The sequence below is a fragment of the Nostoc sp. UIC 10630 genome, assembly GCF_010747425.1.
Taxonomy (GTDB): domain Bacteria; phylum Cyanobacteriota; class Cyanobacteriia; order Cyanobacteriales; family Nostocaceae; genus Nostoc.
The window spans coordinates 1-44109 of the sequence record NZ_JAAGOG010000048.1 but is presented as its reverse complement, the minus strand read 5'-3'; the positions used below and the strand labels follow the sequence as shown (position 1 = coordinate 44109).

Sequence of the window (44109 nt, the reverse complement as noted above, 5' to 3'; positions counted from 1 at the left end):
CCCTTGTCCCCCTTGCCCCTCTGCCCCCTAGCTCTTATCAAGCTACAGAGAATCTATAAACTGCTGTACTTTTTCCAAGAGTGGCTGGTGTTCGATTTGCTCTGCTAAATCTTGAGCGTTTTGGTAGCACGATCGCGCCATTTTTTTACGTTTCGTTGTGGCGTAAAGGGTTCCCATATTCAGTAAAGTTGAAATTTCTCCGAGATTGTCGCCCAGTTGTTGATAAATCACAATGGCTTGCTTGTAGAACTTCATTGCTTGGCGATGCTGTGCCAGGGTGCTGTAAGTAAAACCAATGTTGTGAAGGGTTGTTGCTTCGCCTGCGCGATCGCTGATTGCCCGACGTGTCAAAAGAACTTGATAGTAGAGTAATAGCGCTTGTTTCGGTTTTCCTAAATCACTATAGATTGAGGCAATATTATTCAAAGTGGTTGCTTCACCAAGCACATTCTTGACGGCTCGTTGTATTGGAAGCGCTGCTTCAAAAAATTCTAGCGCTTGCTCAAACTTGCCTAAGACATTGTAAGCAAACCCAATGCCATTGAGCGTTGTTGCCTCACCAGAAAAGTCACCTAACAATCGCCGCATTCTCAAAATTTGGTGTTGTAGCAACAGTGCCCGTTTCGGTTCTCCTAAGCGGGTATAAATTAGCGCTACATCATTAAGAGTAGAAACTTCACTTTGAATATCTTGCGATCGCCTAAAGATTGGCAGTGCTTTGTCAAAATATTCTAAAGCTTGCGAAAAGCGTCCAAGACGGCTGTAGGTAGAACCCAGATTGCTAAGTGCAGTTGCTTCTGCTGGCGGGTTGCCAATTTCAATCGCAACCGAAAGCGCCTGATTAAAGCGCTCTAATGCTCTTTGAGGTTGCCAGCAACTGAGGTGAGCTAAACCGAGATCGTTTAATGTGTGACCTTCTCTGGCTCGATCTCGAATTGCTCTAGCCAAGTGTAAATTTTTGGTTGCAAGATCGAGAGATTCTTGAAATTTACCGCGCTGGTAGTAGCGGTTTGCTTCATCACGACGTTGTTCCCACTCTTTGACTTGATTTAAAGGTTGCTTCATCTGACCTCAGTTGCTTTCTGCGATAAGTAGGCAGGAAATCTCTTGGGAGTAATCCCTCTTAGGTTTCCCAAATTTTAACCTTAATCTTCTATCTTTAGATATAAGACGTAAATAGAGAAGTATGATATTGTTCCATATCTATAGGAATATTTATGAAGCAATTAATACAAATACTCCAATAGGGGCGTAAATCTGTGCATCCCTAGTAAAAACCTATATTCCAAGTAATTGAAAGGCTAAGATTGCCGAATTTTGACAGAATTCAGCAATTTTGTTGTCAGATAAGCTAACGCGCCTACATATTGCAATATTTTCCGTATAGACCGTCATTTGTCATTTGTCATTTGTGTTTACCAAGGACAAAGGACAATTGACAAAGGACAACCTCACCAGTTGATGTGCAATCTTATTTGCGTAACAGCTTATTAGCAGGCAATTCTAGAGTACAGGCAGTCTTACCAAGATGCCGCGACCAGAACAGGAGTTCAGATTGAACTAGCAGTCTCCCTAGCCGCTTCTCGCAGCCGCTCCACATCGCGTATCGGTGGGGCACCAAAGAGCCGCTTGTACTCCCGGTTGAAGTGCGAGGCATCGTCATACCCCACTCGGTAGGCAGCACTGGTAGCATCAAGCTTTTCCCCCAGCATCAGACGGCGAGCCTCTTGGAGCCGCAGTTGCTTTTGGTACTGCAAGGGACTCATGGCAGTGACAGACTTGAAGTGATGGTGGAAGCCCGATACACTCATTCCCAGCTCTCGTGCGATGCTTTCAATCTTGATCGGCTCGTTAAAGTCTTTACGAAGTCGCTCGACGGCTCTAGCGATGTGGTAGGTGTAGCCACCCAGAACTGCAATATGACGGAGCCGATTACCTTGCTCTCCCATCAGGAGTCGGTAAATGATTTCCCGCTTAATCAGTGGTGCGAGAACATGAGCTTCAGCAGGGGAATCTAAAAGCCTGACGAGCCGCACTACAGCGTCCAACAGATTTGTATTCAACGGACTTACATCAATAGCTTTTACATCAGCACGGCTGCGCGATGAGGGATACCCTGCCTCGACCATCACTGAGCCAACGAGGGTAGGGTCAAGATCGAGGCGAAGACTAAGGTACGGTTGCGCCTTTGACGCTTCCAGAATTTGGCTGATAATCGGCAGTTCGACCGTAGCAAGCAGATAATGCATCGGGTCGTACTGATAGCGATCGCTGCCCAGAAGAACTTCTTTGCTGCCCTGAGCGATCGCACAAAAGGCAGGGATAGAGACACTATGAACACATTCCGAAGGTGAGGAGGAGCGGTTGAAGTGCAATCCTTTCAGAGGCTCAATCGTCCCATCATGACAAATCGCCTGTGCAATATGCTCTTTCAGTTCTTCTCTGTTGGCTTGCGCTCTGTCTACCTCGCGCTTTGCCTGCGGATCGTTCATTAAATCGATATTGGCAGCGTTCATTTCTAAGTTTGCAGGATTGTACAACAATCTTAGACGATCGTCCTATTACTTGTTCTTCAGGATTCTTAGAATGAAGCTAAAGCAATGAAAAATGATTTCAGCTTCTTATAAGCATTCTGGATTTTTATTCAAGAGAAAACTCGGTTTTGATTTGGCAAGAGACTTGCCCGCTAGCCACCAAAATGGCATCAAGTGAAGGAATTAAGAAAATGGACATCAAAAGAAGTGGCTCACAGCCTTCCGCCAAAGGGCAGGCTGATTATTTTAGCGGCACTGTCCGCATTGATCCCCTATTTGAGGCGCACGAGCCAGCACGCACGTCTGGAGCCAGTGTCACGTTTGAACCTGGCGCTCGGACAGCATGGCACACCCACCCATTGGGACAAACCCTGATCGTGACAGATGGTTGCGGTTTTGTCCAGCGCTGGGGTGGAGCGATCGAGCAAATTCGACCGGGGGACGTAATCTGGTTTCCACCGGATGAGAAGCATTGGCACGGTGCCACCGCAACCACAGCCATGACGCACATCGCTATTCAGGAATGGCTCGATGGTAAGCCTGTGGACTGGCTGGAAAAGGTCAGTGATGAACAATACAGCGTTTGATTAAGTCTGAGTCAAAGGAAAATAATTATGAACAAAGTCTGGTTGATCACAGGTGCCGGCAGCGGCATTGGCACCGGAACCGCCAAGGCGGCATTGCAGGCTGGCGATCGTGTAGTCGCGACCGGCCGAAACCTCGACAAAGTGCGTAATGCCTTGCGCGACGTTGCAAGCGAGAATCTGGCATTTGTCCAGTTGGACGTTACGGACGAGGTACAGGCGAAAACAGCCGTCGAGGAGGCGGTGAAGCGGTTCGGTCGTATCGATGTTTTAGTTAACAATGCGGGCTACAGCCTGCTTGGTAATTTTGAAGAGATGACCACAGCCGAGATCGAACGCCAGTTTGCTACGAACTTCTATGGTGTGGTGTACGTCATGCGCGCGGTGCTGCCGATTATGCGTCAGCAGCGGTCGGGTCACATCATCAACATCAGCTCCGTTGCTGGCGTTGTCGGATTTAAGCACTGTGCCGCCTACGCCGCATCGAAGTTCGCGGTCGAGGGCATCTCGCTGTCAATCGCGGTCGAGGTCGAGGGGTTCGGCATCAAGATGACGGTCGTCGAACCTGGCTTCTTCCGCACGGATCTTCTGAACGACCAGAATGTCAGATGGCCCAGCAACACCATCGAAGACTATGCCGCCGAGGGCAACAATGTCCAGGAAACGTGGTCGGTTTACAACGGTACGCAGCAGGGCGATCCGGCAAAGTTGGGCGATGCTCTGGTCAAAATCGCCGGAATGGAAAATCCGCCGAAGCTGTTCGTTGCTGGCAGCGACGCGATCGCGGCGATCGCGGTGGCTGTCGAGGAACGATTGCAGGCGACGCGTGCCCATGAAGAGCTATCGAAATCAACAGACGGTTCGTTCTAGCGATCGCGCAAGACGCATCATCAAATCTACGGATCTGCAACACTTCACAAATTTACACTGTCAGAAAAGTCCTACCTGCAAAACAAAGGTTTTAAGGAGAAAAATAGTGACGACAAACGAGAATGGAAACTACATAGGAAAGGTTGCGTTTGTGACCGGAGCAGCGAACGGCATCGGTCGAGCTACGGCGCTGGCATTTGCTCGTGAGGGCGCTAATGTAGTGGTCGCCGATGTTTCAGAACAGGGCAATCAAAAAACGGTACACATGATCGAAGAACTCGGTGGACGAGCGATCGCCGTCAAGTGCAACGTAACGCAAGCCGAGGACGTGAAGGCGGCTCTTTCCAAGACCATCGAAACCTTTGGGCGGTTGGACTTTGCCTTCAACAACGCCGGTGTGGAGCAGAAAAATACAGCAACTGCGGAAATCGAAGAGGAAGAGTGGGATCGAATCGTAGACATCGACCTGCGCGGCGTTTTTCTGTGCATGAAGTATGAAATTCCACTGCTACTCAAGCAAGGCGGCGGCGCAATCGTGAACACATCATCGGGTGCCGGGGTCATAGGCATCAAGGGCGGAGCCGCATATACCGCCGCAAAACACGGCGTGATCGGACTCACCAAGTCGGCGGCTCTCGATTATGCCTCACAGAACATCCGCGTCAACGCCGTTGCCCCCGGTTACATTGACACACCGATGATGGATCGCTTCACTGGCGGCACTGCTGAAGGACGCAAGCAGGTAATTTCAGAGGAGCCGATCGGACGGATGGGTCAGCCCGAAGAGATTGCCAATGCCGTTGTCTGGCTGTGTTCAGACGCGGCTGCCTTCGTTGTCGGACACGCCTTGGTCGTCGATGGCGGTCAAACGGTGCAGTGATTGTTCGTTGCCAATACGATCAAACCCTAAACGCACAACAAAGCATTGTCGCGATCGCCACTCAGGAGGGAATAGCACGCTTGTTAATCGCAAAGCCCTGATATAACAAGATTTTTGAGTGTGGGGAGTGTGGGGGGTAAGACTTCTTCCCCGTCCTCCCACACCTCCCACACCCTGCCAGCAAGGAGGTTTCAGCTTAACAAGCGTGCCATTCACTCAGGAGGTACTCGACGGCAAGCCCTTGGTGCATGGAAAAGGTCAGCGACGAACAATATTAAGACAGATTCAAGACCGAGTAGAAGGAAACCAGTTTATCTTCCAGATTGGAGCATCAATTTATGTACAACACAAAAGCTTATTCCGCAGCCAGTGCAACATCTGTCGAAGTCATCCCCATCCAGAAGGTCAACGAAGCTTACGATCGCCTGCTCAAGTCCGATGTAAAGTACCGCTTTGTGATTGATATGGCATCCCTGAAATCTGCATAACCGAGGTGGAACCTCGAAGGAATAACAATGCAAAAGCGCAAACTTGGAAACAGTAATCTAGAAGTCTCGGCGATCGGGCTGGGCTGTATGGGAATGAGCTTTTCTTATGGCCCGCCCAAAGATACGCAGGAGATGACCGCTCTTCTTCGAACTGCCGTCGATCGCGGCATTACATTCTTTGACACCGCCGAAGTCTACGGCCCATTCACAAACGAAGAGCTTGTGGGCGAAGCCCTCGCTCCCTTCCGGGGGCAAGTGATCATCGCCACCAAATTCGGGTTCGACATCAGTCCGAATTCTATGAAGGGTTCACCCGGATTGAATAGCCGACCGGAGTATATTAAGGAAGCCGTGGAGGGTTCACTCAAACGACTCAAGGTCGAGACAATCGACTTGCTCTATCAGCACCGAGTTGACCCGAACGTGCCGATCGAAGATGTGGCAGGGGCAGTGAAGGAACTGATTCAGGAGGGTAAAGTGAAGCACTTTGGACTTTCTGAAGCAGGAGTGCAAACGATTCGTCGCGCCCACGCGGTTCAGCCGGTCACGGCTCTCCAGAGCGAGTACTCACTGTGGTGGAGAAAGCCTGAAGCGGAAGTGATACCGACCCTTGAGGAACTCGGAATCGGCTTTGTCCCGTATAGTCCACTGGGCAAGGGCTTTCTCACGGGCAAGATCGACGAAAATGCCACCTTCGACAGTTCCGACTTCCGCAGCACCCTGCCTCGCTTCACGCCGGAAGCGCTCAAGGCGAATCAAGCATTGATTAATCTTCTTGGCAGCATTGCAGAACAGAAACAGGTGACACCTGCTCAGATTGCGATCGCCTGGCTGCTGGCCCAGAAGCCGTGGATTGTTCCCATCCCAGGCACCACGAAGCTGCATCGTTTGGACGAAAACATTGGGGCAGTCTCAGTTGAACTCACGCCCGACGATCTGCGTGACATCGATGATGCCGCCTCCAAGATCGCGGTGCAAGGCGCTCGGTACCCCGAAAAGCTGGAGCAAATGACCGGTCGTTGAGCGGCAAAAAATAGTAATACAAATGGTCAAGAGAATCATCTAGTAGTTCGCTTTCGTGACTTGGCGGGGTAAAGGGGAAGGGGGAAAGGTTTTAAATCCCAAACCCAGTCTCTTTTCCCCTTTCCCCAGACCTCACAAGCGCATTTTTGGGTTGGCAGACTACTAGCTGCCATTTTGAACAAGCTAAAGCATAATACGCTACATCTATGTCTGAGTAGGAATCTTGCGGTTTCTATCTCAGGCGTGGTATCAGAGTCGCAGGACAAAGGCTACTTTAAATATGCGTATTTTTTTAGAAACATTAATATAATGCTCTTACTATGAGCATTTATCAATCTCTCAAAAAATCTTATACGCAACCTCGTCGGCGTGAAAATGACTGGCGGTTGTTTTTGCGTCTAGTGCCTTACGCCCGTCGTAACGGACAATTATTGGCGTTGTCGATGTGCCTACTCATACCCATCGCCCTAGCTAATGCTGTCCAACCTCTGTTGATTGGCCAAGTTATCTCCCTAATTCGCAATGAACCAAGCGCTTACGAATTTCTCAGGAATCGTCCCTTGTCCGAAGGGTTAAATATCCTGGAAGGATTGTTGTTTGTGGCGATCGCAATCCGATTGATTTTTACAGGCTACCAGGGTTATTTAGTACAGAAGCTAGGGCAACAAATCACCGCCGCAATTCGCCAAGACTTATTTCAGCACGTCACATCCCTAGCAGTACGCTTTTTTGACCGCACACCCGTAGGTAAATTAATCACCAGAATCACCAGCGATGTGGAAGTTTTAGGCGATGTCTTTTCTACTGGGGCAATTGGCATCGTGTCCAATTTGTTTTCCATGCTGGTGATTTTAGGTTTAATGTTTTCCATTGAATGGCAACTGACTTGTTTGCTGCTATTGATGCTATTACCAGTTACCTGGTTAATTGTTTACATTCAGCAACAGTACCGCAAAGCCAATTACAAAGGGCGGGAAGAACTTTCTATATTAAACTCGCAGCTACAAGAAAATGTCCTTGGCATTAACGTAGTGCAGTTATTCCGCAGGGAAAAATTTAATGCCGAACTGTTTCGTGCCACCAACAGCCGCTACACTCAGCAAATGGATCAAACCATTTTTTATGATTCATTTATTTCAGCAACCTTAGAATGGATTGGGCTGATTGCGATCGCAGCTGTTTTGTGTATGGGTGGTTGGTTACTCTTAGGAAAAAGTATAGCTTTTGGGACTTTATCGGCATTTATCTTGTATGCCCAGCGATTATTTGACCCTTTAAGAGATTTTGCCGAAAAATTTACAGTCATTCAAGCTGGTTTTACTGCTATTGAACGCGTAGGCGATATATTAGATGAACCGATAGAAATCCGCGATCGCGCCAATGTGCGCTTCTCAATATTTGATGCTAAATTCGGCTACATAGACGAAATCGTTGCAAATCTAGAATCCCCAGATACGACTTCCCCACCTGAACTGGGAGAGATTTGCTTTGATCATGTCTGGTTTGCTTATAAAAATGATGATTACGTAATTAAAGACTTAGATTTCACCATTCGTCCTGGCGAAAAAGTGGCATTAGTTGGCCCCACCGGTGCGGGTAAAACTTCGATCATCCGGCTTTTATGCCGCCTCTATGAACCCACCAAAGGACGCATTCTCATCGATGGCGTAGATATTCGAGAAGTCCCACAGGCAGAACTACGGCGCTACATGGCAGTAATTTTACAAGAAGGCTTTTTGTTTGCTGGCGATGTTAAAAGCAACATTTCTTTAGGAGATGGCTATACCATTGAACAGATTCAGCAAGCAGCAGAGCAAACCAACATTGCCCAATTTATAGAAGAACTACCCCAGGGTTATGATACTCAACTTCGAGAACGGGGCACAAATATTTCTAGTGGTCAAAAGCAACTTTTAGCCTTTGCGCGGGCTGCTATTCGCGATCCTCAAATTTTGGTGTTAGATGAAGCTACCGCTAGTTTAGATGTTGGGACAGAAGCTTTAGTTCAAGAGGCATTAAACCAGCTATTGCTCAGACGTACCGCCATTATTATCGCTCACCGCCTGTCTACGATTCGCAATGTAGACCGGATTTTCGTTCTCAAGCGTGGCGAATTAATCGAACAGGGAAGTCACGATGAACTACTGGAACAGGGAGGGCTTTATGCAACTTTGCATAACTTGCAGATGTTGGGAAGCTAGGATATTTTCAGAATAATCTGAAGGGGGAAATAGCGATCGCTATTTCTGTAACTACATCCATACCAGCAAATCAAATATCAATTTGTCTTATTTAGAGTATAAAACACCTTTAAAAGACTAGCTGTGTTGCTCCTTGTATGGACTTTAATAATAAATAAAATTGTATTAAAAGTTGGTAATTTAGTTATTTTCAACAAAAAACCCTACTGTTGATTATCAGTAGGGTAATAAGGGTGTCGTTTTCTCAAGCTTGCTAATTAAGTAAATAATTTAAATTTAAAAAATTGCTAGATATTACATAGAATGTATAGCGAGATAGACCATCCAATCTATCCCATATAGCAGTCCTAAATCATTCGTGAAAATTACATCTCTCTTTCTTCTTTCCTCCCTTTGCGTCCTTTGCGTCCTTTGCAGTTCGTTTCCTAATCTACATTTTTCACAACTCAAATAGGATTGCTATATACTTTCAAGCGACCATTTGCTGTTTACTTTTTTAGGTATATCTAGAACTACAAGATCAAAGTGCAGCATTCCGAATTATGCCCCAATATAATTCAATACACCAAAACACTTGTAGAGACGGCGATTTATCGCGTCTCAATACCCACGATTTTGTACAAGTAGCGCTTTGAACCGTAATTCCTTTTCCAGAAAAACTTATGGGGTTAATCTAAAATCTCCACTCGATTGACCTACAACTTTTGGGGCATCAACCTGCAAACTCATCTGCTCACAACGCACAGTTAATAAAGGCTGACCTAAACCTATTCCAGAAAAAGGACTTTCGGTGGGGATTTCTAACTGAGAACCAATCAAACCCAATACAGACTCACATTTAGCAGGGAACATCATCAAATCAGTACCCTTGACGCTGAAACCAGAAGCACTTAACCCCTGTCTCCATGCCAAGGTTTGCTGATTATACTTAAGACTACACAACTTCCGGTTTCCCTGATGCACAGTGATATGCTCTCCTTCTTTCCAGGTAAACTCAGCTAATTCCTTTGGTAGTCCCCAAATTTCTCGACCACCAGCCACCGAATCAGCATTATCTACATAAATGTGAGAAATCCAACCGCCGATTTTTCTCTGGTAATTAACCAAAGCTGGGGCAATAATTAACTCACTGTATTCTAGTACCGAGCCTGAACCGTACTTAGATAAATACACGCTAGCGATGGTTTTACCAGGCCATACAGAAATAATTTTTAAATCTAAAGGAATTAAAGAGCGTACTAGGTCAATATTCACTAAATGCAGAGTTTGGATAGCGTAGCCTTGAAGTGTCCAAGGTGCTTGTGGATATGGCATAAGGGAGTTAATAGTGAGGAGTTAGAAATCAATTAAAATCAAGAGTTAGCAATATTATTTATTTTTACTCATAACTTCTAAAAAAAATTCCCACCCAGGTTAATACCTGGATGGGTAATATGAGGCGGGACAAAATAATTATCCCGAAAGAAGTAGGAGAATTATTTACTCTCTGTAAAATCAGCGTCAATCACATCGTCGCCGCTACCAGAGCTAGAGGTGGAACCCCCATCTTGAGGTTCAGCACCTGGTGCAGCACCAGCACCAGCTTGTTGATAGATGTTGCTACCAACAGCGAATAGGGCTTGTTGCAATTCTGGGGTGAGCTTCTTGATTTGCTCATCGTCTTCTTTGGCAACTGCTTCCCGCAGTTCTTTTACCAAACCTTCAACTTTAGTCTTGTCAGCAGCCGGAACTTTATCGCCCAATTCTTGTAACTGCTTTTCAGCTTGGTATGACAAGGAGTCGGCTTGGTTCTTGCGTTCAATCTTCTCACGCCGTTCTTTGTCAGATGAAGCGTTTTGTTCAGCTTCTCTTACCATCCGGTCAACGTCAGTTTTATCCAGAGTGGAAGCACCAGTTATGCTGATGGACTGTTCTTTGCCAGTACCTTTGTCCTTAGCGGTGACGTTAAGGATACCGTTAGCGTCAATATCGAACACCACTTCAATTTGAGGAACGCCACGTGGTGCAGGAGGAATACCATCAAGGCGGAAGGTTCCCAAACTCTTGTTATCGTTAGAAAATTCGCGTTCACCTTGAAGGACGTGAATTTCTACGTTGGTTTGACCATCCACTGCGGTGGAGAAGACTTCCGATTTCTTGGTGGGGATTGTTGTGTTGCGGGGAATAATTTTGGTCATCACGCCGCCCAATGTTTCAACACCCAAAGAAAGTGGTGATACATCTAACAGTAAGATGCCAGTGACTTCATTATTCAGTACACCTGCTTGAATCGCTGCACCAATTGCCACGACTTCATCAGGGTTAACGCTTTGGTTAGGGTCTTTACCCAATACCTGCTTCACAATCTGGTGGACTGCGGGAATACGGGTAGAACCACCCACTAATACCACTTCATCAATATCACCTTTGCTTAACTTGGCATCGCGCAGAGCGTTTTCCACAGGAACACGGCAACGGTCGATTAAGTCAGAACAAAGTTCTTCAAAGGTGGCACGAGTCAGGGTTGTATCCAGGTGCTTAGGCCCATCCTGGGTAGCAGTGATAAATGGTAAATTGATTTCTGCTTGGGTAACGCTAGAAAGCTCAATTTTGGCTTTTTCTGCGGCTTCTGTCAGACGTTGTAAAGCTTGTTTGTCTTTGCGTAGTTCAATACCTTCGGCTTTCTTGAACTTTTCAGCTAAGAAGTCAACTATTTTTTTATCAAAGTCGTCACCACCAAGGTGTGTATCCCCAGATGTGGCTAGTACTTCAAAAACTCCATCTCCTACTTCCAGCACGGATACGTCGAAGGTACCACCACCAAGGTCAAATACGAGAATGGTTTCGTTACTCTTCTTGTCAAACCCATAAGCTAGAGAAGCAGCAGTTGGCTCATTGATAATCCGCAGAACTTCAATACCTGCAATTTTACCAGCGTCTTTTGTCGCTTGCCGTTGAGAGTCGTTAAAGTATGCGGGAACGGTGATTACAGCTTGGGTAACAGTTTCACCAAGGTATTTGCTGGCATCTTCAACTAGTTTGCGAAGAACTTTTGCAGAAATTTCTTCAGGAGCAAACGGTTTACCAGCTATCGGACAATCTAATTTGACATTGCCGTTGCTGCTGAGAACTTTGTAAGAAACTTCAGTTGCTTCGTTACTCACTTCGTCGTAGCGGCGACCGATAAAGCGTTTGACTGAGTAAAACGTATTTTCGGGGTTCATCACCGCTTGGCGTTTGGCGATTTGGCCAACCAAGTTGTCGCCATTTTTCGCAAATGCCACTACTGATGGGGTTGTCCGAAAACCTTCAGCATTAGCAATTACAGTAGGTTTACCACCTTCCATCACTGCCACGCAGGAGTTCGTTGTTCCTAAGTCAATTCCAACTACTTTTGCCATTTTAGGTGCTGGCTCCGTATAACTACAAATGAATGAATGAATGAGAATATAAAGGACTAAATTTTGAACCAACAGGGTCAATAAATCAGCCAATTCAGCATGAATACCTTTGATTTGGCTTTCCTGGGGTTAAAACTCCAGACTATGCTGATATATATACTGAAGCTTAGTGGTAGCCAGTCCATGAAGGGTGGTTTCCCGAACCTTGCTTAGGACGGTTAAACTAACTAAATAGTTTTTTTAGTTGGTTCATGGATTGATTTGCCTTCACTCTGTCTAATGTATGAGAATTAATACTTTCAGTAATTAGGGTGAACCGTAACGTCCGAGTGGTGTTTGCCGTCTTTAGAGGTAATAAACTACAGAAGCACTGAGAATTGGGCATTGGGCATTGGGGATTGAGCATTGAATTAAATATTACTCAGCACTTAATTACTCAGCACTTACTCAAGTCTAGAGAAAAGAGTTTCCCAATCAATTACAGGTGGTCTTTGTCCCTGGTTGACTATTTCAAAAATTTTCTTGGAACTAGTTGGCTGAAAAAGGCATTCTACGCAAGCGTTTGCTACATCAATCCGACTGGTATCACCCGAAAGTGTATCCCCAGTGGCTATAACCACACCATATTTACCATCTGTTTTGGCCTTTAGCAGTGTGTTGAGGTCGTATGAAGTATAGGGCCCGTCAATCAAGCGTCCTGGGCGGATAATCGTGTAGGGTAATCCTGAATTAATAATGGACTCCTCACCTTTTTGTTTGGCATCCAACACGCCAAAAGCATTAAGAATACTAAAAGGAAACTGATCTTTACGTAGAATTCCACAAGAAGAGACGAAAACGAATCGCTTCAAATTCTGGGGTGCTGCTGTAACTAGGTTGCTGACACCTTGGGCATCAACCTTGGCTGGACTATTCTTTGCTTTTGCTTCGCTAGATTTGGGGTTAAGGAAGGTTATTCCCCATTCAAGCAAGTTCGGGGGTTGGTCAAACTCCCATCGCGCAGAAGGAAAGGCAGTGGTTCCAGTACAACTGATGATGTGGGTGACATCTTGTGTTGCAGCTGGGAGTGTAGCTGGCTGGCGGATGTCACCAACGGCAATTTCCACTCTTTGGTTAAACATTTCTTCGGCTTTTGGGGCATTGCGTGTCAGAACGCGAACTTTCAAACCCTTTTCTAGGAGTTTGCCTACCACTAGTTGCCCTACTCCACCAGTAGCACCAGCAACTAGTACCAAATCTTGAGCGGAAGTTTCAAAAGAAGTCATAAATTGCCTTTGAGATAGTCTCTTTTTAATCTACTCAAAAAATGTGTTAGCGTACCCTGCGGGGAAGAAAGCTAGGCGTAGCGTTTCGCAGAGAAGGTATCGCCAAAATAGACTCAGATTAAAAATTTGGCTAATAGCTGTTGATTCTGTAGCTTTCAGGCTGACAAATGGGAATTTTAAAATCAGGGCAAACTCCCCAAAAGTGAATTAGCAGAGTAGTCAGTACTTGAGGTTCCGAGCAAGGGATGAAAATTAGTCAGAAATTAATTTCGGGAATTCTAGGAATAGCTACTCTTTCAGTAATTACTGGTGCTATTAATGCTCATCAGCAATTGAAAATAGCTAAGTATATTGCTCAACAAGAGGCTGAGGAAGTTGCTGGACTAGTGGGATATTTCGTCAGTCATGAAGTTTATGAATACCACGAAATTGGATCGCGAGATAAGATGCTAGCCGAATTGCAAGAGCATGTTATCTCGCTACACAAGCAACGCCAGCGCGATCTAGAAATTGTAGACCGCAATAAAATCATTCTGGCAGATGTAGTTCCAGAAGACATTGGTACGCGATTAGATCATGATCGCAATAATGAAGTTGGTAAAACTATTCAAGATGGTATACCAAGAACATATATTGAGTTCAGTCCTGAGTACCCAAATGGGATTCGATTGATTGCTGTTCCTTTTAAGAGTGGCAAGGGTGAAACCATTGGTGCAGTCATTCTCGAATATACACCGCTTTATAAAGCAGCGCTAGTAACAGCCAAAAAAAATATTGTTGCCACGTCGGTCATCAGTTTGGTATGTGGCATCCTGGCACTATTAGTAGGCTATTTGATCTCTAGAAGCATTTCAAAACCAATTAAACAACTCCAGCAAGCTGTGGTAAATCTGGCTGAAGGTAAGCTGGATACCAGAGTTAGTATTCGCTCTCAGGATGAGATTGGCGAGTTAGCCACCTCGTTCAATAAAATGGCGGACGATCTGCAATATTCTAGAAATGAATTGGTCAACGCCAATGAACAATTACGAGACGAAATTACCGAACGCCAAGAAGCAGAAGCGGAACTTCAGCAAGCTCTGAAAGACCTGCAAAAAACCCAAATCCAATTAATTCAATCTGAAAAAATGTCAAGTCTGGGTCAACTAGTAGCGGGAGTTGCCCATGAAATCAACAATCCAGTTAACTTTATCTACGGCAACCTCGAATACACTGATGACTACACTCAACAGATGTTGCTGTTAATTAGGCTTTATCAAAAACACTACCCCTATCCAGAGCCAGAAATTCAAAATGCTAACCAACTGAACGAAATTGAGTACCTAATAGAAGACTTGCCTAAGATGTTAACCTCAATGAAAATGGGGGCTAAACGCATCCGGGAAATTGTTCTCAGTCTACGAATTTTCTCTCGCTTGGATGAAGCTGAGTTTAAAACGGCTGATTTGCATGAAGGAATCGACAGTACCCTGTTAATTTTGCAACATCGGCTCAAGGCACAAAATAATCGCCCTCAAATTGAGGTGGTCAAAGAGTATGGGGAAATGCCTAAAATTCAGTGTTTTGCAGGGCAAATGAATCAAGTATTTATGAACCTCTTGGCAAATGCAATCGATGCTTTAGAAGAGGCTTTCCAAAAAGAACTTTGTCCAAATCCCTTGATTCGTATTTCTTCGGAACAGGTAAATGAAAATGCTGTGATTCGGATTACTGATAATGGATGGGGAATCCCAAAAGAAATTCAGTCGCGTTTATTTGACCCTTTTTTCACCACAAAAGCAGTTGGTAAGGGGACTGGTATGGGATTATCGATCAGCTACCAGATAATTACTGAAAAGCATGGTGGATCTTTGGAATGTATTTCATCACCAGGACAGGGTGCAGAGTTTGTGATTGCAATCCCGATTAGAGCAGGGAAATTAGCACAATCATCAATCAGCGATCGCATAATAGGTTAAGTATGAGTCTTTTTCAGACCATAACTGCGTAGGCGTAGCCCGTCGTAGACATCTCTACATAGGGGTAATTGCGCCCGAATTGTTCGGTTCTACCACTTTCAACAGTACACAAATGGTTATAACCTCGTAGGTAGTAGTGAAATGTCTACCTTAGACGCTGTTAGTCGCTCTTGAATTAAGGGGTGAAAGCCTGTGTACGAATGGATATTGCCAAGTCTGAGCGAAATCTTGGCCCAAAATCAATCAAGTGTGGCTGAATGTTCACCTGGTAAAGCAGAGCGGCAGTGGCGTGTCAGCCTCGCAGCAACTGAACATTTGCTATTAAATACTTTAGCAGCTAATTCAGTTGACACAATCCAAGGATTAGTTTTAGCTGCGCCTGCACCCTTATTTAGTCAGCCAAAACTGACTCAAAACTTACAAACAGTAACTTTCACAGCAAAACCATTTAATCCCTTGGCACTGATGCCATTTCAGATGCCAGATGCGATGCCTGGGTTGGGCAACGCCAACGCAACTATAAATGAAGAAATCGCTCCTCATGAATCGGTACTTCCTTTATTACCTGCCGATCCTCTGGGGACAGAGCAGTTTTGCTTAGTTTTTACAGATAAATTTAGATTAGTACTGGTTTTAGCAACCCACAAAAACGGTAAAAAAACCTTTTCATTTTCTTTTGAGCCGGAAGTAGTAGAGCAAGCTTGGCGATCGCTAGGTGCGAGAGTAATGCTGGCTAATCCAGAATTTTTTGCCCGCCTGGATGTATTAGTACAACAATATTCTCCGGTAGCACCAGATTGCCGCATCATGATTCAGTTTAGTCAGTTGCTGCTTCAAGAATTAACAGAAGCAGAAGAGACTGGGGAAGAAGCAGGGGAGCAAGTGGTCACTGAGCGTAGCCGAAGTGGAGCAGGGAGCAGGGGGAAAAATACCAATTCCCAATTCGCAATTCCCAATTCCCAATTCCCACTTGCCCTGAGCGAAGTCGAAGGGATGCCCAATCCCCAATCCCCAAATCCTGATGTCGAACTGCTCCAAGCCTTCGCTCACGAAGTCCGCACACCTTTAACAACTATTCGCACCATGACTCGTCTACTGCTGAAGCGGCGAGATTTAGATGCTAGTGTGATCAATCGCTTAAAAATTATCGATCACGAATGTACTGAGCAAATTGATCGTATGGAGTTGCTGTTTAAGGCAGCAGAATTAGAAACTACTGCCTCTACAAAATGTTCAAAAACTCAACTCACACCGATGTCTTTAGATCAAGTGTTGCAGCAGAGCATTCCTCGGTGGGAACAAGCAGCGCATCGCCGGAACTTAACTTTAAATGTTGTTTTACCTCAGCAACTACCAACTGTGGTGAGTAATCCCATGATGCTCGATCAGGTACTCACCGGTTTGATAGAGAATTTCACTCGCAGCTTACCCTCTGGTAGCCATATTCAAGTACAAGTTATTCCGGCTGGAGATCAACTGAAGTTACAATTATCGCCCCAATTTGGGTGCAAAGATTCCAGTAAAGCCGCCACACCTGCAACGCCACCAATTCGCAAAGCCCTTGGTCAATTGCTGATGTTCCAACCAGAAACGGGTACGATTAGTTTGAATATTGCTGCAACCAAGCATTTATTTCAAGCGATTGGCGGTAAATTGATTGTGCGTCAGCGTCCACACTATGGGGAAGTTTTGACGATTTTCCTTCCCTTAGAAGTTAGCAATAAACATAAATCTGGAGCTAAAACTTGGGAGTGAATATTCATCAACTATTTTTTTAAATTATAAATATTCACTCTAAATTAACGTCAGTAAAAGAAATCTCTCCCTGCCTTGAACTTTCGTTCAAGTCTGTCCCTTTCCGACTCGGAGAGGGACAGGTTTTACTTAGTAAAAACCAGGGAGAGGTTTTTCTGTTCGACTAATTTATCTCACATTAAATTAAACAATAATTAAATTTATCTGATACCAATGCTGTATAAAGATACGCTAAACCATATTAGGAGTGAAGTATAAGAAAAAACGAACTGCATAGATGCGGACCGGCTTCCCGCAGGGTAGGGCGCAAAGTACACAAAGAAAGAAAATTTAGCGCAGCCTCACAAAGAAATGATATGACTTGCCATTTGTAAAAATAGATGCCAAAAATGGATATAAATTCTGTCTAAGAGGTTGTTTGAAAAGTATTTTGCTGTGACTTTAGGTACTTTGAGATACACACCCTGCTTAAAAAGCTACGGTGTACACACAAGTCTTTTAAAGTTGTACTACAGCACTTATATCCCCCCTAGCCTTAAAAAGGGGGGAATAGGAGTCAAAGTCCCCCTTCTTAAGGGGAGCCAGTGCGGTCTTCTCCCAAAGGGAGAGGCTAGCGCCTTCGCGGAGCGTCTCGTAGAGAAGGGGGTTTCCCCCATGAGCAACTGGCGTGGATTTAGGAGGATCTAGAACTTTTAATACTGACAAGAGGACTTTTCAAACATCCTCTAACAGCCAAGTACACATTTGTGCAAAAACCAACAGGAGAATTATGGCACATTTTGAAATAATCGAAAAAGAAAGCTTACGTTTAGTCAAAGTCACTTTGCAAAACGAAACAGTACGGACTGAATCTGGTGCTATGTACTATATTCGTGGCAACGTTCAGATGCAATCTAAAGCCCCTTCAGCAGGCGGGTTTTTAAAATCCTTAGCCACAGGAGAAAACATTTTCCGTCCTACATATACAGGTACGGGTGAATTATATTTAGAGCCGTCTTTAGCGGGATATCACATTCTAGAATTAGACGGTAGTGAATGGATTTTAGATACTGGCGCTTATTGGGCTAGCGATGGCAGTATAGAAGTAGGAATTGAACGAAACAAATTTGTATCAGGCTTAATTGGTGGTGAGGGTTTGTTTCAAACAAAAGTCAAAGGTAGGGGTAAAGTGGTAATGGTAGCACAAGGCCCTGTAGAAGTAATAAATTTACAAAATGACCGATTAGTTGTTGATGGAAATTTTGCGATCGCTCGCACAAATACTTTAAATTATCGCGTTGAAAAAGCTACCAAATCTCTTTTAGGTTCGATGACTTCTGGTGAATTTCTCGTCAATACTTTTGAGGGAACTGGGACTGTATTGCTTGCTCCCATACCTTACTGGAAAGTCATGATGATTCGGCAAATTACTGCCGCATTACCAAAAACTTCTAGCTAAGAATCAAAGGATTTTAGCTATTAGCCTCAGAATAGAATTCCAAAGCTAATAGCAACGAACTGGGGGTGTCAGATGTGGGTTAAGCCAATGCGGACTTTAAATCACTTTCTGCTTGTCCCAACGCATCTGGTAATTTACTCGCATCGCGTCCGCCAGCTTGGGCTAAGTTCGGTCTTCCACCGCCGCCACCACCGCAAATTTTAGCGATCGCACCGACAAATTTACCAGCCTGTAAACCTTTTTTGTTGACTTCTGGACTAAAAGCTGCAACGATGCTAACTTTATCGGCTTCGGGAACAGAACCTAGCACCACTGCACCGTTACCGATTTTTTGTAACAGGCGTTCGGCTGCGGTTTTCAATGATTCTGGATCGACATTTTCTAATTGGGCGACGATAATTTTATGATCGCCTACAGTTTCGGCTGTTTGTAGCAAGCTGTCAGATTTCGCGATCACTAATTGTACCTTCAAGGTTTCCAATTCCTTCTGACTATTTCTGAGTTCGCTTTGCAGACTTGTAATTCTGTCTGGTAATTCTTCGGGTTTCACTTTAAAGAGCGATCGCAGTTTAGGTATGAGCTAGAGGGGCGATCGCATTTGGTGTAAGTTAGGGTTGTGCGATCGTTTTTGCTATTGATATATCTTGAATAGTTTCCAGCAGATATTGCGAGAAAGAGTCAAATTTACAACCAAGATTCAACAGACAATGCTGTTACCTGTATAATTCGCTGAAAGTCCCTATCGGCTGATACAACAGTAAAACTATACTGTAGAGCTAGAGCAGCAATCCAGAGGTCATTTTCATCAAAACCCAGGTCTGTTATTTGAGTTTTTCTGCGTTTGCTTTTGTCTTTGGGGCCAAATTGTCTCATTAAGGCTGCTTTGAGTTGACCATAAATGCTAGCAGTATCTTCTGTAACGCTGTAGATGCGTATATCTGCGAGGAATTCTTTCAACCGAGCGAGATTAGTTTCTCTCTTGGCAGAATTTTCCATCATATATGTAAGTTCTCCCTGCACAATTACGCAGGTGGCAATATTTAATTCTCCTACCTCAGCTATTCGACGAATCACGTTTGGTTCGCCGAGGATGATGGCGCTACAGTGGTTGGTATCTAATAGATTCATGACTCAAAAGGATTTAAGTCATAATCGAATTTGGCTTTACCACGTGTGGCGTAAACCGACTGAAGACACTCTTGAAAATCATCGCCTTCCCAGGTTCCAGCGTGTCTCAATATAGAACGTCCGGAAGCTGGGCGGTAAGGTAATTGAGAATTGTCTACTGACTGGGATTCTAGTATTATTTGGGTCTCTTTTGACTTAACTTGTAAGGCAGGTATATCTTTTTTGTCTGCTTCTTGCTTGGTTTTGAGAAAACGCAAAAAGTCTAAAGTTTCTTCTAGAAGAGAGTCTGGAGAGGATTCAATTTCTTGGAAAAGGCGTTTTTTAATAGTCATATAAAGTATTGTGTAACTGAATTAATTGTCCAGGCAGGCAAGATGCCCGCCCCACAAGAGAATATAATTAACTCAAGGCTGAGTGTAAATCACTCTGCGCCTTTGCCAACGCATCTGGTAATTTACTCGCATCGCGTCCGCCAGCTTGGGCTAAGTTCGGTCTTCCACCGCCACCACCACCGCAGATTTTAGCGATCGCACCGACAAATTTACCAGCTTGTAAACCTTTTTTGTTAACTTCTGGACTAAAAGCTGCAACGATGCTGACTTTATCGGCTTCGGGAACAGAACCTAGCACCACTGCACCGTTACCAATTTTTTGTAACAGGCGTTCGGCTGCGGTTTTCAATGATTCTGGATCGACATTTTCTAATTGGGCAACGATAATTTTATGATCGCCTACAGTTTCGGCTGTTTGTAGCAAGCTGTCAGATTTAGCGATCGCTAATTGTACCTTCAAGGTTTCCAATTCCTTCTGACTATTTCTGAGTTCGCTTTGCAGACTTGTAATTCTGTCTGGTAATTCTTCGGGTTTAACTTTAAAGCGATCGCTCAAATCTTTAACTACTTTATCCCGCAGGTTGAGATAATCTAGGATTGCTGGCCCCGAAACAGCTTCAATGCGCCGCACCCCAGAAGCCACGCCAGCTTCCGAGATAATCTTAAACACGCCAATTTCAGCAGTATTGCTGACATGAGTACCACCGCAGAGTTCCATTGATACGCTAGGGAAGTCAATCACTCGCACTTCATCGCCGTATTTCTCGCCGAACATCGCAACAGCACCCTTAGCTTTCGCCTCGGCTATTGGTAATACTTCCACCTTTGCAGCGTGGGCTTCCGCAATCCAAATATTCACCTGTTCTTCAATTTGTTGCACTTCCTCTGCTGTCAATGCGCGGGGACAGTTGAAGTCAAAGCGCAATCTGTCAAAGGAAACCAGGGAACCAGCTTGAGATATGCCATCATCAACAATTTTTTTCAACGCCGCTTGCAACAGGTGCGTTGCGGTATGGTTAGCTTGGGCGCGACGGCGACAAGCCGGATCGATTTGGGCGGTGACGCGATCGCCTACGCGGAGTGTACCGCGTTCGATGCGTCCGAAGTGCACAAAGAAATCAGATTCTTTTTTAACATCTTCCACGCGAACAACAATACCATCACCAGAGATATAACCGCGATCGCCAATTTGTCCCCCAGATTCAGCATAAAATGGTGTTTTATCAAGGACAATTTGCACCTCTGTCCCCGCTTCTGCTTCTTCTTGGCAAACACCTTCTACCAAAATCGCTTCGACTTTCGCAGTTGCAGCAGGTTGGGTATAGCCGATAAATTCGGTGACTTTAATGTGTTCTGCTAGTTTGTCGAGGGAACCTTGTACAGTTAAATCGATGGTTTCGTGTGCGCCTCTACTGTCTTCTTGTTGGATTTCCATTGCTTTCTGAAATCCTTCAACATCAACTGTTAGGTTGTTTTCCTCAGCAATTTCTTGAGTAAGTTCAAAGGGGAAACCGTGGGTATCGTAAAGAGTAAATGCACTTTCACCGCTAATTTGAGTTTCCCCTCGCTGTTTCACCTCTTGGATGATTTCTTCTAGGAGTTTTTCGCCTCTATCCAGAGTTCTGAGGAAATTGGATTCTTCCCGTTGCAACTCAGCTTTAATTGCTGCTTCTCGCTGACGCACATTGGGGTAAGCTGATTCCGAAAGAGCGATCGCAGTTTCGGCAACTTGGGTAGTAAATTCGCCAGAAATCCCAATTAATCGCCCATGACGCACCACCCGCCGAATTAATCGCCGCAACACATAACCCCTTCCCACGTTGGAAGCGCGAATTTCATCAGCGATCATGTGGACAACAGAACGAACGTGATCGCCAATGACTTTTAGGGAGACTTTGGTTTTCTCATCGCTGCTGTGATAGTCAATGGTAGCAATTTGAGCGGCTGTTTGAATAATTGGGAAAATCAAGTCAGTTTCGTAGTTATTGGGCACTTTTTGGAGAATTTGCGCCATTCTCTCCAAACCCATACCAGTGTCGATGTTCTTGTTTTGCAGTGGCGTTAAATTGCCGGAAGCATCCCGGTTATATTGCATGAACACGAGGTTGTAAAACTCGATGAACCGGGAATCGTCTTCTAAATCGATATTTTCGTCACCGCGTTCTGGGTGGAAGTCGTAATATATTTCTGAACAAGGGCCACAAGGGCCAGTCGGGCCAGATACCCAAAAGTTATCATCTTCGCCTAAGCGTTTAATTCTCGCTACCGGTACACCGATTTGATCGCGCCAGATAGCAAAGGCTTCATCATCTTCTTCAAAAACGCTGACAACCAGATTTTGGGGAGAAAAGCCAAAGACTTGCGTAGAGATTTCCCAGCCCCAAGCGATCGCTTGTTCTTTAAAATAATCACCAAAGCTGAAATTACCCAGCATCTCAAAAAAGGTGTGATGCCGTTTAGTGCGTCCGACATTTTCGATGTCGTTGGTACGGATACACTTTTGTGAAGTTGTAGCCCGCTTAAATTCTGGTGTCCTCTGCCCCAAGAATATCGGCTTAAATGGTAGCATCCCCGCGATCGTCAGCAGTACGGTTGGATCTTCTGGCACGAGAGACGCACTTGGGAGGATTTGGTGACTCCGTTGGGCAAAGAAGTTGAGGAATGTGTTGCGAATTTCGTTACCGCTTAGGTACTGGGGATTTGAAGACATAGGTGTTTTTAACTTGAGACTTTAGACTCTTCTAGACTTGGGCGTAGCGGCACTGGGTAAGTGTATTTTCATAAATAGCTTTATATATTCTTGCATTTTGTTTCATATTACCGCCAGCAAATTGTACAAGTCTGTGAGCTATACACAGTGATGAGGATGCTTTTAGACCATTATCTGGCTCTGGTAGGATGTGCTGCATCTGGGTCCGTCCTAGACATCATAATTTTGGTCTTTAAGATTAATCCTTAAGAAATAGTTTAAAATTCCCATACTAGGGTAGCAAATGGCACTAAAACTGAAAGTATCAAATATTGCTTACTTTTCTAAGAGCGGAATTTCACTGATTTACCCACATTAGGGGCAGGTTTTGACATCAAACTTTTTATTTAGCTTCTTTTTTCGAAATTTATGATGTTGCAATCAATTAAACAAAAGATGTGAGTTAAATCAAGAAAGACAGATAAAGTGCGTAGGCAGAGATATTTTGTTTATCCTGCTAACACATTGTGAACCCAAGTTTCACGTCTCACTTAATTTGGGGATTTTTCACCCGACAAATTCGCTTTGTAATTATAGAGTTTGTTAGTCCCAGAAAGCTCTTGTCCATAGCAGGAGGGAGCTTTGCTGTCTATGTAGTTCGCATTGCTTTTGCAATTCTACTCCTACCTTAATACTTGATTAAAGCCTAGGTTATAAACCAAAAGGCTGAAGTCTCCTATGAAAAATAACATTTTTAATTCGGTGATCAAAATCTAAATTTGATCGTTGAATTAAAAACTTTATAATTTCTTTATTTTTCTTCTTAAGAAGAAATTCATTTATCTAATGTGGAGGTTATTCCAAACTCTTTATTTTCGTAATTTAGTCAGTCAAAAAACACTTAAGAAAGCACATGAATAGTTTTTACGAGTCTCAATATTATTCAGTATTTTTACTGTTTGAAAAACATAGTGTAAATAAGACATTAGTTGTCATAAGTGAATATTTCAGAAACGCTAGTAGTGAATATAAACCCTTGAAAGGAGATAAGAATTGGGAAAATATTGTAGATTCGGTGTAAATAAAAGTATATAACCAGAAATCTAACTCAGCCTAAAAGATAATATTTAATATTAGGCAAGGATAGTAGTAAATTACTCAACTTAATCTCTTTAAAATTTAAATAGGATAAATAATAAAACAATGAATATTTCTATTCTGGTCTTTGGAAAAAATAATTTTATCGCCACACTTCCAGATCAGATCCGTTATGCGACTGCTTTTAATGTAGAAGTTATAGACAATCTGAATCAAATAGTGTCGCGGATTAAAATAGCGCCTCCCGATATAATGCTTGTGCAGGCTAGCTTGGATGGCAGTATGGAACTGTGCAATTGGTTGAAAGAGCAGACCAAACTATCCTGGATATATTGTATTTTATTTGAGGATCGTTTCCAGCAGTTTACTGATAGAAATAAGGGTTGGCACAGAGAATTAGAGATGAGTGCTGCGGCCCTAAAGCAAGGAGCCGATGCTTATATTTGGCATCTTATTGATGAAAAAACAGACCATAATTTAGCAGAGTTGACTGCCAATCATGGATTAATACTTGCTCAATTGACTGTTGGCTTGCGAAAAGCACAAAAATATCGAGATTTGATTCGGACAAATGATATGTTATCAGCGATCGCCTTAGCCGATTCGTTGACAGAATTAAATAATCGTCGTGCTTTAGAATGGGACTTACCCAGACAAATTCAAAGAGCTAGAACTCAAAAAACTTCCCTGAGTTTGATTATTCTGGATGTAGATCATTTCAAGAAAGTTAATGATACTCATGGGCATTTAGTAGGCGATCGCATTTTGCAAATATTATGTCAGCGTTTGCGACACAATCTGCGCTGTCAAGACACAGCATTCCGCTATGGTGGCGAAGAATTTGTGATTCTTCTGGCTAACACTACCGATGAGGAAGCACTATTAGTAGCCCGTCGTCTTAATCGCGTAGTTAGCGATGAACCATTTGCACTCAGTAATAAACTGACTATTAATATCACCATTAGTCTGGGCACAGCTAGTCTGCAAGCTGATGATGATGAACAAGGAGAGAGTCTGCTGAATCGTGCCGATCAATGTCTCTTACAGGCTAAAAATGCTGGGCGTAATCGGGTTATTCACTCAAACTACCTATCTCATGTTTCACATTTGAAAGTTGTTTCTTCATAATTTGTCATTTGTCACTTGTCATTTGTCATTAATTCTTCCCCTACTCCCCCACTCCTAACTCAGCATGACAATCTTCCACCGAAGCGCGTTGTCGCATAGCATTAACTAAAGCTTCGTAACTAGACCAATTTTCTTGTAGTAGGGTTTTTGCTTGGAGAGCATGAAACCGCAGTTTCTGTTGATAAACTGATTCAGAAAAGCCCAAAACTGTCAAGACTCCAATCAGTTTGCTTTTATCATCAGATCCACCCTCAGCATTATCAAAAACTAGGGTTTCAGCAGCAATACCAGCCATCCAAACAGTACAGTAGCGGTCTAGCATTTGGGCACTGATTTTACCCACTTCTAATTGAGAAGCTAATTCGCCATCATCAAAGCTAACACCACCTTGCCCAGGTTGCCCCTGTTTCCAGGCTTCCCAAGCGCTGAGTGTGTAGCCGGTAACGGGAATCCCCAGCAAGTAAGCAACCAAAAAATGCCCTGCTTCGTGGTGGACGATGCGATCGCGGTGTTCACTTGAAAAACCAGCAATCCAATCCAAAAAAATAGTACCACCCTTGCCTTGCAAGCTAAAACTATCTAACGTAGCTATGCCTAAGATCGCGAAGGTTGCAAGTGCTGGTACTGCTGGCGACAAATTCAAGAATGGCCCCAGCAGTACCGATAGGGTCATGAGAAAGATAGATATTGCAACTAAATTTAAGGTAGTCTGGCTCATTGAGAGTTTTCTGAAAATCTGCTTAATATTTCTTTATTATGATGCGATCGCACACCTTCTGTATCAAGTGCCTCTACAAATCCCTTGACGACGTAATTTCCCCATGAGAATTTGACTATCAGTGAAGAAATCTTACAAATATGGATATTCTGCATAACAGCAATAAGTAAGCCTGATTCATAGTAAGCGGTTTAAAACCTTTAGATTTTGCCGTTTGCAGATAGACCAAAATAAACGCTGTTAAATATTTTATGTGAAAATTTAAAATCCAGATTTTAGAGGTAAAATTACCTGTTATTGTTCTTAGCTTAAATTGGCACAAAAAGTTATGAAGCCATACCTTCCTCAAAATGATCCTGACCCTACAAAGCGTCAAATATTGCTAGAGAGAAACCAAGGGGAGTATGAATTTGATTACGACTTTTTAGCGCCTATGGCAATGCTAAAAAATGTACCTTCTATAGAAAACTTTTCAACTAAGTATATTGCTGAACGGACATTAGAGACAGCAGAACTGCCTATAAATATGTTAGCCGTTAAAACCCGTTCTTTATGGGACCCTTTAGATGAATTGCAAGACTATGAAGACTATTTTCCAGTTTTGCCTAAACCTAATGTCATCAAAACATACCAAACTGATAACTCTTTCTGTGAACAACGGCTTTGTGGTGCAAATCCTTTAGTTTTACGCCGAATTGAGAAAATGCCAGATGGCTTTGCCTTTACAATTTTAGAACTACAAGAGAAGTTTGGTAACTCTATCAACTTAGTAGAAAAACTTGCCAATGGGAATTTATATGTAGCTGATTACAGAGCGCTTACGTTTGTTAAAGGGGGAACTTATGAAAGAGGTAAGAAGTTTTTACCAACCCCTGTAGCATTTTTTTGTTGGCGCAGTTCTGGTTTTAGCGATCGCGGTCAACTCGTACCGATTGCCATCCAAATCAACCCCGCAGATGGCAAACAGAGCCAGCTAATTACGCCTTTTGATGACCCTTTAACCTGGTTTCATGCCAAGCTTTGTGTTCAAATTGCTGATGCTAACCATCATGAAATGAGTAGCCATCTGTGTCGAACTCACTTTGTTATGGAACCCTTTGCTATTGTCACAGCGCGTCAACTAGCCGAGAACCATCCCCTCAACTTATTATTAAAACCCCACTTCCGTTTCATGTTGGCTAATAATGACTTGGCTCGTAAGCGCCTAATTAGTAGAGGTGGGCCTGTTGACGAATTGCTAGCTGGAACTCTGCAAGAGTCATTGCAAATTGTCGTTAACGCATATACAGAATGGAGCTTAGATCAGTTTTCTTTACCTACTGAACTAAAAAATCGGGGTATGGATGATCCAGACAACTTACCTCACTATCCCTATCGAGACGATGGCTTGTTATTGTGGAATGCCATTAAAAAGTTTGTGTCTGAATACTTGCAGATATACTACAAAACTCCCCAAGATTTAGCAGCAGACTTGGAATTACAAAGTTGGGTGCAGGAATTAGTTTCCAAATCAGGCGGACGAGTCAAGGGTATTAGCGACCGCATCGACATATTAGACCAATTAGTTGATATTGCTACTGCGGTTATCTTCACTTGTGGGCCGCAACACGCTGCTGTTAACTATTCACAATATGAATATATGACTTTTATGCCCAATATGCCTCTTGCTGCTTATAAACAAATGACAGCAGAAGGTACTATTCCTGACCGCAAAAGTCTATTATCATTTCTGCCACCGTCAAAGCAAACTGCTGACCAATTATCGATTTTATTTATCCTGTCGGCTTACCGTTATGACAGATTAGGGTACTATGATGATAAATTCTTAGACCCAGAGGCTCAGGATGTTTTAGCTAAATTCCAGCAGGAGTTGAATGAAGCAGAGCGGGAAATTGAGTTGAACAACAAGAGTCGTTTAATAAATTACAACTATCTGAAACCAAGGCTTGTGACTAATAGCATCAGCGTGTAACTTAATATTATTGCAGTTGATTAGACATCTCCAAAAGCTGTCACACTTTTTGGAGATGTTTTTGTTTAGTAATATGCTCGCGGTGTTCACTTGAAAAACCAGCAATCCATTGCTGATCATTAACATTTGAAGGTTTAATTCGGAACGCACAGTTACAACTCCTTCCCGGCACTGTCAGAAATTTATCTACTGCGATCGCCGAATTGTAATAGCCAGGACGCTTGAATTTTTGGAAACTCAAGGGTATTTATTTCGATCAGGGTTCACATATTTGATTGAGCAGTGCTATCGAGAGAATTGAGGATTACTCATGAAGACGCTTTTAAAAGTCATTAAATTTGATGCACGCAGATTCATAGAAAAATTCATGCGCTCACAGTGGGATTGTATATTAGGGATCTAAACACATTGTTTGTCTGTCTCTATCCTAGTTCCAAACTTGTCACAGCAAAGACGCGATCAATAGGTAAATTAGGAATTTCTTGAGTGTACATCCGAGCAGTTTGAAAGACTGGCTCCAATTGGTAACGTTGAACTAGGTTAATTGCTTGTACATTTGCATCGGGTACATCAAAAAACACTGGAGCATGAGGATTTTCTGCAAGCAAGGCTTGAAATAATGCTTCAGCAATCTGTTCGTCATTAGCAAACAGTGGCCCAATCCGAAAACCTGTATGGGCAGGCCGGATAACTCCGTAACCAACAAGATATCCATTTTTGAGAAACCCGAAAGCAGTACTTTCTGGCTGTTCAATCCAATGTCGCAGAAACACTGGACGCTTAGAAGGAAAAAGTTGGCAATCGTAAGCCACCAACTCTTCAAAAGGCATTGTTTTCAGGTCGATGATACCAGCAGGCATAACACCGCCACCCACCCCTTGATAACGAATATTCTTATAAGCGATTTGGAAACCAGACTTTTTGTAGTTATCTTGTTGAGCTACTACACCATCCAAGCCGATGTTACGATCAGCACTGAGATAGTCGATTGCTGTCTTCCAAATTTTCATACCCAACCCCTGCCCACGAAACTGGGGTTTCACAATGTAAAAACCTAGAAAGCCAAAGTGTTGATCGTAAGCGACAGCAGAAATACACCCCACTGGCTCACCATTCAACTCACCCAATAAAAAACCGTTCTTATCAGTTTGATAAAAAGATTCAGCATCATACCTTCCTGGATTCCAACCTTCGCTTGCTGCCCAAGTAATTGCCAAATCAATTTCCGACCTTTTCATTGTGCGGACGATGAAGTTGTCAGGGATCATAATATCTTATGACTATGAGGTTGTTAACTATTTAACTTCGCTTTTGCAAACCCAGCGATAACTCTTAATATTTTTATACTCATCTCTTGTAAAATTATATTCGTTCAGATATAAAATCAATCACTCGAATACGACTGTTCTATTCCCATAGACTAATACACGATTTTGTAAGTGCGATCGCACCGCTCTTGCTAATACAACTCTCTCCAAATCTTTACCTTTTCTCACCAAATCATCAACTTCATCACGGTGACTCACTCGCACTACATCCTGTTCAATAATTGGCCCTGCATCTAAATCAGCAGTAGCATAATGAGCAGTTGCACCAATAATTTTTACCCCACGTTCAAAAGCTCGGTGATAGGGGTTTGCACCGATAAAAGCTGGTAAAAATGAGTGATGAATATTAATAATTTGCGGGAATTGATTAATAAAATCTGCACTAACAATCTGCATATATTTCGCTAATACAACTAAATCTATTTTGTACTGGCGGAGTAATTCTAGTTGTTGGGCTTCTTGTTCTGATTTATTGTCTTTAGTGATGGGAACGTGCTGAAAGTCAATATTAAATTGTTCTGCTACTACCTTTAAATTAGCATGATTACTAATAATTAAAGGGATTTCAGCCACAAATTCTTTAGCACGTTGTCGCCAAATTAAATCAAATAGACAATGGTCTTGCCGACTGACCCAAATAGCAATGCGTGGTACTGTATCAGAAAAACGTATTTCCCACTTAGCACCTAAAGGTTGTGCGATCGCATTAAATGCAGGGGCAATAAATTCTCGCGGCAAATTAAACCCCTCTAGCTGCCATTCAATACGGGTGAGAAATAAGCCAGCAGCAAAGTCTGTATGCTGATCTGCATGGATAATATTACCACCGTTAGAATAGATAAAATTGGCAAATTTCGCCACTAGTCCCCGTTGATCTGGGCAGGAAATCAGCAATGTTGCTGTGGGATTTGTCATCATAATATCGCCAGATTTTGAATTAATTATTTACTGTTTGTCGGAGTCGGTTTAGGAATGGTGAGCGGAGGAAGTTTCTGACTATTGTCTACAGGTTGCTTCCACTCTGATAATTCCCGATTCACGGCATTTGCAAAATCTGTAGATACCAACAGCACGTTTATATTTCCATTGGGTTTAGCAGCAGGGTCTGTTTGAGCATATAAAAAACGTCCGTTAAAGTTAGATTTACCCAAAATCAACTGATGGTTTTGCCGATTTTTTAGGGTGATATTGATGGTTGCTGGGGGTTCATCTAAAGCAAATTGCCCAAGCTCTTTTGGTGGAGTTGATAAGGTGCGATCGCTCTTACCTTTGACCAACAAATCCATCAAATAAGAAACAATAGCGTCATTTGCTGGGCCAGATACTGGAGATTTGATTAACCACTTGGGGTTACTACTAGATTCAGGATTACGTTCCAGGTTCAGGGTGAGTTTTTTTGTTTTAACTGTTAGAGATTGCACATCATCGGCGGCAAAAGAGAAAATTTGCTTATTTTCCTCTTTGGTTTCTTCTCGCACAGTCGCACCCCGAATTTCAGAGAAGTAAACAAAACCACCTAAACCCAGCGCTAGCAGTATCAAAATTAAAGTCGTTCTCGGCAATTTCATTTTTTAGTCATTGGTCATTGGTCATTTGTCATTTGTCATTTGTCATTTGTCATTGGTCATTGGGCATAGAAAAAACTCTTCTCCAATCTCTACTTGTGACTCCTAACTCCTAACTTACTTCTTACCGTCGTTTCCACCAAATAATAACTGCGATCGCAAACCCAATTAAAGGTAAAACCAAAAGAGATGACAATATTAAAAGATTGCCTTGTGTGGTTGTCAGGGTTATCCGACGGTTTTTCGGTTCTTTGGGGCGAATGGAAAGGGGTTGCTGATCCTGTTGACTCAACCAAGTAACTGAGTTGAGGAATACATCTCCATTTAATTGCTGTTGAAACAAGCCATCGGTGGCGAAATCAGAATTTCCTAAAACTACTAACCTTGACTCGGTGGCTGTTTGCGATGAAGGATTGGGAGTAGGGGAGGCAGGAGAGGCTGGCGTTGCAGGGGGAGTGGGAGAAGCTTTGCTTTGGGTAGTTGGTGATGGTAGGGGCGAAGGTTTCGGTGCAGGTTGAGGAGTTGAAGCAGATTTAGCTGCTTGTTTTCTTGTTAAGGCTACGCCCAAGGTTAGAGGCCCTTTTAGGTCTTTATCTGCATTAAACTCCAATTTTTCGCTTTGAAGGTCGCTTTCTGCCCAGCTATTGGGATAGGGTTTGGTTCGTAGTAATGGAGTAGCCTGAACACCAGGTACAGAGATAATTTCCAGTGGTCGGGCAATCGGATAAAAAGAATTGCCGTTACCGAAATCTTTGGTAATTGGATGTTGCCCGTATTCTGTGACTAAGGGTGCAGCAGGGCCAAGTCCCACGACGCTTTCGCCAGAGACATCAACTGCTAAACGATTATCCAAACGAACACCCCACTCTTGTAACAAGCTGTTAAGTTTGGGATCGGTATTAGGATCAATCATCAGCAGTAAGTTACCGCCGCGATTAAGATACTCTTGCAAAGCTTTGACTTCGCCTTCAAATAGCCCTCGCTTGGGGCCAGCCACTATCACAACAGACGCATCTTGAGGAACTTTGGAAGTTTCTCCTAAATTCAGTGGTGATGTTGTGAAGTTTTTGTCGCCTAATCCTTGAACTGCTTGTGATATTGCATCTTTACCAGCCGAAAGTTGGCGTTCGCCATGACCTTGGAGTAAGTAAACTTTGGCTGTGGTTGAATTTGTTAGTTGTTGCAGGCGACTAGTTAATCTGATTTCTGACAACCGCTCATTTTGATTTACTGTTTGTACTAATTGCCGTTTATTACCAGATTCTAAATAAACTTCCCCGTAATCTTTAACGCCAAACTTTTCTGCAAGTCCTGGTCTAGTTTGGGGGTCGATGTACTCATATTTAAATTTTGAGCTTTGCCGTTGATAATTTTCTAGTAATTCTCGGTCTTGGGGATTTTGGTTAACATCAAACACCCACACCTTAACTGGTTGAGGTAAAACACTCACCAATTCTCGTGACTGGGGCGCAAGGGTAAACAATTGGCTTTCTGTTAAGTCTGATCGCAAGTGGTAGCGAGTCCCCAAAAAGTTAATCAATCCCAAAATTGCCAATACTGCTAGAGTTGCTACTACAGCATTAGTCCCGGCTTGGGTAGAACGACGTTTCCACCAGTTAGTCTCATAGCTTTGCCATATTATCCCTAACCCACTGATTACAACTCCCGCAATCAGAAATACTAATGGAATTAGCCCCCAATGTTCAGAAACTAACCCAGCTGTTAAGCCGACAGCAATTAGGAATGGGCCCAACCAAAATAGATATTTCCACAGTTTCTTCTTTGCAACTATCTTCATAATTTGTCATTTGTCATTGGTCATTTGTCAAATGACTACTGCCTTTGAAAGCGCAGTGCATCAATTGATTGAGCGGTGAGAAAGATGCCAAAAAAAATGTAACTAGCAAATAAAATTAAGGCACTTGTATCAAAAATCCCTTGAGTTAAGGTGTTGTAATGTTTCAACAATGATAAATAACCTAAAGCTTCACCCACTGGACCAGGGACAATTTTGGCGATTAAATCAATCAATAACAATAATAAAATTACTGCAAATGTAAGGACGGCAGACAAAATTGTGCTGTCTGTTAAAGAAGAAATAAACATTCCTACAGATAAGATTGCTGCTGCTAGTAAGATTAATCCAAAATGACCCAACAAGGGAATTGAAAGCGCCATTGGTGGATTTGATCCACTAATGGCGATCGCTTCAAACACTAGCATGGGTACAACCATTGTGATAAAAAATGTTAGCACGCCTAATAACTTACCTACTGCTACTGCCCAATTGGTGATTGGTGACGTGGCTAATAGTTCTAAAGTGCCGCGCTTGCGTTCTTCGGCATAGAGTCCCATTGAGAGTATTGGCAAGATAAACAACAATAGCCACCCCATACGATCCAAAAATGCTCGGACAAATTCGTAGGGGACATCTATCGGTGGTGTTGGTACTCCTAGTTGTTGACCTTGTGCATCTATTGCGGCGACTCCTACCAAAATGCCATCTGGCCCTAGCAAAATCATCACGAAAAATAACCCGGCGATGAACCAAAATATGCCTGCGATCGCGTAAGCCAAAGGTGATACAAAATAACTCTGTAACTCTCGGCGATAAATGGCAATAATATTACTTAGCACTACACCCATTTACGCTGCCTCTCCTTCGTTGTCTGCTGCTAAGTCTACCTCAGTCTCGAAATTCTTTTCTTCTGTGGTCAGTTGCAAGAACACATCTTCTAAGGTGGCGTTAACTCGCTTCAGTTCATGCAAACCAAAGCCTGCACGCACCAAGGTTGCAACAATATCCTTTCCTGGTTCTTTTCCCGGTTGCGATATCACCCGCAGATAAGCGCGATTTGCCTGTGGGTGATGACCTCCGGCGGTGGGAATTGATTCTATCAGACTCACACCCGCGACATTTTGCAATACCTGTTTCGCTAGGGCAGCTTCTCCTTCTATTTCCAACTCATACCCGGAACCGCCTGTCAACTGAGTCATCAGATTTTCTGGGGTGTTAGTTGCCACAACTTTGCCGCGATTAATAATAGCGACACGGCTACAAGTCATGCTCACTTCTGGCAGAATGTGCGTCGAAAGAATAATTGTATGAGTCCCAGCGAGGCTTTTAATTAAATTCCGCACCTCAATTATTTGTCGAGGATCGAGTCCAACGGTGGGTTCATCTAAAATGATCGCTGGTGGATCGTGGACGATCGCTTGAGCAATTCCTACACGTTGGCGATATCCTTTAGAGAGTTTGCGAATAATTACCCGCCGCTTATCTTCTAAGTTGCAGCGTTTGATAGCGGCTGTTACCTTGTTGGGGCGATCGCCTGCTGGAACTCCCTTTATTTGGGCAACAAAATGCAAAAATCCCTCCACAGTCATATCTGGATATAACGGCGGTGTTTCGGGTAAATAACCAATGCGTTGGCGTACAGCCAGGGAATTTTCATGGACATCATAGCCAGCAATGCGGGCATTACCATTTGTTGCCGGTAAATAACCCGCCAGAATCCTCATGGTTGTAGTTTTACCAGCACCATTGGGGCCCAGAAGCCCTAAAATCTCCCCAGGTTCGACGCTAAAAGTTACATCAGTAATCGCTGGGGTGGAACCGTATATTTTACTCAGATGTTCAACTTCGATCATAAAATCTTATACACAATATCAATTCTTTCAGCCTTTTACTTCCTTAGAAATGCCAAAATACCCTGGTTTCTGTATTTGAACACAAATTATTAGCATAATTGCGTACTCAGCAATTATGTTCAACTCTGGGAGCGAGAATCTACCTCTATTATGTCTAAACTAAATAACTCGCACCTGCCTAAAGGGTGAAGTGGGAGCTTTCGGAAGTCTGTCTTTTTTAGATAATCATTATCATAAAAATTATTGTTAAAAATAATTCTGAAGACACATACTCTATACCCAGACTTAAGCTAAATTTAATCTATTGTTAACCTATTCACTTGATCTAGCTATTGGGTAATCAAGTAAATGACTAAAAATATTAGTAATTGTGAAAAATTAAATATTGTCCAGAAAGTATCTCCTAATTTAATCTCTACAGAACAAAGCAACTAAGATGGCACAGTCAACGAAGTTACAGCCTCCAGCTGGGTTGCAAATAGTTCATGTCACTACTGGACGCGTGCGACTCCGCACCACTGACAGTAGTCTTAACTCGATATTAGACAGCATAGCCCAAGATTTACGCTCCTTAGAGGGTGTGAGGGAAGTTACTGTGAATGAGCAAACTGGCAGTCTGGTAATTAATTTTGATGAAGATAAGCTGTCATTACCGCAAATTTTGGCGTTAAGATCAGATATTGACATTCAACAGCCGCAAGCTTCATCTGATTCACCTCACAAAACCGATCCCTTTGCAGCTTGGAAATCACCTTCATTTTGGAAAGAGCAGGGTATTTCCTTAATTCCGATGATGACAGGCTTGGCGGTAACAGGAGGGTTAGGAATTCATGGCTGGGTATCGATTCCAGTTTATGTGATTGCGGCGGATGCAACCCGTGGTGTAATTGGTTATCTTGGCTCTCAAGTTCCGACATTAGAAAAAAACAACGGCAATAATACCAGTTCTGCGATATCGCAATTATCAAAAGAGGAACGCCAATCTAGTGCCCAACAAGAAGAATTAACAAATAATCTTGAGAAAACTAGCAAAGTGGCAACACCTGCAAAGATTGACTACAACGTCATCCATGCAATTAGTGGACGTATTCGCTTCCATATACCAAAAATCGCTCAAGATCGAGCTTATGGGCGGCGACTTGAGAGAATAGTAAAAACCGATGCTGAAGTTACAAGTGTGCGGATGAATTTTGATGCAGCATCGATCGCGATCGCTTATCAGTCTCGTGAGATTCCATTATCTTATTGGGTGAGTTTGATGGAATTAGCGTTGGAGACAAACCCACCAACGCAGCAAATTACAACGCCTAACCAACCTCTCCAAGAAGTTAGTCAGACGAATCAAATTACAGACGCAACAACGTCACATCAAATAAGTTTAAATGTTAGTCAGACTCCTGAAGTTATCAACTCAACAACAGCAAGCGAAATAACTTCAGAGTTATCCAGTCTGTGGACTAACTTAAAACCGCCTGCGATGTTTTTCTCATTAGGCATGATGGCGAACTTACCCTTGGGAACCTAATATACAGTTTCAAATTGCGGAATACTGGAGGGGAATTATGGCTGTTTTAAATTTAGAATCGGTAGCTGATTTAGACAAAAAACCAGAGCGAACAGTCACAGAGAAGATTAATTACCCAGCAACGCCGCCTTCAAGGGTAGTGTATAGCATTATTTGTGCATTTCCTGGACAAGTGGGATTTTGCATTCCTCAGATTAGCGAAGATCCAAAATATGTAGAACGTCTTGTTGCCTTGCTTGCTAATGAGCCTTTGGTAATAGATCGGCAAGTCAATAATACTATGGTAGGGTCAATTGCTATTACCTATAAATCTGATGTAGTGTCAGATGTTGAAATGCGATCGCATTTGGCTAATTTGATTCAGTTGGCTGGTAATCCAGAAGTGGTACTAGCAACTGCAAACCAATTGAAACCATACTCAGCATTAGTGGCAACAGAAGACAGGCAGGATAGAAAGCCAACAATGCAACCACAGAAGCAGAAATCAGCAACATTCTCTTTATCTTCTGCGGATACATCAGTCTCTAAGACTAAAAGCAATTCGGTATCTTCGGCTCATTTTGTAACTCAACAACCAAAAAAACCTGCAAAAGTAGCTTATTGCATTGCTCATGCCATTCCCGGAAGAGTGCGGTTTCGTGTGCCGCGAATTGCCTGCGATCCCAAATATGTCCAACGGTTAGAGGCATTACTCAAATCAGATTCTACAGTTACCAGTGAGCGAGTTAATAGCGCTGCTAAATCAGTTGTCATTACCTATAAAACTGGAATGATGCAGAATTCTCAGAAGCGAGTGCAAAGCTTTTTGTCAGCAGCAATATCTCATCTAGCCAGTCTAATTGAATCTGCCAATGATCCCGCCACAGCCATAAGTTAGCTAACTAATCCAGCAAATGACAAATAACCAAAATGTTGATAGCTAATCAATCTCCCCGGATTGATGGTTAATTTGCTCTATTTACCCCAGCAGAGAGCCTGGATTTTCATCGAAGTGTAACAATTTTGGATTAAACAAAAGTAATGGCAAAAGTAGCACTGCAACTCCCATCACCTCCAAAATCTCAATTCACTGTGTTGGAAGGGAATGGAAAAGCTTCTTTAACTGACACTAATGGACATTCTCGAAGAGAGTTCCCTAATGTTACCTACAGCATTGTCCATACAACTCCGGGAAGGCTGCGGTTTCGCCTACCTCGTTTACGCTGTGATGCCGATTATGCCAAGCGTCTCGAAGTATTGCTAACAGCAGATGCGCTGGTGAAGAATGTCCGTGTCAAGCCTGCGGCAATGTCAGTTGCAGTTACTTATAAATCTGATAAAGTTTCCGATGCGAAGATGCGATCGCACCTTCACGATTTGATTCAGGCTGCAAGTGAAGTAGTCGTTCTCAAAAACTCTGCATCTTTATCGGAAACCAAAAAAGAGAACTCTTGGCCAGGTTTACAACTCTCGGCTGTTGCGACTACTTTAGCAGTGCTGGGAGGCCCGTTAGGATTACCGATCCCGCCTTTGATAGTGGTGCTTCCAATCGCTCTAGCTACACTACCTGTTATGCAACGAGCCTGGGAAGGTATTAGGGGAGAGCAAAAATTGAATATTGACTTTTTGGATTTAATGGCGATCGCTATTACTACCTTCCAAGGGCAATTTCTCACACCATCGCTGATGCTGGGTTTAATTGAAGTAGGCGAAAATATCCGCGATCGCACGGCTCGTTCTTCTGCTCAACAAACTTTAGATTTACTTAGTTCTTTAGGGCAATTTGTCTGGGTGGAACGCAATGGCGAAAAGCAGCAAATTCCCATTCAAGATGTACAGCGTGGCGATACAGTAATTGTTTACCCTGGCGAACAAGTGCCGGTTGATGGTAGCATTTTGCGAGGTAAGGCCCTCCTAGATGAGCAGAAACTAACTGGCGAGTCGATGCCAGTACTGAAGAAAAAGGGACAACCAGTTTTTGCCTCAACGTTGGTACGAGAAGGACGAATTTATATTGTTGCAGAATGGATAGGCAATGATACCCGCGCCGGACAGAGCATTAAGTTAATGCAAGAAGCGCCTGTCCACGATACGCGGATGGAGAATTATGCCACGAAATTTGCTCAAAAAGCTGTTATGCCAACTTTGTTACTTGCTGGGGCAGTATTTACCGCAACCCGCAACCCTTCACGGACAGCCAGCGTTTTAACTCTAGATTTTGCTACAGGTATTCGAGTATCAGTTCCGACAACAGTTTTAGCAGCATTAACTTATGCAGCGCGGCGGGGGATTCTCATCCGTAGTGGACGGGCGTTAGAACAACTAGCAGAAGTTGATACTATAGTTTTTGATAAAACGGGGACACTGACTAAAGGAGAAGTCGATGTTGTGAGTGTGGAAAGTCTCAATCCAGCAACCTCAAGATTGCGGGTGTTGGAATTGGCAGCTGCCGCCGAACAGCGTTTAACTCATCCAGTAGCAGAGGCAATTGTTCGCTATGCCGAAGCAGAGCAAGTGGAAATTTTGCCGCGTACTAAGTGGGACTATCAACTAGGTTTGGGCGTACAAGCTCAGATTGATGGAGAGACAGTTTATGTTGGGAGCGATCGCTTTTTGCGCTCCAGTAGCATTGATACCGAAGCGTTAAATGGTCAACAAAAATCTGCAAATTCAGCGATTTATGTAGCCAGCAACGGGCAACTTCAAGGTATTATTAAATATAGTGATGTTCTCCGTCCCGAAAGCCGGGAAGTCATCACAGCACTTTCGACGGTCGAAGGTGTAGAGATTCACATGTTAACCGGCGATAATAAGCGAACTGCTACTGCTGTTGCTGCTCAACTTGGTATTTTGCCAACGCATACTCACGCCGAAGCTTTTCCAGAACAAAAGGCAACAGTTGTCCGCCAACTACACGAACAAGGAAAGACAGTTGCATTTGTAGGCGATGGGATCAACGATTCGCCAGCTTTAGCCTACGCTGATGTTTCCGTATCCTTTGCCAACAGTTCTGAGATAGCCCGCGAGACAGCAGACTTAGTGTTGATGCAGAATGACTTGCATGGTTTATTAGAAGCGATCGCGATCGCTCGTCAAGCCAAGCAATTGATTCGGCAAAACACAGGACTTGTTGCTGTTCCTAATTTAGCAGCATTAGCGATCGCCGTTTTCTTTGGTCTTAACCCCTTAGCTGCAACAGTAGTCAACAATGGCTCAACCGTAGTTGCCGGAGTCAACGGTTTGCGTCCAATTCTTAAAAGTCGTCAAAATAAAACTCTACCATCGGCAAGATGATGCAACTATGCCGACAAGAGTATCTTAAAAAGCTTTCCCAGATTTCTCAATTAATAGGAGGAAATTGAATATGGCTAAAATTAGTGATTTTGTTGAAGATGCAGGCGCTCCCGGTATTATAGTCGGAATTGGTGCAGTCCTCTTAGCACCTGTTCTGCTGCCCATTGTCGCTGGAGTTGGTAAACCCTTCGTCAAGTCAGTCATCAAAGGCGGAATTGGTCTTTATGAAAGAAGCAAGGGAACCATTGCAGAAATGGGAGAAACTTGGGAAGACATGGTAGCCGAAGCCAGAGCTGAACTCGCTGATGAAAAAGAAACACCCGTATTTGAAGCTAGTGCCACCAATGCGGATAATGTCGCCGATAATGGTGCGTAATTTCATCTGCCCATTAGCAAGTTAAAATCTTTGCCATAGGCAACTTCCAATTACCAAAATATCAAATTAGTAAGGTGCGTTACGGTATTCCACCTAACGCACCTACGAAAATAGCAAAAAAATTGTAGGTTGGGGAGCCACTGCGTTGCGCGGGTTTCCCGCGTTGTAGCAAGTGGCGTTGGAGGCTTTGCCAAAGCCAACATTCTGATATATGTTGGGTTGCGCTCCGCTTCACCCAACCTACGTCTACGTCTCTCTCGCTCCTCTTATTCCTCTGTGTTCTCTGCGTCCTCTGCGGTTCGTTTTTCCTTAATTATTGACAATAACAAACCCACAACAAAGAATCCACCTTCATACAAGTCAAAAAGGCAGTTGTATGTTGACAAATGGTTATAGCACTTACAATAGAATGTCGGAAATTATAGACAAACCCACTTTCAAAACACCACCAAAACCGATATCTACAAAAGTTGTAAGTTCGACTCCCGGAAGATTACGGTTGAGAGTGGCTCATTCTCATCGTCAACCAGAAAAAATGCAAAGCATCGCCAATGCTCTGTTAGCAAATCCTCACATTAATCAAGTTAAAACAAATGTCCGTCATGGCAGTATTGTTATCAATGACGATGGGAAAGATGGCAGTCTAGAAAATGTGCTAGCAACACTTAAAGATTTAGGAATAATTTTTGCTGATGTTACTGAGGGTAACACCGAGGCAGCAGCAGGAGTATCATCTGCGCTTGTTGACTTAAACCAGCGCGTCAAACAGTCAACGCATGGTGATTTTGATCTGCGAATTCTTTTCCCTTTGGGATTAGCTAGTCTTTCGATACGGCAATTATTTAAGAAAGGGTTACAGTTAGAAGTTATTCCTTGGTATGTTTTAGCATGGTATGCTTTTGATAGCTTTATTAAGCTACATGGAACTAGCCAAGAAGAATCAGCAAACAAGTAACCAAAAAGCTTAATTTATCTGCCAAATTTTGATGGTTTTATCAGAACTAGCACTAGCCAAAAATTGACCATCATGGCTAATAGCAATAGAGTTTACTGCCCCTGAGTGTTCTGTGATAGTTTGCAGTAACTCTCCCGTCTGTAAATGCCAAATTTTGATGGTTTTGTCTACGCTACCGCTAAAGAGAATTTCTCCATCAGGACTAACAGCTAAGGATCTTACCTCTTCTAAATGTCCAGTCAAGGTATGTAACACTTTGCCTGTAGTTAAATGCCAAATTTTGATAGTTTTGTCTGCACTAGCGCTAAAGAGAATTTCTCCATCAGGACTGATGATTACTGATTTTACCTCACCGGAATGTCCATTGAGAGTGCGTAATGGATCTCCTGTGTGTGGGTTCCACAGCCTAATTTTGTTGTCAGAACTACCACTAGCAAGGATTGTACCATCGGGGCTGATAGCAGCAGCATTAACTGCGGATGAATGCCAAAGGGTAGAAATGCGTTGGCATAGCCCGCCGTAGGCATCGCCTTTATGCAAATTCCAAATTTTGATTTTATTACTACCACTGGCAAGAATTTGCCCGTCAGGACTGATTGCGATGCAGTTAACCGGTTTTTGATGTCCTAATAGAGTGTGAAGGAGTTTGTCAGAATTGAGATTCCATACTTTGACATTACTTCTGGGGTGTTGACAAATACCAACAGCGAGATAATGTCCATCAGGACTAATCGCAACAGAGGAAATTTTGCCTAAATCTTCTGTGAGAGTGCGAATAAGTTTACCGCTTTTAAGATTCCATACTTTGATGGTTTTATCTGCACAGCCGCTAACTAAAGTTTCACAATCAGGACTAATGGCGACAGATGTCACTTTTTCTGAATGTCCAGTTAGGGTATGGCTGAGAAGGATATGTTGTAATGTTACTTGGTGTTTGAGGTTGGCGATGCGATTTAAAATTTCATCAACATCAGCAATACTCTGAGTATCACCCACCGCGACAAAATATTCTCTTAACTTTTTTACATATTCCTCATCTTTAACGCTGACGGCTGATTGCATTTCCTGAAGCGGGTTAGGAGAATCGTTTGATGATATTTGGCGTAGTTGTAACCATGTACTCACAGAATAATTTAGCTGTTCGTTTGCCCAAGAGCGTAGTTTACCGCCGTAGGCATCGCTTAAATGGCATAAACTCTGGGCTAATTCTAAAGCCAATTCTGGAATCCAGTAAGAGCGCTCATTTTCCAGAGCTTGGTAAACTTGTTTGTAACCAGATGCGATAACCCATACTGATTGTAAATCAAAAGTATCTGACAGCAAACTCGGCAGCAACTCTGGTAGTAGCGGAGGTACACCACGATCAACCAGGTGGTAAATATCTGCTACCCAACCTGCAACCAAACAGTGATAGGTAATCAAAACCTGGCAAAGTTTTTCATAATCCTGACGATTGACTTGATATTGTAAAGATAACTTACTAATATCAATTCCTTTTTCATGCCATTTTTCTACCTTTTCTAAAATTTCTAAATTTATCACATTATCTTTTCCAAGCTGATTAACTTCCTCTAATTTTTCTCCTAATGCTACAAGTTCATCTCTAATTTTCTTCCATTCTAATGCCCGCCTTTTAGCAGATTCTTCCAGAATTTCTCGATAAGGTAAACGAGCAATTGTTTTATAAAAATAATTTTCTTGCCCTAAACCCCAGTAGGCAATCCTAAAATTTAAATAATCTCCATCGTTTTCTGACTCTAAAATCAAACTTGGCTCTGTTTTCAACATTCCAAACAGAGCTTTAATACTTGATTCACTGTGAAAACGCTTACTATCCCAGGCTCCTGCCAATAACTCTGTTGGTCTAAGTTGACTATGTAAAGAGTAATCTTTGTTGAGAAAATCTCTTAATCCTTCAGCTAACATTAACTCAAATTGAAAAATATTTTCATCTCTACGAGCGCCAAATTGGTCAAAATCTACTTGAGGAGGAGCGATAAAAATTTTAAGTGGAGTGTGTCCATAATTGGTGTGGTCTAAAATTTGTGAAGGGTATAATCTTAAGGGCCAGCTATCCAAAATTTTATTGACTTCTGGTAACTTAAGCGCTGTTTCTCGCTCTTGTGCGGCTATTTTTAATCGCGTTTGGTGATTATCGGCTACTAATTGCTGTTGGAAAATTCTTGCTTGTTCAAAATCTTCAACATCGCCGCTTTTTTTATTTGCAGGATTTAGAACTTTGAGTATTTCGGGGATTGCCTCAATCGGTTCATATTTACTCAGTCCTAAACTAGATTTATTTCTATTTTGGACTAGCTCTGCAACAACAGGTGCAAACTCTAGTACCAGTTGAATTAGTAACATTAACCCTTGTTGCATAAACACATACCTAGAAACTAATTGAAGAAAAATTTAAAAGTCATAATCAAGACGCTCTCTACAAGACGCAGTACCATCCGCTTTTTCAGTCAAAATTTAGAATGAATTTTGATTCCTGACTCCTGAATTCTGTTTTGATAAAATAAATAAGTAAGGCTTACATGAAATCAGGGTAATACTGTCATCCAGTAAATTTATACATAGCTTTGATGTTACTACTTGGGAGTATAGTGACTCAACCGTAAGACATGAAACTCCTTATATGTCAATAAAATGTGGTTAAATCCTTGTAAATTAAAATAAACACAGTATTAAAGAAACTTAATCAACTTGATAGCAACGAGAACTAGATTCACTACTGAGATAGATTTTTTCATTCGGAAAAATAGGTATAACTAGAGTAAAGTTAATGCAGTTCAATAAAGCGCTCTCTTAAAACATCAATAGATAAGTTTATCAGCCTGGTTACGTTTTTTATTTTTTGAAATTAAAAATAGTACGATGACTTCTATAAAACGGTCTAACTCTGGCAAAACTGCTAGTAGTAACCTGCGTTTACCACCAAAAGAGGCAACTAAAAGCGTAGCTAAGAAAGCAGCATCATCCCAAAAGATATTCTATAGTATTGTCCATACAATTCCTGGACGAATTCGTTTTCGTATTCCTCTGTTAGGCAGAGATACTGAGTATGCTAATCAACTTAAATTAGCGATGGAATCCGATCCTAGAGTTACAAATGTCCGTGCTAACCCAAAAGCTGCATCCATTGTCATCAATTATAAAGTAGGTACAATTTCAGATAATCAAATGCGCGAGCATCTGCTTAATCTGATTCAAACTGCTCAAGATGTGGTTCTGCCAAAAGAGGTAATGGCAAAATCAATCGTAGGGGCTATCTTTGATGCTCTAATCAACTTAATTGATAATACGCGCAAGATTAACCAAGCACGTAATGTTCTTGTATATCGAAGGTTTAGAATAGATATTTGGGAACGGATGCTTTCTACCTCAAGAAGCATAATTAAGAGGTTAAAATCTGCCATCATGTTTATCTTGCCTAACAAGCGATGGCGATTACAAGGCAATGGCAAAGGGAATTCCCAGCTTTTGAAACTGAAATCTGCCAGCGAACCAAATCTTATGTAGTTGCTAATATAGTAGCTATTAAAATGATTCCTGGTTAAGAGTAATTAGCCGTAAAAAACCGGGATTTTCCATAATTAATGAAAATATTTTTTGCCTAGCTTCAATTCAAGCATTTTATTATCAATAACAAATGGGTATTCCTCGTTGTCAAAAACTTCTTAATCAAACCCATTGGGTTCAAGCAATACATACTGCTGTTAAGGGAAGAGCTAGATATAAAGTAAATGGGCTTTATCATTCGGAAGCTCTCAAAAGATATCTTGAATCGAGATTATTAGAGGATAAAATAATCTTGCAAGCTCGTGCTAATAGTTACACGGGTAATGTGCTGGTTATTTTTCATCCAGACAACAGTTTAAATGCGATCGCATCGCTCATCCAAAAAATTGTCTTAGAGGGTGTTTGAAAAGTTTTAGGGAGTCAAAAATTAAGCAAGTCGCCTCACCATAATACGGATCATGGAAAGGTAG

36 protein-coding genes and 2 pseudogenes are annotated in these 44109 nt (G+C 42.8%); 18 read left to right on the top strand and 20 right to left on the bottom strand.

Annotation, left to right across the window (positions count from 1 at the left end):
- Nucleotides 1-42: 42 nt before the first annotated feature.
- Both G1O98_RS14195 and G1O98_RS14190 read right to left on the bottom strand, forming a co-directional pair.
- Nucleotides 43-1065 (bottom strand): tetratricopeptide repeat protein, encoded by a 1023-nt coding sequence (locus G1O98_RS14195; protein ID WP_163929398.1) that lies wholly within the window; start codon nt 1063-1065, stop codon nt 43-45.
- Nucleotides 1066-1550: 485 nt separating this feature from the next.
- Nucleotides 1551-2516: an AraC family transcriptional regulator gene (locus tag G1O98_RS14190; protein WP_163929397.1), complete on the bottom strand. Its 966-nt coding sequence runs from the start codon at nt 2514-2516 to the stop codon at nt 1551-1553.
- A gap of 209 nt (nt 2517-2725) precedes the next feature.
- On the opposite strand from G1O98_RS14190, the gene G1O98_RS14185 reads away from it, so the two are divergent.
- The 3 genes from G1O98_RS14185 to G1O98_RS14175 all read left to right on the top strand — a co-directional run bounded on the left by G1O98_RS14185 (nt 2726) and on the right by G1O98_RS14175 (nt 4868).
- Nucleotides 2726-3121 carry a cupin domain-containing protein gene (locus G1O98_RS14185; RefSeq protein WP_163929396.1) on the top strand — a complete coding sequence of 132 codons (396 nt, stop codon included), beginning with the start codon at nt 2726-2728 and terminating at the stop codon, nt 3119-3121.
- Between the two features lie 27 nt (nt 3122-3148).
- Nucleotides 3149-3988 carry an SDR family NAD(P)-dependent oxidoreductase gene (locus G1O98_RS14180; RefSeq protein ID WP_163929395.1) on the top strand — a complete coding sequence of 280 codons (840 nt, stop codon included), beginning with the start codon at nt 3149-3151 and terminating at the stop codon, nt 3986-3988.
- Between the two features lie 106 nt (nt 3989-4094).
- Nucleotides 4095-4868 (top strand): SDR family oxidoreductase, encoded by a 774-nt coding sequence (locus G1O98_RS14175; RefSeq protein WP_163929394.1) that lies wholly within the window; start codon nt 4095-4097, stop codon nt 4866-4868.
- On the opposite strand, the gene G1O98_RS14170 is transcribed toward G1O98_RS14175, so the two are convergent.
- The gene (locus G1O98_RS14170) at nt 4803-5084 is read right to left on the bottom strand and encodes a hypothetical protein (RefSeq protein ID WP_163929393.1); all 282 of its coding nucleotides are present in this window, start codon (nt 5082-5084) and stop codon (nt 4803-4805) included. The genes G1O98_RS14175 and G1O98_RS14170 overlap by 66 nt on opposite strands.
- 122 nt (nt 5085-5206) lie before the next feature.
- Between G1O98_RS14170 and G1O98_RS14165 the strand changes: the two genes are divergently transcribed.
- From G1O98_RS14165 to G1O98_RS14155, 3 genes are all read left to right on the top strand, one after another.
- Nucleotides 5207-5356, top strand: coding sequence for a hypothetical protein (locus G1O98_RS14165; RefSeq protein ID WP_202985793.1), 150 nt, complete (start codon nt 5207-5209; stop codon nt 5354-5356).
- A 27-nt stretch (nt 5357-5383) separates the two neighbouring features.
- A complete protein-coding gene (locus G1O98_RS14160; RefSeq protein WP_163929392.1) occupies nt 5384-6379 on the top strand; it encodes an aldo/keto reductase in 996 nt (331 codons plus the stop codon).
- Between the two features lie 320 nt (nt 6380-6699).
- Nucleotides 6700-8580 carry an ABC transporter ATP-binding protein gene (locus G1O98_RS14155; protein WP_163929391.1) on the top strand — a complete coding sequence of 627 codons (1881 nt, stop codon included), beginning with the start codon at nt 6700-6702 and terminating at the stop codon, nt 8578-8580.
- 660 nt (nt 8581-9240) lie between these two features.
- Here G1O98_RS14155 and G1O98_RS14150 read toward each other — a convergent pair.
- From G1O98_RS14150 to G1O98_RS14140, 3 genes are all read right to left on the bottom strand, one after another.
- Entirely contained in the window at nt 9241-9894 is a 654-nt protein-coding gene (locus G1O98_RS14150) for an acetoacetate decarboxylase family protein (protein WP_163929390.1), read from the bottom strand.
- Between the two features lie 161 nt (nt 9895-10055).
- Nucleotides 10056-11960, bottom strand: a complete 1905-nt coding sequence (gene dnaK, locus G1O98_RS14145; RefSeq protein WP_114084881.1) for a molecular chaperone DnaK — start codon at nt 11958-11960, stop codon at nt 10056-10058.
- A 443-nt stretch (nt 11961-12403) separates the two neighbouring features.
- Nucleotides 12404-13225 carry an SDR family oxidoreductase gene (locus tag G1O98_RS14140; RefSeq protein ID WP_163929389.1) on the bottom strand — a complete coding sequence of 274 codons (822 nt, stop codon included), beginning with the start codon at nt 13223-13225 and terminating at the stop codon, nt 12404-12406.
- Nucleotides 13226-13470: 245 nt separating this feature from the next.
- Between G1O98_RS14140 and G1O98_RS14135 the strand changes: the two genes are divergently transcribed.
- From G1O98_RS14135 to G1O98_RS14125, 3 genes are all read left to right on the top strand, one after another.
- Nucleotides 13471-15183, top strand: a complete 1713-nt coding sequence (locus G1O98_RS14135; RefSeq protein WP_163929388.1) for an ATP-binding protein — start codon at nt 13471-13473, stop codon at nt 15181-15183.
- 192 nt (nt 15184-15375) lie between these two features.
- Entirely contained in the window at nt 15376-16938 is a 1563-nt protein-coding gene (locus tag G1O98_RS14130; RefSeq protein WP_163929387.1) for a HAMP domain-containing sensor histidine kinase, read from the top strand.
- Nucleotides 16939-17707: 769 nt separating this feature from the next.
- Entirely contained in the window at nt 17708-18376 is a 669-nt protein-coding gene (locus G1O98_RS14125) for an AIM24 family protein (protein ID WP_163929386.1), read from the top strand.
- Nucleotides 18377-18455: 79 nt separating this feature from the next.
- On the opposite strand, the pseudogene G1O98_RS14120 reads toward G1O98_RS14125, so the two are convergent.
- The 5 genes and pseudogenes from G1O98_RS14120 to G1O98_RS14100 all read right to left on the bottom strand — a co-directional run.
- A pseudogene (locus G1O98_RS14120) lies at nt 18456-18932 on the bottom strand (DHHA1 domain-containing protein); the annotation flags it as partial.
- A gap of 128 nt (nt 18933-19060) precedes the next feature.
- On the bottom strand, nt 19061-19504 hold the full coding sequence (locus tag G1O98_RS14115) for a type II toxin-antitoxin system VapC family toxin (protein ID WP_163929385.1): 444 nt from the start codon (nt 19502-19504) through the stop codon (nt 19061-19063).
- A complete protein-coding gene (locus G1O98_RS14110) occupies nt 19501-19836 on the bottom strand; it encodes a DUF2281 domain-containing protein (protein ID WP_163929384.1) in 336 nt (111 codons plus the stop codon). The genes G1O98_RS14115 and G1O98_RS14110 overlap by 4 nt, the downstream gene beginning before the upstream one ends.
- A 67-nt stretch (nt 19837-19903) precedes the next feature.
- Entirely contained in the window at nt 19904-22546 is a 2643-nt protein-coding gene (alaS, locus tag G1O98_RS14105) for an alanine--tRNA ligase (RefSeq protein ID WP_163929383.1), read from the bottom strand.
- A 31-nt stretch (nt 22547-22577) separates the two neighbouring features.
- Nucleotides 22578-22745: a hypothetical protein gene (locus tag G1O98_RS14100; RefSeq protein WP_163929382.1), complete on the bottom strand. Its 168-nt coding sequence runs from the start codon at nt 22743-22745 to the stop codon at nt 22578-22580.
- 983 nt (nt 22746-23728) lie between these two features.
- Between G1O98_RS14100 and G1O98_RS14095 the strand changes: the two genes are divergently transcribed.
- Nucleotides 23729-24751 (top strand): diguanylate cyclase, encoded by a 1023-nt coding sequence (locus G1O98_RS14095; protein WP_163929381.1) that lies wholly within the window; start codon nt 23729-23731, stop codon nt 24749-24751.
- Nucleotides 24752-24791: 40 nt separating this feature from the next.
- On the opposite strand, the gene G1O98_RS14090 is transcribed toward G1O98_RS14095, so the two are convergent.
- Nucleotides 24792-25469, bottom strand: coding sequence for a hypothetical protein (locus G1O98_RS14090; RefSeq protein ID WP_012407348.1), 678 nt, complete (start codon nt 25467-25469; stop codon nt 24792-24794).
- Nucleotides 25470-25797: 328 nt separating this feature from the next.
- Between G1O98_RS14090 and G1O98_RS14085 the strand changes: the two genes are divergently transcribed.
- A complete protein-coding gene (locus G1O98_RS14085) occupies nt 25798-27441 on the top strand; it encodes a lipoxygenase family protein (RefSeq protein WP_163929380.1) in 1644 nt (547 codons plus the stop codon).
- Nucleotides 27442-27481: 40 nt separating this feature from the next.
- On the opposite strand, the gene G1O98_RS14080 is transcribed toward G1O98_RS14085, so the two are convergent.
- The 7 genes from G1O98_RS14080 to G1O98_RS14050 form a co-directional block, all read right to left on the bottom strand.
- Entirely contained in the window at nt 27482-27682 is a 201-nt protein-coding gene (locus G1O98_RS14080; protein WP_163929379.1) for a hypothetical protein, read from the bottom strand.
- A gap of 181 nt (nt 27683-27863) precedes the next feature.
- Nucleotides 27864-28679: a GNAT family N-acetyltransferase gene (locus G1O98_RS14075; RefSeq protein ID WP_243458437.1), complete on the bottom strand. Its 816-nt coding sequence runs from the start codon at nt 28677-28679 to the stop codon at nt 27864-27866.
- A gap of 150 nt (nt 28680-28829) precedes the next feature.
- Entirely contained in the window at nt 28830-29684 is an 855-nt protein-coding gene (gene purU, locus G1O98_RS14070) for a formyltetrahydrofolate deformylase (RefSeq protein ID WP_163929400.1), read from the bottom strand.
- 26 nt (nt 29685-29710) lie between these two features.
- The gene (locus G1O98_RS14065) at nt 29711-30337 is read right to left on the bottom strand and encodes a DUF4340 domain-containing protein (protein WP_163929377.1); all 627 of its coding nucleotides are present in this window, start codon (nt 30335-30337) and stop codon (nt 29711-29713) included.
- A 121-nt stretch (nt 30338-30458) separates the two neighbouring features.
- The gene (locus G1O98_RS14060) at nt 30459-32132 is read right to left on the bottom strand and encodes a Gldg family protein (protein WP_163929376.1); all 1674 of its coding nucleotides are present in this window, start codon (nt 32130-32132) and stop codon (nt 30459-30461) included.
- Between the two features lie 35 nt (nt 32133-32167).
- On the bottom strand, nt 32168-32980 hold the full coding sequence (locus G1O98_RS14055) for an ABC transporter permease (protein ID WP_163929375.1): 813 nt from the start codon (nt 32978-32980) through the stop codon (nt 32168-32170).
- Entirely contained in the window at nt 32981-33985 is a 1005-nt protein-coding gene (locus tag G1O98_RS14050; protein WP_163929374.1) for an ABC transporter ATP-binding protein, read from the bottom strand.
- Nucleotides 33986-34421: 436 nt separating this feature from the next.
- Between G1O98_RS14050 and G1O98_RS14045 the strand changes: the two genes are divergently transcribed.
- The 5 genes from G1O98_RS14045 to G1O98_RS14025 all read left to right on the top strand — a co-directional run bounded on the left by G1O98_RS14045 (nt 34422) and on the right by G1O98_RS14025 (nt 40114).
- Nucleotides 34422-35510: an HMA2 domain-containing protein gene (locus G1O98_RS14045; RefSeq protein ID WP_163929373.1), complete on the top strand. Its 1089-nt coding sequence runs from the start codon at nt 34422-34424 to the stop codon at nt 35508-35510.
- Between the two features lie 37 nt (nt 35511-35547).
- A complete protein-coding gene (locus G1O98_RS14040) occupies nt 35548-36387 on the top strand; it encodes a hypothetical protein (RefSeq protein ID WP_175586671.1) in 840 nt (279 codons plus the stop codon).
- A 143-nt stretch (nt 36388-36530) separates the two neighbouring features.
- Complete coding sequence (locus tag G1O98_RS14035) at nt 36531-38783, top strand: heavy metal translocating P-type ATPase (protein ID WP_163929372.1); 2253 nt, start codon at nt 36531-36533, stop codon at nt 38781-38783.
- Between the two features lie 70 nt (nt 38784-38853).
- Nucleotides 38854-39159 carry a DUF5132 domain-containing protein gene (locus tag G1O98_RS14030; RefSeq protein WP_163929371.1) on the top strand — a complete coding sequence of 102 codons (306 nt, stop codon included), beginning with the start codon at nt 38854-38856 and terminating at the stop codon, nt 39157-39159.
- A 409-nt stretch (nt 39160-39568) separates the two neighbouring features.
- Nucleotides 39569-40114 (top strand): HMA2 domain-containing protein, encoded by a 546-nt coding sequence (locus tag G1O98_RS14025; RefSeq protein ID WP_243458436.1) that lies wholly within the window; start codon nt 39569-39571, stop codon nt 40112-40114.
- 9 nt (nt 40115-40123) lie between these two features.
- Here G1O98_RS14025 and G1O98_RS14020 read toward each other — a convergent pair whose 3' ends face one another.
- Nucleotides 40124-42493: a WD40 repeat domain-containing protein gene (locus G1O98_RS14020; RefSeq protein WP_163929369.1), complete on the bottom strand. Its 2370-nt coding sequence runs from the start codon at nt 42491-42493 to the stop codon at nt 40124-40126.
- Between the two features lie 501 nt (nt 42494-42994).
- On the opposite strand from G1O98_RS14020, the gene G1O98_RS14015 reads away from it, so the two are divergent.
- Both G1O98_RS14015 and G1O98_RS14010 read left to right on the top strand, forming a co-directional pair.
- Nucleotides 42995-43639 carry an HMA2 domain-containing protein gene (locus G1O98_RS14015; RefSeq protein ID WP_163929368.1) on the top strand — a complete coding sequence of 215 codons (645 nt, stop codon included), beginning with the start codon at nt 42995-42997 and terminating at the stop codon, nt 43637-43639.
- Between the two features lie 130 nt (nt 43640-43769).
- Nucleotides 43770-44036 (top strand): annotated as a pseudogene (locus tag G1O98_RS14010) (PA-phosphatase); the annotation flags it as partial.
- Nucleotides 44037-44109 lie beyond the last annotated feature (73 nt).

Bases quoted from the DNA above. Each gene is read 5' to 3' on its own strand.
- G1O98_RS14195 (WP_163929398.1), bottom strand. From the start codon at position 1,065: ATGAAGCAACCTTTAAATCAAGTCAAAGAGTGGGAACAACGTCGTGAT.
- G1O98_RS14190 (WP_163929397.1), bottom strand. From the start codon at position 2,516: ATGAACGCTGCCAATATCGATTTAATGAACGATCCGCAGGCAAAGCGC.
- G1O98_RS14185 (WP_163929396.1), top strand. From the start codon at position 2,726: ATGGACATCAAAAGAAGTGGCTCACAGCCTTCCGCCAAAGGGCAGGCT.
- G1O98_RS14180 (WP_163929395.1), top strand. From the start codon at position 3,149: ATGAACAAAGTCTGGTTGATCACAGGTGCCGGCAGCGGCATTGGCACC.
- G1O98_RS14165 (WP_202985793.1), top strand. From the start codon at position 5,207: ATGTACAACACAAAAGCTTATTCCGCAGCCAGTGCAACATCTGTCGAA.
- G1O98_RS14160 (WP_163929392.1), top strand. From the start codon at position 5,384: ATGCAAAAGCGCAAACTTGGAAACAGTAATCTAGAAGTCTCGGCGATC.
- G1O98_RS14155 (WP_163929391.1), top strand. From the start codon at position 6,700: ATGAGCATTTATCAATCTCTCAAAAAATCTTATACGCAACCTCGTCGG.
- G1O98_RS14150 (WP_163929390.1), bottom strand. From the start codon at position 9,894: ATGCCATATCCACAAGCACCTTGGACACTTCAAGGCTACGCTATCCAA.
- dnaK (WP_114084881.1), bottom strand. From the start codon at position 11,960: ATGGCAAAAGTAGTTGGAATTGACTTAGGAACAACGAACTCCTGCGTG.
- G1O98_RS14140 (WP_163929389.1), bottom strand. From the start codon at position 13,225: ATGACTTCTTTTGAAACTTCCGCTCAAGATTTGGTACTAGTTGCTGGT.
- G1O98_RS14135 (WP_163929388.1), top strand. From the start codon at position 13,471: ATGAAAATTAGTCAGAAATTAATTTCGGGAATTCTAGGAATAGCTACT.
- G1O98_RS14125 (WP_163929386.1), top strand. From the start codon at position 17,708: ATGGCACATTTTGAAATAATCGAAAAAGAAAGCTTACGTTTAGTCAAA.
- G1O98_RS14115 (WP_163929385.1), bottom strand. From the start codon at position 19,504: ATGAATCTATTAGATACCAACCACTGTAGCGCCATCATCCTCGGCGAA.
- G1O98_RS14110 (WP_163929384.1), bottom strand. From the start codon at position 19,836: ATGACTATTAAAAAACGCCTTTTCCAAGAAATTGAATCCTCTCCAGAC.
- alaS (WP_163929383.1), bottom strand. From the start codon at position 22,546: ATGTCTTCAAATCCCCAGTACCTAAGCGGTAACGAAATTCGCAACACA.
- G1O98_RS14100 (WP_163929382.1), bottom strand. From the start codon at position 22,745: ATGCAGCACATCCTACCAGAGCCAGATAATGGTCTAAAAGCATCCTCA.
- G1O98_RS14095 (WP_163929381.1), top strand. From the start codon at position 23,729: ATGAATATTTCTATTCTGGTCTTTGGAAAAAATAATTTTATCGCCACA.
- G1O98_RS14090 (WP_012407348.1), bottom strand. From the start codon at position 25,469: ATGAGCCAGACTACCTTAAATTTAGTTGCAATATCTATCTTTCTCATG.
- G1O98_RS14085 (WP_163929380.1), top strand. From the start codon at position 25,798: ATGAAGCCATACCTTCCTCAAAATGATCCTGACCCTACAAAGCGTCAA.
- G1O98_RS14075 (WP_243458437.1), bottom strand. From the start codon at position 28,679: ATGAAAAGGTCGGAAATTGATTTGGCAATTACTTGGGCAGCAAGCGAA.
- purU (WP_163929400.1), bottom strand. From the start codon at position 29,684: ATGACAAATCCCACAGCAACATTGCTGATTTCCTGCCCAGATCAACGG.
- G1O98_RS14065 (WP_163929377.1), bottom strand. From the start codon at position 30,337: ATGAAATTGCCGAGAACGACTTTAATTTTGATACTGCTAGCGCTGGGT.
- G1O98_RS14060 (WP_163929376.1), bottom strand. From the start codon at position 32,132: ATGAAGATAGTTGCAAAGAAGAAACTGTGGAAATATCTATTTTGGTTG.
- G1O98_RS14055 (WP_163929375.1), bottom strand. From the start codon at position 32,980: ATGGGTGTAGTGCTAAGTAATATTATTGCCATTTATCGCCGAGAGTTA.
- G1O98_RS14050 (WP_163929374.1), bottom strand. From the start codon at position 33,985: ATGATCGAAGTTGAACATCTGAGTAAAATATACGGTTCCACCCCAGCG.
- G1O98_RS14045 (WP_163929373.1), top strand. From the start codon at position 34,422: ATGGCACAGTCAACGAAGTTACAGCCTCCAGCTGGGTTGCAAATAGTT.
- G1O98_RS14040 (WP_175586671.1), top strand. From the start codon at position 35,548: ATGGCTGTTTTAAATTTAGAATCGGTAGCTGATTTAGACAAAAAACCA.
- G1O98_RS14035 (WP_163929372.1), top strand. From the start codon at position 36,531: ATGGCAAAAGTAGCACTGCAACTCCCATCACCTCCAAAATCTCAATTC.
- G1O98_RS14030 (WP_163929371.1), top strand. From the start codon at position 38,854: ATGGCTAAAATTAGTGATTTTGTTGAAGATGCAGGCGCTCCCGGTATT.
- G1O98_RS14025 (WP_243458436.1), top strand. From the start codon at position 39,569: ATGTCGGAAATTATAGACAAACCCACTTTCAAAACACCACCAAAACCG.
- G1O98_RS14020 (WP_163929369.1), bottom strand. From the start codon at position 42,493: ATGCAACAAGGGTTAATGTTACTAATTCAACTGGTACTAGAGTTTGCA.
- G1O98_RS14015 (WP_163929368.1), top strand. From the start codon at position 42,995: ATGACTTCTATAAAACGGTCTAACTCTGGCAAAACTGCTAGTAGTAAC.